This window comes from Candidatus Omnitrophota bacterium (genome assembly GCA_040755155.1).
GTDB lineage: Bacteria > Hinthialibacterota > Hinthialibacteria > Hinthialibacterales > Hinthialibacteraceae > JBFMBP01.
This window is the reverse complement of the sequence record JBFMBP010000158.1, coordinates 1-53,445: the sequence shown is the minus strand read 5'-3', so window position 1 is coordinate 53,445 and position 53,445 is coordinate 1. Positions and strand designations below refer to the sequence as shown.

The 53,445-nt window shown below is 52.0% G+C and carries 32 protein-coding genes; 17 read left to right on the top strand and 15 right to left on the bottom strand.

What is annotated here, in order from left to right; genetic code table 11:
* Positions 1-138: 138 nt before the first annotated feature.
* From AB1656_25335 to AB1656_25310, 6 genes are all read right to left on the bottom strand, one after another.
* A complete protein-coding gene (locus tag AB1656_25335) occupies positions 139-951 on the bottom strand; it encodes an alpha/beta hydrolase (protein ID MEW6238723.1) in 813 nt (270 codons plus the stop codon).
* Positions 952-1,036: 85 nt separating this feature from the next.
* Entirely contained in the window at positions 1,037-4,519 is a 3,483-nt protein-coding gene (locus tag AB1656_25330) for a hypothetical protein (protein ID MEW6238722.1), read from the bottom strand.
* Between the two features lie 380 nt (positions 4,520-4,899).
* A complete protein-coding gene (locus tag AB1656_25325) occupies positions 4,900-6,795 on the bottom strand; it encodes a formylglycine-generating enzyme family protein (protein ID MEW6238721.1) in 1,896 nt (631 codons plus the stop codon).
* A gap of 230 nt (positions 6,796-7,025) precedes the next feature.
* Positions 7,026-11,642, bottom strand: coding sequence for a VCBS repeat-containing protein (locus AB1656_25320; protein ID MEW6238720.1), 4,617 nt, complete (start codon positions 11,640-11,642; stop codon positions 7,026-7,028).
* Positions 11,639-14,659: a hypothetical protein gene (locus tag AB1656_25315; protein ID MEW6238719.1), complete on the bottom strand. Its 3,021-nt coding sequence runs from the start codon at positions 14,657-14,659 to the stop codon at positions 11,639-11,641. The genes AB1656_25320 and AB1656_25315 overlap by 4 nt, the downstream gene beginning before the upstream one ends.
* The gene (locus tag AB1656_25310; GenBank protein ID MEW6238718.1) at positions 14,640-19,418 is read right to left on the bottom strand and encodes a hypothetical protein; all 4,779 of its coding nucleotides are present in this window, start codon (positions 19,416-19,418) and stop codon (positions 14,640-14,642) included. The genes AB1656_25315 and AB1656_25310 overlap by 20 nt, the downstream gene beginning before the upstream one ends.
* Before the next feature lie 459 nt (positions 19,419-19,877).
* Here AB1656_25310 and AB1656_25305 point away from each other — a divergent pair, with 459 nt between their 5' ends.
* The 8 genes from AB1656_25305 to AB1656_25270 all read left to right on the top strand — a co-directional run bounded on the left by AB1656_25305 (position 19,878) and on the right by AB1656_25270 (position 29,938).
* The gene (locus AB1656_25305) at positions 19,878-21,242 is read left to right on the top strand and encodes a B12-binding domain-containing radical SAM protein (protein ID MEW6238717.1); all 1,365 of its coding nucleotides are present in this window, start codon (positions 19,878-19,880) and stop codon (positions 21,240-21,242) included.
* Positions 21,243-21,369: 127 nt separating this feature from the next.
* A complete protein-coding gene (locus tag AB1656_25300; GenBank protein ID MEW6238716.1) occupies positions 21,370-21,699 on the top strand; it encodes an HU family DNA-binding protein in 330 nt (109 codons plus the stop codon).
* 428 nt (positions 21,700-22,127) lie between these two features.
* Entirely contained in the window at positions 22,128-22,796 is a 669-nt protein-coding gene (locus AB1656_25295; protein ID MEW6238715.1) for a hypothetical protein, read from the top strand.
* 225 nt (positions 22,797-23,021) lie between these two features.
* A complete protein-coding gene (locus AB1656_25290) occupies positions 23,022-23,258 on the top strand; it encodes a hypothetical protein (protein ID MEW6238714.1) in 237 nt (78 codons plus the stop codon).
* Positions 23,259-23,266: 8 nt separating this feature from the next.
* Positions 23,267-24,973, top strand: a complete 1,707-nt coding sequence (locus tag AB1656_25285; protein ID MEW6238713.1) for a M3 family oligoendopeptidase — start codon at positions 23,267-23,269, stop codon at positions 24,971-24,973.
* A 5-nt stretch (positions 24,974-24,978) separates the two neighbouring features.
* Positions 24,979-26,154 carry a SpoIIE family protein phosphatase gene (locus AB1656_25280; protein MEW6238712.1) on the top strand — a complete coding sequence of 392 codons (1,176 nt, stop codon included), beginning with the start codon at positions 24,979-24,981 and terminating at the stop codon, positions 26,152-26,154.
* Positions 26,155-26,310: 156 nt separating this feature from the next.
* Positions 26,311-29,154, top strand: coding sequence for a glutamine amidotransferase (locus tag AB1656_25275; protein MEW6238711.1), 2,844 nt, complete (start codon positions 26,311-26,313; stop codon positions 29,152-29,154).
* Complete coding sequence (locus AB1656_25270; GenBank protein MEW6238710.1) at positions 29,138-29,938, top strand: hypothetical protein; 801 nt, start codon at positions 29,138-29,140, stop codon at positions 29,936-29,938. Before AB1656_25275 ends, AB1656_25270 begins: the two co-directional genes overlap by 17 nt.
* A 150-nt stretch (positions 29,939-30,088) precedes the next feature.
* On the opposite strand, the gene AB1656_25265 is transcribed toward AB1656_25270, so the two are convergent.
* On the bottom strand, positions 30,089-30,397 hold the full coding sequence (locus tag AB1656_25265) for a ferredoxin family protein (protein MEW6238709.1): 309 nt from the start codon (positions 30,395-30,397) through the stop codon (positions 30,089-30,091).
* 82 nt (positions 30,398-30,479) lie between these two features.
* Complete coding sequence (locus tag AB1656_25260; GenBank protein MEW6238708.1) at positions 30,480-30,650, bottom strand: hypothetical protein; 171 nt, start codon at positions 30,648-30,650, stop codon at positions 30,480-30,482.
* A 119-nt stretch (positions 30,651-30,769) separates the two neighbouring features.
* Between AB1656_25260 and AB1656_25255 the strand changes: the two genes are divergently transcribed.
* The 5 genes from AB1656_25255 (at position 30,770) to AB1656_25235 (ending at position 37,034) form a co-directional block, all read left to right on the top strand.
* Positions 30,770-31,891, top strand: a complete 1,122-nt coding sequence (locus AB1656_25255) for a S1C family serine protease (protein MEW6238707.1) — start codon at positions 30,770-30,772, stop codon at positions 31,889-31,891.
* A 305-nt stretch (positions 31,892-32,196) separates the two neighbouring features.
* The gene (locus AB1656_25250; GenBank protein MEW6238706.1) at positions 32,197-32,751 is read left to right on the top strand and encodes a prepilin-type N-terminal cleavage/methylation domain-containing protein; all 555 of its coding nucleotides are present in this window, start codon (positions 32,197-32,199) and stop codon (positions 32,749-32,751) included.
* Between the two features lie 140 nt (positions 32,752-32,891).
* Positions 32,892-33,458 (top strand): prepilin-type N-terminal cleavage/methylation domain-containing protein, encoded by a 567-nt coding sequence (locus tag AB1656_25245; protein MEW6238705.1) that lies wholly within the window; start codon positions 32,892-32,894, stop codon positions 33,456-33,458.
* Positions 33,459-33,580: 122 nt separating this feature from the next.
* Entirely contained in the window at positions 33,581-35,374 is a 1,794-nt protein-coding gene (locus AB1656_25240) for a sodium:solute symporter family protein (GenBank protein ID MEW6238704.1), read from the top strand.
* Between the two features lie 151 nt (positions 35,375-35,525).
* The gene (locus AB1656_25235) at positions 35,526-37,034 is read left to right on the top strand and encodes an FGGY-family carbohydrate kinase (protein MEW6238703.1); all 1,509 of its coding nucleotides are present in this window, start codon (positions 35,526-35,528) and stop codon (positions 37,032-37,034) included.
* Positions 37,035-37,139: 105 nt separating this feature from the next.
* Here AB1656_25235 and AB1656_25230 read toward each other — a convergent pair whose 3' ends face one another.
* Both AB1656_25230 and AB1656_25225 read right to left on the bottom strand, forming a co-directional pair.
* Positions 37,140-37,508 (bottom strand): VOC family protein, encoded by a 369-nt coding sequence (locus AB1656_25230; GenBank protein ID MEW6238702.1) that lies wholly within the window; start codon positions 37,506-37,508, stop codon positions 37,140-37,142.
* Between the two features lie 212 nt (positions 37,509-37,720).
* Positions 37,721-38,473, bottom strand: coding sequence for a PIG-L family deacetylase (locus AB1656_25225; GenBank protein ID MEW6238701.1), 753 nt, complete (start codon positions 38,471-38,473; stop codon positions 37,721-37,723).
* Positions 38,474-38,671: 198 nt separating this feature from the next.
* Here AB1656_25225 and AB1656_25220 point away from each other — a divergent pair, with 198 nt between their 5' ends.
* Positions 38,672-40,222: a sugar isomerase gene (locus AB1656_25220; GenBank protein ID MEW6238700.1), complete on the top strand. Its 1,551-nt coding sequence runs from the start codon at positions 38,672-38,674 to the stop codon at positions 40,220-40,222.
* 102 nt (positions 40,223-40,324) lie between these two features.
* On the opposite strand, the gene AB1656_25215 is transcribed toward AB1656_25220, so the two are convergent.
* Positions 40,325-41,245: an alpha/beta hydrolase gene (locus AB1656_25215; GenBank protein ID MEW6238699.1), complete on the bottom strand. Its 921-nt coding sequence runs from the start codon at positions 41,243-41,245 to the stop codon at positions 40,325-40,327.
* Between the two features lie 231 nt (positions 41,246-41,476).
* Between AB1656_25215 and AB1656_25210 the strand changes: the two genes are divergently transcribed.
* On the top strand, positions 41,477-42,076 hold the full coding sequence (locus AB1656_25210; protein MEW6238698.1) for a glutathione peroxidase: 600 nt from the start codon (positions 41,477-41,479) through the stop codon (positions 42,074-42,076).
* A gap of 104 nt (positions 42,077-42,180) precedes the next feature.
* On the opposite strand, the gene AB1656_25205 is transcribed toward AB1656_25210, so the two are convergent.
* Together AB1656_25205 and AB1656_25200 are read right to left on the bottom strand one after the other, a co-directional pair.
* Positions 42,181-43,428 (bottom strand): diguanylate cyclase, encoded by a 1,248-nt coding sequence (locus AB1656_25205; protein ID MEW6238697.1) that lies wholly within the window; start codon positions 43,426-43,428, stop codon positions 42,181-42,183.
* A 179-nt stretch (positions 43,429-43,607) separates the two neighbouring features.
* The gene (locus AB1656_25200; GenBank protein MEW6238696.1) at positions 43,608-44,825 is read right to left on the bottom strand and encodes a C45 family peptidase; all 1,218 of its coding nucleotides are present in this window, start codon (positions 44,823-44,825) and stop codon (positions 43,608-43,610) included.
* Positions 44,826-45,104: 279 nt separating this feature from the next.
* On the opposite strand from AB1656_25200, the gene AB1656_25195 reads away from it, so the two are divergent.
* The gene (locus AB1656_25195; GenBank protein MEW6238695.1) at positions 45,105-46,187 is read left to right on the top strand and encodes a DUF362 domain-containing protein; all 1,083 of its coding nucleotides are present in this window, start codon (positions 45,105-45,107) and stop codon (positions 46,185-46,187) included.
* Between the two features lie 68 nt (positions 46,188-46,255).
* On the opposite strand, the gene AB1656_25190 is transcribed toward AB1656_25195, so the two are convergent.
* Both AB1656_25190 and AB1656_25185 read right to left on the bottom strand, forming a co-directional pair.
* Complete coding sequence (locus tag AB1656_25190; protein ID MEW6238694.1) at positions 46,256-49,450, bottom strand: UvrD-helicase domain-containing protein; 3,195 nt, start codon at positions 49,448-49,450, stop codon at positions 46,256-46,258.
* Entirely contained in the window at positions 49,431-52,463 is a 3,033-nt protein-coding gene (locus AB1656_25185; GenBank protein MEW6238693.1) for a PD-(D/E)XK nuclease family protein, read from the bottom strand. The genes AB1656_25190 and AB1656_25185 overlap by 20 nt, the downstream gene beginning before the upstream one ends.
* A gap of 299 nt (positions 52,464-52,762) precedes the next feature.
* Here AB1656_25185 and AB1656_25180 point away from each other — a divergent pair, with 299 nt between their 5' ends.
* Entirely contained in the window at positions 52,763-53,071 is a 309-nt protein-coding gene (locus AB1656_25180) for a ferredoxin (protein ID MEW6238692.1), read from the top strand.
* The last annotated feature ends 374 nt before the right edge of the window (positions 53,072-53,445 follow it).

Sequence of the window (53,445 nt, the reverse complement as noted above, 5' to 3'; positions counted from 1 at the left end):
GGCATCGTCGATGCGGGGGATTATTTGGAAATCGCCAAAAATTCCGGCGCCGACCGCATCTTCAAAAAACCCTTGGACTTGCCGCTATTGATAACAGCGATCAAGGAACTGATCGGTTCGTGAAAATCGAATGTAGGGTTATTGTTCGGCGGCGGGAAGAACTCGTTCCAAAAAAGAATCTATCCCCCGCAAGTATTCCGCTTCCGATAGAATAAATCCATCGTTATGCCCGCCGTGAATGATTAAGCGTTCCTTTTTCGCCGTAGCGGCGGCGTATAGTTTTTGGCTGTGATGGTAAGGAATAATGTCGTCTTCGGGGCTGTGGATGAAAAGAATCGGCGTTTGAATGTTGGGGATTTTGGATTGGGCGTCATAGTCGATCGTGTGAAGAAAATGGATGGGGAGAAAGGGAAAAATCTCTTTGCCTAACTCTTCCACCGAGGTGAAACCGCTCTCGAAAATCAACGCCGCCGCATCCGTCTTCAACGCCAAATCGGCGGCGATATTCGCGCCCAGCGAACGCCCGAAGAGAACGATGGGCGCATCGGGATGCTTCGCCCGCAGCCATTCGTAAGCCGCTAGCGCATCCGCATAAGTTCCCGCTTCCGACAGCCGCCCTTCGCTTTGGCCGTATCCGCGATAATCGAATATGAAGATGTGTACCCCCAGCGAATGCAGCTGCCTCATACTCTCCGTGCGATGGCTGATATTACCACCGTTGCCATGACAGAAAAGCAGTGCTGCGCGCGCCGATTCACAGGGGATATGCCATCCATGCAATCTAACGCCTTCCGCCGCGGCGAAGTAAACATCCTCGTAATTCAATCCCACAATCTCAGGCGTCGCGATCAATTCCCGCGTAGGCGCCCAGACGTTGATCCGCTCGAACCACCGGAAAAAAATATATAAAGTAATGACGGCCAATACGGCGGTTCCAGCGAAGGAAGCCATCTTTTTCCTCACGCTCCTTGAAGGAAACTGTACTTTCACAATCTATGCTTCTCGATTGGGCGGAATCCATTTCCCTATACAGCCGTTAAAATCCTTCCACCGTCAATTTCAACAATGTATATAAATCGATGCTCGTAGGCGGGGCGGGCTTGTAATACTGCCCTCGATTGTCCAGATATTTTACATTGCCCAAGGCGTCCACCGCTTGGATGAAAAATTCTATGTCTGGATTGTAAGCTAGTCTCGCTTGCCATTCCTTCGGATTGGCGTTGGACTTCGTCATATCCAGCGCCTTCCATTCGCCTTCGCTGTCCGTATAGGTTAGAATCACGCGATACAACGGTTCGTTGTTTTGATCCCAGCCTTGCAGGCTTACTTGCGCTTCGCTTTCTGTTTTCATAAAAGGCTCCGATAGGGTTGGAGCGATAGCGTCCGTCTTCTCTCCCGTGTAGTATGTGCTGTACTTCACTTCCGTATACAAGCGTTCCGTCTGCTTTTCTTTATTATACTGCCCCGCGATGAATACGAATTTCTGCAATGGCGGAACGCTGCCTTGTTGCGGAATGGTATTGACGGTAAAGGGAATGGCGGGAAAATATCCCTGCTTTTCGAATGCGCCTTCGCTTACATTCTCCTCGCCCCATTGCCCGCCTTCGATCACCGGATCGAAATTGGGTATTGTAATGTATTTGGCCGATTCCAATACGGCGCCTTTGGGGAAGAAACTCTCCGCGCCCGTGTAAAAGCCGATGCGCGGCTGGATCGGTTCGTTAACGTTCGTTTGCGTAACGCTGTTAAATGCGTAATAACGACCGGCGCCGGTGACGTTTTCTTTCATATAATTGTCTTCCAGCGCCGCGCCCAGCTGCACTTGGAACAGGCTTCCGGTTACGGCTTTCGGCTCTACTATCATCGGCTTCATGGCGAAGGGGCTAATGTAAGATTTTTCGGACAGTGGATTGACTTTGCCTTGTTCGCTGGAAGTTACCCGGAACATAGGCAGCCCGTACAATATCAATCCCGACAGTACCTTCGCATCGTCGCTGATGTTCTGCTTCACTTCCTCCAAACTTAGATTAGAATCCGCCAGGCCGTTGCTCTCGTTCAGCCAATATTCCCGTTTGGCTTTTTGATACGCTTCGCCGATGGTCATGGAAGCCGTGCCCGAAATTAATGCGTCGAGGAAGCGCAGTCCCAGCAGTTCCGTAAAGCCGATGCTTTCCAAACTGGAGCCTGCGAAGGCGGTGGTTCCCAGATAAGCGCCTACTCCGGTTTTCATGAAAACGTCCGTGAAATTATCGTATTCCTTGGTCGGGTTGGCGATGCGCCGATCGAGATTCAACCCGCCGTGGCCGCCCCAGTTCAACACGATCGAACCGAGCAGCGTTTGCAGATTCGATTTAGCGGTTTTCGCGGATAGGGGAGAGATCATTTTCGTGCGGTATATCTTGTCATGCGTTCCATGCAGGCCCAATAGATTGAGAGGATTGTTCTTGTTCAGCGCCGTGACCAATTCGAAAGAATCGTCGCCTTCCGGCAAACGGTTGACGATGCCCAAATCGGATGACAGGATTTTAACAGCCAAATCTACTCCATTGGTATAAGAATCGCTGCCTGCCGCCAGCGCTTTATTAAAATCAATTTGCCCATTGTTGGTAAGATAAGCGTCGATCATGGCGCCCATCTCTTCCAGCGTTTCCACTAACCTTCCGACTAACAAATCGTTTGGCAGATATAGTTCCTTTTCCAAATCCGATTTCATCCAGGCCGGCGTGGAATCGGCATAGTAATCGTCCGTTAAAAGCCGATCCTGCCGCAGCGCGATGGATAATGGATGCGTTTGATCCAGTTTTTTATAATAGTTAAATTCGCTGTTATTGGTTCGCGATTGGTTTTCTACGCGGTAGAAGGGAACGGCGGCGTCCGAGCCGATGATGACGAGATATTTCACTTTGGCGTATTTCTGCTCGATGCGCTTGGCGCCGATAATCGTCTTGACGTCTTCCGCCACGGCGTTGGCCAGGCGAATGTTGTCCTGTCCTTCCGTCTTGGTTCCTAAGTACATCTGATGGCTGTCTGCATCCCAAGCTTTGTACTTGTCGCGCAAGGATGTGTATTGATCCAAATCCAGTATTTCTCCCAAAACGGTTTTATGCAGTAAAAGCGCATTCAACTTAGTCAAGAGCGCCGCCGTTGCGTCCTGTCCATACAATTCCACCAACCGGCTCTTGGACAAAGCAATTAGGGTTAGAATATCATCAGGCTTGGCGGTTGGAGTAAATGTAGGCGCCGCCGGAGTATGGGAAGGCGCAACCGCCAACGTTGGCGTGGGCGTCGATGTAGGTCCAGTCAAGGGAACCAAGTAAACCGTCGTATTCGTATTTTGCGCGCTGACATCGATATCGATTTCCTTGGTTTCGTAAGCGGAAATCAATATGGTAAGATGAATTCTACCTTGCGGGATTTGAGATAGAATCGCCGCGCCGGAAGCATTAGTTTTAACATTCATCGGCGGATCGGTCAAAATGACAAAAACATCCTTGATAGGTTGAAACGTATTGGCGTCATACACTTTCACGGCGAAATCGACGCGAACTATGACTGTTCCTGGAGTCGCCGTAGGCGTTGGCGTGTTTGTGGGCGGAGGCTGAGGCGTGCTTGTCGCCGCGTAGGTTGGCGTATGAGTTGGCGGAATCGGAGTGTTCGTCGATGTGTTAGTTGGAATAATTACGAGTGTTGGCGTGTTAGTGAATGTCGGCGCCAGAGTGGGCGTGCGGGTTGGGGTGGGGACGGGCGTATTCGTTTGAGTCGACGTGGGCGTATAAGTCAATGTCCGCGTCGCCGTGGGCGTATTGGTGAAGGTTAACGTAGGCGTAGGCTTCGGCGTGAGCGTTGGCGTTCGAGTCGGCGTCCGCGCGATAGTCTTCGTCGGCGTGTTCGTGGGCGCCGGGGCGGAATCGCCGATCGAAGAATCGCCTGCAATATCCACATTATTCGATACGATATTCACAAGATAATAAAAATAGATATTGTAATAGCCATTGAATACTTTATCGCCCGCATCGCCGGAAGGAACGAATACGTTATAGGACAACGTATAGTTTCCCGGCGCCGATATTCCGACCAGCCAATAAGCGGTTGTGTAATTTCCCGACCAGCTGAACGCAATGTCATCGTAAGCATTAATATCGACCGAATAACTGACGATCGACCAATTCGTTGGAAGATAATCGGCGAGAGCGAATTCGATATAAAAACCGGTGTTCACTTTAATATTCAGCGTGATGGTATAGATGTTATTCGGAGAATAATACGCCGGGAGGATCCGCTCCACCGTCATGAGATCGGACGACGGCGTAGGCGTGGGCGTAATCGCCGCCGGGGCGTTGTTGTCGATGGAAAAACGGCTCGAGTAGCCGGCCGGCAGATTGATTACAGTAAAGCGGTTGGAATTGCCCGTATCGGCGGCTGCGATTGCAGCTATCCCTAGAATCAAACACCATACAAATCCCAAGCATTTCCTCATGGCGTTCCTCCATCGCAACGGCGGCGTTACAAGCGTGTGCATCCAGCGTCTCCTTAAGGAGCTATATCGCGGCATTCATTATAATGCATTTCCAGGTTCCTCGTTCAGTTAATTAATTGTCTGAATCTTGATATCCAGGATTTTCAGGATGAACAGGATGTTGGCAATGTTTTTATCCTGAAAATCCTTCCGTCCCGGTCATCATGATTAGGATATTGTAAAAGCAAGGGCAAATTCAACCGCAATATTCCCTTTGCCGCCTCGCCTTGCCCGTTCGAACCACGAAATCACGAATTTCCACGAATTGCACGAAGAAAAGCATTTTTCGTGGTCTTCGCGTCCTTTCGCACTTTCGTGATTCAAAAATTTTCCACGACCATGGAGCATGCCCCTTGGAATCCCAAGAGCAAAATAGCAAATAGCTACTGCGTCCTGCACACCCGGAAGCCGCTGTAGCTGTTGCCGCTATCGGGTATGCCCTTAACGCGGTCGGCGGAACGGCAGTTCCCGGAGATGAGGTTCCAACAGCCGCCTCGGAGTATCCTATACGAACCGCTATTGGCTCCGTATGGATCATTTTGCGACGCTGAACTATAACTTCCATACCAGTCCTGGCACCATTCCCACACATTGCCGCTTATATCATGCAATCCCCAAGCGTTTGGATACTTCAATCCCACTTCATGCGAAGAATTATTTGAATTATCTTGAAACCAAGCGTATTGATATATCAGCGAAGAATTCGGATCGTCGCCCCAATAGAAGCGGGTAATTGTCCCTGCGCGACAGGCGTATTCCCATTCCGCCTCTGTCGGCAATCGGAACGTCCCCTGACCCGTCTGGTTTAATTTTTGTATGAAAGTTAGGCAATCGTTCCAAGATACGTAATGCACAGGATAGTTAGATCCGACGCCATAAAGTGACTCTGGATTACTTCCCATCACCGCCAGCCATTGCGCTTGGGTCACTTCATACTTCCCCATATAAAAAGCCTTGGTGAGGGTTACTTGATGCTGCGGTCCTTCATCGGAATCACGGTCTGGCTCGTTATCCGGGCTGCCCATCGTAAACGTCCCCGCCGGGATCAATACCATCTCCAGGGGCGTAGATCCCGAAGGCAAACCAGTGATGTTTATGGTAATCGTCTCGCCCGCCGCAACTGGAGTAGGAGTGGGCGGTACAGGAGTGGGAGTGGGCGAGATGGGCGTTGGGGTTGCTATGATTTGATCGTAAGTCCTGACGAGACGAAATCCAAAGAAGATGTGCCAGACATCCGGAGTTTCGTTGTAACGATGCGCAGACCGGCAGCTCCAGGCGTTGATTTCCCAGAAGCCGCCGCGAAGAACCCTATTCAATCCACTATTTGCGCCAGCTGGATCAATTTGAGACGCTGAACTGTAACTGCCATACCAATCCTGGCACCATTCCCATACGTTCCCGCTCATATCGTAGAGTCCAAAGGCATTGGGCAACTTCAAGCCCACTTCCTTCGTTCCAGATGGGCTATTGTTTCCATCATACCACGCATAGTCTTTAATCTGGGTATAACTCGGATCGTCTCCCCAATAAAACCGAGTCGTTGTCCCCGCCCGGCAGGCATACTCCCATTCCGCCTCCGTAGGCAACCGGAAAGTTCCTTGCCCCAACTTATTTATATAATAGAGAAAGTTTTGGCAATCATCCCAAGATACATTTTCTACAGGAAGATTGTTTCCTTTAAAATTCGATGGATTGGCTCCCATCACCGCCTGCCACTGCGCCTGCGTTACTTCGTACTTTCCCATATAGAACGGTTTAGTGATCGTTACCTGATGCTGCGGGCCTTCATTCGTATTCCGCCCAGGCTCGCCATTCGGCGAACCCATCGTAAACGTCCCCGCCGGGATCAATACAATCTCCAGCGGCTTGGCTCCAGAAGGCAAACCGGGGATGTTTATAGTAATATTCTCGGATGAATCATACGCAGTCACGGCTGCCTTGAAGTAATCCCCGCTGCGTCCCGGCAGGTCTTGGCCGCAGTCCCAGACGATATGTTTGTTCTTGCCCGGCGCCACTTCGCCCACATCGCCAGAAAGGGTGACGGGAGTAATGAGAAACGTAATCCCGTCGTCATCGGAAATTTTTACGGAGACGGTTACGGCGGCGCTGTCCGCATCTTCCACGTCGTAATAGATATCGACGAGCTTCGATCCGTCCAGCCGCTGCGACGCCTTGACGTTGGAGACTATCGGTTCTGCAGCTTGGACTTGAGGGAGATCGATCAAGAAAAATCCCAAAAATAGTATGGCATTGATAAGGTAGTAATATTTCGGTTTCATGACGAACGCTCCTGAAAAACGCTAAGCGATATAAATAATAGGGGTATATCATAATATAATATTTTTAGCAAAGTTGATAGGAATAATCGGAAATATCAAAGGAAGCATTCCGCAGGCTAAGGATCGACGTTCCCATCCGCTGCACAATGCAGACGCCATAATGAATGCCGAAAAAAAAGGGCGGCCCGATGGCGAGCCGCCCCCTTTGAACGTTATTGCTTTTGCTCGAATCAGTTCGTATCGGCGGCGCCGACGAAAATCGCTCCGCTGAGCGGATTGGAACTTCCGATGAAGGCTTTCATTCCGCTCTTCGATCCGACAATAGAAGAAACGCCGCTGACCTTCTGGCCGTCGAAGTTGACTTTGATAAGGCGGTAGAGCGATTGCGGCGCAGGCTTCACGGTTTTAACGATCAAGCCGTTATACTCGACGATCGCTCCTGTTCCTACAACCAACTCCAGGCCGTCCGCCGCGTATCCATTCAACTCACCCGCCGCCAGGCTGACGGCGCCGGAGGGATTGTCGGCTTCGCTGAAGACGCTCCAAACGCTGTTTTGCGGCAAGGAAAATCCGGCGATCTTGCCGTTCTCGATTTTCGGCTCGATGACGCATATCCCGCTCAGAGACGCGGTATCGCGCGCGTCGCCGTGATCGCGGTTGTTGCCCTGGCTGGCGGCGACGATCTCCTTGACGCCGTCGCCGTTCAAGTCCGCCACCGCCAACTCCACGCCGCCGTTGCCTTGGAACTTGAGCGGGAATCCGGCGTAGGGGTAGCGTCCCTCGACCTGACCCGCCGAGTTGATGTCCAAAACGTGGAAGAGCGTCTGCGAAGTGGAGCTATTGGTTTGCCCCACCAGCAATTCGTCCCGCCCGTCGTTGTCCAAATCGCCAGCGGCTAGGGTCAGGCCGCCGTTTAGGTTCTTGGACATCGCCGTTCCGGAAAGGCCGGTGATTTGGCTGACGATCTTCCATCCGTTCGGCGCAGGATTGCCCGTATACTGGAAGAGGCGAATCAGGCCATGCCCGCCCGCGCCTTGAGCGACGGCGATTTGCGCCATGCCCGCTCCGATAAAGTCGCCGACGGCTGTGCGCAGTTCGCCCGAAGTCAGTTGCACGGGCAGCGCGTTCCCGGCGGGGAAAGCGGTGAAAGAATGGCCGATGACGCTTCGCGTCTTGGAATCGCGCGGAATAACGGTGTTGGGATAAAGCGACGTCTTCGTGATGGGGCCGAATGAGGTAACGATATCCGGCGATCCATCGTTGTTGACATCGCCGGTGGAGATATAAACGGCGCGATCCAAACCGCCGCCTAGAATGGCTTCATACGCTTTGTTTAAGGCGTTGAAGGAAAGAATCGTGGCGCCAGGGAACGGTTGATCCGGCGCGAAACTGCGGACATTGACTAAGGTATCGCCGCCGAATCCCTGCGCCAAAATCACTTCGTCCATTTTGGACGGGATGGGCGTCTTCGTGGGAGTTGGCGTTAAGGTTGGAAGCGGAAGCAACGTCGGCGTCGGCATGAACGTCGGAGTGGCTAGAATCGGAGTCGCCGTCGGCGCCAGTATGGTCGGTGATGCGATTTCCATAGGCGTAGCCGTTGGCGAGGGAGGCGCAATCGTCGGCGTAGCTGTCGCCTCCGCGATGACGGTGGGAGTAACGGTCGGCGTCGGCGAAGGTTCCAGCGTCGGCGTCGCCGTAAAAGTCGGCGTCGGCGTCGAAGGAGGCGTCGAGGGCATCGACGAGGCGCTGAGCGGATTGGTCATGGCGTTGAATTCGTCGCCATTGACGTATCCATCCTCGTCCATATCGTCGCCGGGACCGTAAGAGAGTTCGCCGAAATAGTATTTCTCCCACTGGTCGGCCAGACCGTCATGATCCGAGTCTATATCGTTTAAAACCAGAACGGATTCGTAAGTCGCCGTAGAGGAAACTCTCACGATCTGCGCTGAGGAGGCGGCGCATTGAGTTTCCAGCGTTCCTTGGATCGTAACCGTCGCGCCGGAAATGACGCTGGCGCCGCCTAAGTCCAAAATGTAGGCCTGCCCGTCCTCTGTTGTTAGAATGGGCGTTCGATATTCGAAACTAACGGCGCCGGTGAGCGATACTTCGCGCTTGGGAACGCTGAAAAACAGCGCTCTCAAATCCTGCGCCGCTTGCGCGAAGGCGTCGGCGAAAAATCCCGGCGGCAGATTCGATTCCGGCGTCGCTTCTTTCCATAACAATTTTTGTATTACTACATCGATATTATCGGCAGGGGGAATCGCCCTCCAATGATCGATCATTTGAAGGACGATATTTTGCCAACTATGCCCGTTGCTCAATGCCGTTTCGAAATGGGTATAGACGGCGTCGAGATCGAATTTATCTATTAGAGCGTCCAATTGCTCGCGCGAAGGAGCGGCGCCTTCGACGCCCCATTGAATGGGCCGGTTGAATCCCGTTTCCGTCGCCATCCAATACTCGAAGGCTAAAACGGCGGCGGTGGACGAGGCGCTTACGACTTCCGTTCTTTGCGTATAGGCCGATTGCGCCGCCGCGCGCAAATCCTCCAGCCACTGCGCGGCGGATTGGCTCCCGTCATAAGCCGAAGCCGGATTCCAGCAGGGAATCCAGGACGAGCTGTAACTTAACAATGTCATTGTCCGAGCGCTTTTCTCGCTGGCCTGCAAGATCATCGGCTCATGGCCGGGAAGGCGTAATGTCCATTTCGCTTCCGTCAATGTTGCCGAGGCGATCGTGGAACCGATGAGGTCTCGCGCCGTTAACGTTGAACCATCGCTGATATCGTCCAGTTGATCGTCTTTGGCGAGACGGCTGCCGGGACTGAGTTCGATTTGATATTCGCCGGCGTGAATGCCGGGCGCGATGGGCTTTGATTCTGCATTGTTGGGATTCGTTTGGCGTATGGCTTCGTCGAAATCGCTCCATCCGTCTCCCGCTTGGGGATTGGCTGGATCGATGGCGGCGGGCGTATCGGAGTCGAGAGGAGCGCTGCCGGAGTCATCGGGATCGGAGCTGCGAATCAATTCGTCCAGATCGTCCCAGCCGTCGCCGTCGAAATCGCGGCTCGCCGAGAAGATGGACAACCCAAACGCCCCTTCAAGCGCATCCGGGATGCCATCGCCATCGGAATCGGCGGAAGGGGATTGACGAATAACATACGATTGAGTAACAACGGAGCTATATTCCCCGCTCTTGATAGCGTAAAAGGAAACCGTCGCGTTGCTGTAGGGCGCAATTTCTGTAGTTCCGGGTATGTATTTTTTCCAGGGAGCGCCGTTGAGGCTGTAATACGCAGCTGCGCCGTTCTCCATCACTGGTTCGATGGAGAGCGTGCGGTTATACGCCCCGCTAGACGGCGAAACCTCCAATCGCACCGGGCGCGGCAGTTGCGGCGAGCCGAAGGAGAAGACGGACTGGCTTTCGCTGGTTTGATTGATCCCCGCCATGTAATCGGCGGGATTGTCCAGAAAATCGAGGCCGCTCAAGGTTACGGCGGCGGCGGGAGTCAGTTGGCCGTTTTGCAGAATCTCCCGTTCGATCTCCACTTGGCCAGCGGCGATGGCGGAGGCTTGCGTAGTCCAATCGTCGACGCGGTAGGAGCGGTAGATATAAGGTTCTCCGTTTTGATACTCCGATGTTTTATAGATGAAAACGTTTTCGTATCCGCTTTCGTTGTCGGCTTCCAAGGCGGGGGCTTTCGATTCCGCCGTTTTGACGAATTTGCCATTGGAAGGACTATATAGCGAAAGAGAGGAACCGGATTTGAATTGGGTTTTGTCTCCTGTCCAGAGTAGGATTTCCTTCGTTTTGGTCTGCGAGAAATAACCAATAGCCGCATCGACGATTCTCTCCCCCGCATTGGGGATGGCGGCTTCCGCGAAAACGAGAAATCCGTTGTTCAAATAGACATTGGCTTGATCGCGTTCGGGAGAGATCGCTATGAAATCCAACGCTCCATCCCCATCCGCATCGATGGCTTTTTTACGAAAGGATTGGCCTAAAGAAAAAGCAAAGGATGTAAATGCGCCGGTTTTGCTACCCAGTAGCGCAAGGCACTCCTTCGCGTCTGACCATAAAACAATATCGGCCCATTCGTCATTATTCATGGCGCCGATCGCCATACTGGAGACTTCGGCGGAGGAGATCGTTGCGAGGGAACGGAGCGTCCATTTGATGGGGATGGCCGTGAAATTCGGCGTAATCAGTATTACTTCCTGCTTGCGTTCTTCTTTCGTTAAAACGATAAGTTCTTCACTTCCGTCGTTATCGAAGTCGCACCACGCCAGCGCTTTTACAGGCGCTCCAGCGTTGATGGCGCCAACTTGTTCAATGCTAAAATCGCTCTGCGCCTGGAGAAAAACAATACGGGAAGATTCAGAGAAGCCCAGCGCCGCCATGGATTCGCGTCCGCTGTAAAAAGCGAGCGCAGACGCTCTCGCCCCTAGTCCCGTAATGGCGTAGGAATCATTCTGTTGGAACTTCGGACCCCAGAACGCTTCGAAACCGCCTTCGTCTGGATAAAGCAGGAAAAGATCGAATACGCCGTCCTTCGTGAAATCCGAGACGGCGGCGGGTCCTGCAGAGCTCGATTGGGCGTAAAGGAGTGTGGAAAAATGGGACGGCAAGACAAATCCTGCTTTCCCATAAATATTGTCCTGCGCGCCCAACGTTCCGTTCTCGTTAAGAAACAGAAGGCCGTCGAAACCATCGCCGTTCAAGTCGACGGCGTCCAGGCTGGGAACGATTTCCCCGAGCGCCGAATAAGCGCAGCAGGAAATCAGAATCGCCGCCAGGAACGTTCGGACGAATCCTTGCGAAGGGGTATTGCGGACTGATTGCTTCATGGATCGACGACCTCCACCGTATTGGTTGGTCCATAAACCTTCACGATCTCTCCCGTCTCGGCGTCCAATGTCGCGATTTTATATCGGTACTCCGCGCCATAGATAAGATTGACCGTGTCCAGGAAGAAAATCGCTTTGATATTTTCTTTTCGGTTTTGATCGACGGGCGGCTGCGTTTGCCAATAATAGCGCAGCGCAAAGAACGGGTCCGATAGACTCCCGTATTGATCGATGTCGATCTTCTCGATCAAGGGACTAATTTGTTTGTAGGTTCGATCGGCTTTATCGGCGCGCTGCCGATAGACGATGAAGGGAGGAGCAATATCGAGATCGATCTCCGCCAACTGTTTTTCCGAGACCGTTAAGCTGCCGATCTTTACGCCAACGCCGTAAGTGAATGGACTGGGCGGATTGGTTAACGGTTGGAGCCAGTATCCCCAGATAACGGAACTAATTGCAGGCGGCATGTCGCGAACCGGCCAGACGGGATGATCGAACGGCCCAACCTCCTGCGTCCAAATGAACGAGAGGTAATTGTTGCTGTCTCGCTCGTCGCCGTTTTGCATGAGGGCGGCGGCGCGGATGAAATAAGTTTGATCGATGGCGATCGGTTCGCCCGATGCGTCGATCTTGTTCAACTTGGCGGAATAAATGCTGTTCTCGCTATCGAACGCATACTGATTTGAACTGACTTGCACCTGGCCCGCGAGGCTGGCGAAATTTTCTGCTGTGGCGAATTCGATGCGGAAGGCCGCGATGCTGGAAGCGGGGCCGAACCACGTCAGTTTCATTTCCGGCGCCGTCGAATCACCCAGCGGTTCCGCGTTTTGCATCGAGGGGACGATGGCATTGGCGATATCCGCCGGGATGAGAACCTGGGTTTCGATATAGGTAATCGAACTTGTATTGTGGTTCTCGTCGAACGCTTGGATGGCGTAGCAGACGCGCCCGCCCTGTTGGGGATTGAAATGATCCTCCACCGTCAGCGTGGCGGCGCCGTCTTCGTAGTAGACTTCGTCCACCGGATAATAATCCGTGCAATTGGGGCTGCGATAGAGGATAATTCCCGAAGCGTCCGTAGGTCTATCGATGACGAAGGTTACGGGATCGACCATGCCGCTTTCGTCCACTGGAATATGCGTAACGCCGCCCGGCTCCGATGGACGGCAGATGGTTTCCAATTGGATGCCCGCCTTGCATTCGATATGAATATCCACTCCTTCGTGGGCGTAGCCGTTAATGGTTTTGTAGCCGTTCTGATCGTCTTCTCTGGGGATGTAAAAAGTCTTGCAAATTTGCCCTCTGTTCGTATGAATCGTGACAATATACCGGATATACGTATAAGAATCCGTTTTCGCAAATTGATCTTTGACGACTAAAGGATCGTCATTGGGGAATGCCCCGGAATAGATGGTTGTTATCGAAGTTTGTTGCCGTCCCTCGGTCCATACCGTCGTTTCGCGGGCGACGCTGAGCGAAAGCGGTCCGCGGGTTTCCTTTTGAATTCTGATTTCTACTTCCACATCTCCCGAAGTTCCCTTAAACGTTCCCATGGCGATATTGTGAAGAGAGCAATTTTCCTGCTGAACGCAAATTTGCGGTTGCGCCGGCGCATCGGGCGGCGTTTCGTCGAAGATAACGCCGCGAATGGGCGGCGATAAAGCGGAAACGTTGCCGGATGAATCCACCGCCGAGAGGCAATACCAAAACGCCTTGTTTTCATCCTGTGGCAGTTTGATATTGGGATCGGCGTATTTCGGATTGCCCGCCGCTGGTTGGGGAATAGACGAAATCAAGCCTTCCGTCAGGCCGTCGATGGGCGAGTAGGCGTCCGTCCGCCCGACGTGGTCGTATTGCCGGAAACGATAAATATTGTAAGAAGCCGTGTCGTCCGTATTGCGGTCCCATTCCAGGAAAATCCGCTTCTGGCCGGCAATTTCCACAACTCTTGTATGCAATCCGCGGGGAATGCGCGGCGCCCGTTTGTCGGGAACAACCTCTACGATGGGCGGACTAGGGAGGCCATTCTGTCCCAGCAAGTCGCGAGCCGTCACCCAGTAGGTGAAACGGTCGCCCGCCCGGAAGGGGATGCCTGCCGGACCGGTTTTTTCGCGCTTGAGATTGTCATCCATGAAGAAATAGGAATTATCCTCGCCGCCGCTCACCGCCTGCCCCGCCGGAGGAAGAATGGGAACCGAGTTGATTTTCCTCAACTGTCCCGCCGCCATCAGCGCGTCGAAATCGCTGCTGGAAAGATCGCCCGTCCCCCGGTAAACGTTATAACCGAACATGGCGGCGCGTTGATCCGCCAATTCGGCGGAAAGGTCCCAGCGCAGGTAGACTTTCAAATGCCCGCGTTCGCCAGGCACATCAATGAACTCCGGCTGTTGTGGAGCTGCCAACTGCGTCGGCGTTGAAGCGTCAATCGTAGCCCGTCCGAGGACGATGCGATCCTCTTCCTGGGCGGCGGCGGTTCGCAGTTCGTAAGTATAAACGCCGGATGCGACAGTATCGAGATAACCGTATCCCTCGATAATGGCGACGGCGTAATTGGATTGAATCATCATATTCCGGCGCAATTGGCAATTGTTGCAGTCCCCGCTCTCGTCAAGCAGTTGCAACAACTGTTCGATATAGGAATCCTCCGTTACGGGAACGTCCAGAATCTCGCGCAGGATGGCCATAATATCCGCCTTGGCGCGCAGCTGCTGCGGCATATCGAGAATGCTTTTTATCAAGGGGATATTGCGCAACCGGCTTGTCGCCCCAATGGCTTTCATTGGTCCCGGCGAACTGGCGTCTCCCGCTTTGCGGTAAATAGTAAATTCATCCGCCGGGGGAAGATCGCCGGACGAATACCACCGCAGCAGAATGGGCGTTTCTCCGTCGCTTGCTTGTCCCGCGATGGCGGTGAAGAACATTTGCGCCTCCTCCGCCGCCGCGCCGCGCATCGCGGGAAGCGTACCCGCAATGACGAGGGTGAGAATGAAAATTCGCTTAGCCGCAGTCCACGTCATAGTCCGCACTCCATTCTCCGTTTTTGTACGTGATATCGAAACTCGCTACGCAGGCCAAACACCAACTGTCGTCCAAAACGTCCCCGGGCGAATCCCAATCCTCCGGTTCGCACGAGCCGACGCCTCCAGCGACCCAGGCGCTTCCATTGAAGTAATATTGAGAGCCGTCTTTGCCGCCGATCAAAGTCAAACTGCCTTTTACGCTCACAACGCAGCCCGCTTCGCCATAGGCGCCTGCGGTCAATTTTCCGCCATAGGTGGGACCGTCGGCGAAGTACCACATCGCGACGCCCCCTTCCGCCGCCACCCGCAGGCCGCAGCCGTAATTCAAAATCGGGAAGGAGCCTTCCACACTCAAGAATACGCCCCGCATCTCGTCGGTGTTTAACAACGAGGCCACTTCGGGATCGATAATCTCCAGCGGCTCCAGCGAGCAACACGTTCCCAAGAAAATGCCGCCGCTCATTTGGTAGGCGTCGAATTTGACGGTGCAACTGGCCCAGATGTAATTCTCCACCAGCCCGATTCCTACGCCGAAGGAGGGGTCTTCGATCGCCATCGTTTCGAAGCCAAGTTGGCCTTTGGTTTGCAGCGTCCCGCCGACGTTGACCAGCGAGCCGCCGCTGATCATCAGTTTGATCTCAATGAGTTCCGCCGTCAGTTCCGCGCCCACCCATGAGAGACCGACGTCTTCCGCCCCGATGCGCACGTCCATGACGTCTTCCGCATCCAGATTGGCATAGCAGTTCTTGCCTGAATTGCTGATCTGATAACGCGTCATATCCAGGTAGGCGCTGTAGGTTACATCGTCGGGAATGGCGATGGTAAATTCGGCGTCGATGTGCAGCTTCTCCATCGTGTTGCCGCTGACGACGGCGTAGCCTTTCATCGAAGCGCCCTTGAAGCCGATGGTGTCCTTGATTTCGGCGGCGACGCCGTCGATCAATTCCGCCTTCTCCTTGATGAATTCCTCTATAGCGTCATTGATGGAATCCAACACTTCCTGCGCCTGATCCAATAGGGCTTCTTTGACGGGGTAGAGATAATTGGTGACGGCCGCGTTCAAATCCTGGAACATCTGGGAATTGAAAAGGGGATCGATGAGATAATCCGTCACTTCCTCGGCGGATATATTCATCAGGTTGTTGTAACTGGTTTCGGCTTTATCCAAAAGCGCCGCTTTGATGGCATCCTTGATCTGCGTCTCCAAAGCGGCGATATCCGCCGGTTTGAAGTACGTATCGAGATACACAGTCGGATCTTCAAAGAAGGCTTCCGCTTCTTCCAGGATGGGAACGACCTGTTCGTCCAGAAACGCGATGATCTCCGCCATCGCGTCCTGCACCGGCGCCAGGACATCGTCGATGTCGTAGCCGATCGACTCCTGGAGGTATTCGAACGCCATGCTGAGCAGCGCCTGCGTCAGCGGCCCCAGATCGGCGGTCAGATCGTCGAGATCGAAATGCAGCGCGTCGTTCACATCGCGCAGTTTCGTAATGATGTCCTGAATTTCCTCTACGACGGGCATGAGATCGTCCGTCCGCAAGTAGGTCGAGAGATCGATGCTGGAAAACATATCGTCCAGCAGGTTTTGGAAACTCGCGTCGTTGAGGTAAGCCTCATATTGGCTGGGATCGATCTGAGCCAGATAGTCTTTCATCTCATTCAGCATCGATTCGATGTAAGGTTGGATGAAACTTTCCACCTGCTGCCGAATTAAAAGCGTCAAATCGCCCGTCAATTTCTCGGCGACTTCGTCTAACTTGTCGCGGACGGGTTCGAGGAAAGTATTGGATATTTCGTCCGAGAATTCGCTGGCGGCGCTGCTGAGATTGAGTTCGGGAAGTCCGCCCACTTCCACGCCGAAACTAATCTCCGTCTTGGATGCGTTGAGATATTCCACGGCGGATATGATGTCCATGACGATCAAATCGTGGTTGAGCGGTTCGTCGGATTTGAACTCCTTATCCGTCTTATTGTAGGAAAGGGTGTATTCCAGGTTGATTAAATTGGCGAATTGAGTTTGAACCGTAACAGGATTCTTCGCGACGTAATCGGCGATTTTCGCCGAAATGTCCGATTCGCCCGAACTGAACGACGAGGGAAAACCTTCGCGGTCGCCGTCGGGATCGTCTTGGTCCGCCCAAGGATCGCCCGACGCCAATTCGCCCACCGTTCCGCGCACGATGGCGTGAATGTTGGGTGGATTGAAGAACGAAACCGTCAAGTCGCCCGCAATGCTGTAGAAGCCGTTCGGCGAATGGGTTCCATCCCAATTCGTGAGATAGATTTTTTGCGCCGTCGTTGTGAAGCCGTCATACGTCGTCAACAAAGGACTCTCGATGCGCGATTCCCGCAAAGTCCCGCAAGGCCGAATGTTGATCTGCATCGACGGTTCGTCGCCGAGATGGGGAATCGTGTTCTTGCTGGTTACCCATAATGTCCGTTCGTCATCCTGCGAAGAATCCGTCAACAGATCGAAGGCGAGAGTGAGCAGCCGCAAATCCGCCTGCCAATAAGAGAGCGTTTTCGTCTCCGATTGGGCGTCGGCGGGAATTTTACCCTGCGTGAAGTTTCCGCAGCCACTCAAAGTCATATCCTCGAAGGGAACCGTGATGGAAGACGGCCAGGGGATGTCGATTTTACCGTCGATGGTCGAATCCAAGCCTTCGGAATCGTTATCCAGATAGGCTTGGCCAAAAGAGGTTATAGTAACGAGGTAGCCTTGCCCATCGCATTCGGGATCGTTGTAGATTTCGACTTTATTCGTCGAACTCTGGGCGTCGACGACTCCCGTAAAACCAACGGGGCGGATATAAAACTTCGTCCATTCCGTGTTGGTCAATTCGAGAGGATTGCCGTCGATTTCCACTTTGAAGTTTTGGCCCAGCAGGGCATCCGGCATGACGTTCAAGCCGGCGAACAAATCCGATCCTTTGCTGAACCGGACATCGCCGTAGGAATATAATCTCTCTTTCCCACGCTCCCGCATGGCTTGAAGATATTCCGCGATGTTGACGCCGTCGTCCGTGGCGCCCCCTTTAGGCAGAACATAGCCCGGCTGATACCAAACGGCGGCGCTGATGGGATCGAACGTATAGGTGTTGAAGCGTGGATAATACTCGTTGACGAGCGCCGCGTCGACGACGACGGCCCCGTCCGAATCGATAGAGCCTTTTGCATTGAAGAGGGCCGTGATTGGCTCTGTGGATTGGCATTGACCCGTTGAGGCGTTCATGACTACGTCGGCGATTTGAATATCAGACGCATTTGTTTGTATATGGCCGTTCACTACAGTGAAATTCAAATTCTGAAACCGGGTTTTCGCATTATAGGGGAAAGAGGAAAGATACTCGGCGGAATCGGACGACGCGGCGGCCTGCATTCCCCTTTCAGTAATGAGGACATCGTTTACGAATTTTATGTTGCCTGAGAGATAGCCGTCGTTCGTTGGCCGTTTTCCCGGTCCAAAGCCCGCGTTGAAATGAGGCGCGAAACGATAAATGGGCGTTGGATCGATTAGGGTAATGCCTTTGACGGGAGAAAAAGTCTGGCCGTTTCCCGCCGCCATAATGGGAATCCCTTCGTTCATCCATATCAGCGGATCGGCGATGGTTGCTTCCGCCGAAGCCATTTGCAGCGTTTGCGTCAGTTTCTGGTTGTTAAGATTGAGCGGTTCTTCCGAGAAGGAGATTTCACTAACTCCTGCTTTGCGCCAGGCGGCGCCGTCGGGAAGAACGGCGCCTAAATCCGCAAAAGCGCCGCTGGCATTCAAAACGCCATTCGCGTATTGATATGACCAGCGGCTTGCCGTAGGCGTATAGGGATTGCTGGGCGGCTCGAAGGCGGCGGAGCCGCTGGAGACGACGGCCACCAGCGTCACGTTATTGCGTCCCACGGTTAAATCGGTGAAAGAAAAGGGAATAGCGCTGTTCCAACTTCCAGTTCCAGATATTTTAATGGGAGAAAAATTATAATTGGATAGACTCGTAATCGTCGTGGCGATATTGCCGAAAACGAGAGTTCCGGAAAGATGGAGAATTTTCTGCGCCGAGGAAGAAGCCTTATTATTGGTTTGATCCGGATCGATGTTGTCTCCTGTAAGCGCGGCGTCGATCAGAGGATCTTTGGATTCGCCCACGGAGATTTGAATGCTCAATGAATAGGTTGATAGCGGCAAAGCGTCGGTAGTAGCCGCCTTTTCGCTAAATTGGACGGATGCCGTATACGATGATAAACGGAACTTGTTGGAAATCGTTTTCGCATCCCTCCACGACTTGCGCGATACTCCTTTATAATCCAATAGGTTGTACTGGATATTGACGGGAATAGCCTCCACCGGGGCATTTTTTACGGAAATAGAATAACTGCCTTGCAATACATCCATCCCCTCAATGGAATGGACGATGGCCGTCGTATCGACGACGACTCCGCTGACGCCCAAGTCGAAGATGGGAACAGGCGTCGGCGTATTGGTTGGCGGAATTACGATCGTAGGCAGTTTGATCGTTGGCGCTATGATTATCTTAGGCGTCGGCGATGGCGTGAGGATTAATTTGGGCTGCGTAGGCAAAATGATTTGCGCCAAGAGTTGTCCCTGTTCGTAGGAACTGCCGCCGGGTGGCGATCCGTAGGGGATTAGGCTTGGTTTCGCTATCGCATCAGGCAGGACCGCCGCCCATGCGCTTAGTAAAACCATGAAGCCGGTGAATAAAGGTAGACTCCGTTTAATTAAATGATGCGCCGTCCGGAACTTCATTCCATTATCTCCCTTGATGTCTGGAATAAATCGGTTTAATTTTTCGATTTTCTTTTTCGGCGATGGCTAAAAAAAACTGTACACCTGAACCATTTATGGAGCAAGTAAAGAAAGTCATCCTCGATTCAAACGCCTTTATTATCCCATTAAATTGCATTGTATGTTATATAATTTGTTAAATAGTATAATAAAAATGAAAACAAAACGAAAAGAAAGAATACATTTTATTCGCGAATACATTATCATAGTAAAACGGAAAAACAAATATTTTATTTTAGAAAATACGAAAAAATTTATCGCCCTTTTATCCAATTGAATACCGTTTACCGTTTATGGAGAAGCGCCAATCTCAATGCAGATTAGTAATATCCGCGCTCCATCGATCTTTTCGATTTGGATGGGAAGATAGATTCTTTCTTGAGGCTAGAGCTGAAAAAGAGCAAGAAATTTTGGAATGGAATGCGAGCTCTGTTATTCAATCCTTGGATCGCCGATTTCGCCGCGTTCGACCATTGGACGCGGCCGCTCAATCTCTTGCGCCTGGCTTCGTTGCTGCGAAGGTTGGATTGGGAGGTGGAACTGTACGATTGCCTCGACCGGCGTTTGCAAGAGATTCCAGGCTGCGCCAAACCCAAACGCCATCGCTTAAATCCTTTTGGCGCAGGTCATTACTACCGGGAAGCCATTCCTGCGCCGCCCGCCGTTCGCTTCATTCCCCGCGAATTCAAACGCTATGGCGTTCCTATAGATGTTGTTGAAAAAAGCCTGCGAGAGATGGCAGTTCCGGATGTAATTTTGATTCCCTGCATGATGACGTATTGGTATCCGGGAGCGGAGGAAGCGATATGCATGATGCGCCGCGTTTTTCCCAAAGCCTGCGTCATTCTCGGCGGAGTGTACGCCGCCTTATGCCGCGGCCATGCTGAAATCCATTCCGGCGCCGACGCCATAATAACAGGGAGGCATTGGCCGGAAATCGTCAACCGCATCGCCGCCGCCGTCGGCGGTAAAACGGAATCTTACGGCGATGGAAAGACATGGATCGAACCCGCCTACGACCTTTTGCGGGGCGATTCCTGCCTTCCTCTCGTTACTTCAATCGGTTGCCCCTGCCGTTGCGCCTATTGCGCCACGCATTCACTCTGGCCGCAGTTCATCCAGTATCCCATGGAAGCGGCGGCGGATTCCATAGAACGATGCGTTAAGGAATTTCACGCAACGGATTTAGTTTTCTATGACGACGCTTTGTTGATAAATCGGGAAAAGCACTTTCTGCCTCTCATGGAAGAATGCCTGCGCCGGCGCGTAAAAGCGCGCTTTCATACTCCAAACGCGCTTCATGTGCGGCAGATCGATGAGGAAACATCCCGAATGTTGAAACGCGCCGGTTTCGTTACCATTCGGCTAGGTTTGGAAACCGCGCAACCCAGCCTACAGCGCGAGACAGGCTCCAAGGTCGATACCGAAGACTATCGCCGCGTCATGCGCCTTTTGTTGGACGCGGGTTTCAGCGCCCGCGAAGTGGGGACGTATCTCCTACTCGGCTTGCCGGGACAAAGTCCCGAATCGGCGTGGGAGGCTTGCCGGCTCGCGGCGGAGTGCGGCAGCGAAATTAGAATCGCCATGATATCCCCCATCCCGGGGACGCCTCTTTTCGAGAGAAAAACAGACGATTTCGTCATCGACCATCGCAGCGATCCCCTGCTTCACAACAACTCGTTAACGCCTTGGAGACTGCGGAGGTTTACTCAAGAAGAGATACGGCGATTGGAACGCTTCGCGGCGGAAACGAACGGCATTTTGCGGAAAAATGGCCTATTTTAGGTGTTTTTTTAAGAAAAAGGTTGAATTTCCTAAAAAAAATCGGTTTTTTTGAAAATTTCGCTTGACCTTTATTCCGTTTTTGAATAGATTACATTCGATGTAACATAATTACTAAAGGAGATATGAAATGAAGAAAGCCGCTGCTCCCAAAGCAACAGCCAAAAAAGCGCCGACAGGAAAAAAGCCGTTGACGAAAAGCCAGTTGATAGCTCACTTGGCGGAGAAAATCGGGATAACCAAGAAACAGGTTGGCGAGATGTTCGACGAGCTGGCCGCCGTCGGTTATAAGGAAGCCAAAAAAGGATTCACGATTCCCGGCTTCGGCAAACTGGTGCTGGTTAAACGCAAAGCCAGAACGGGACGCAATCCGGCGACGGGCGAAGCGATCAAGATTCCGGCCAAGACGGTGGTAAAATTCCGCGTCGCCAAAGCGTGTAAAGACGCGGTTCTTGGCTGACATTTCAAAATATATTTTCGTTGTTTGAACGTCTTCGCTGAAACGCGGCGCCTAGCGTTGCGAAAAGCGGCTTTTTATCATTGCGCTCCGACGACTCTTCCAGCACTGCAAGAGAAAATCGGAGTTTTTTTGTTTATTATATTAGGGGTGGACGCGGCTCTTTTTTTAAAAAATGAAAGACGCCCCCTATCGCCTTGTCAAACGCGTAACTTTCTGAAATAATATGCTATACAATGTAATAGAAATTCGAGATATCCTTTGATTTTCTATACGTTTTATGTTATCAATGGATTCGTTTTATTCGAATTTCAACTTGGCGGCGGGGAAAAATCGTAAAAGAGCGTTTTGGACGCTTTTGATTCGAGAAAAAATATCCAATTGCTATCGAACGGCAGGTCGACAAAAATAGAATGTAGAAAGTCGGACGCATGAAGAGTGCGGCGTTTAATCTTGCTTTTAAAGTTCACCGAAACGAAATTCCATTTGCCGAAGGACTTTTAAAATCGGTCGAATCGGGAGCGCAAGAGGATTTTATCGTCGCGCTGAATTCGTTGGCCGGGGAAACAAAATACAATATCAATAAGCTGGAACAGTTGATCGATGAAGCCCGGCGCGGTTTGACGGATAAGCCCAAAGAGAAAAAAGTCGATCTCTCGGCTATGGAAGAGGAATTGAAACAATTTCGTTCCAAGCGAGACGAATATAAAGAAAACATACAAACTTATCAAACGCAAATCGCCACCCTGGCGCCGACCATTCTTCCCGGTGTGAATTCTTTCTTGTTGTTTTTAGTGGGAATCGTATTCGTAATTCTATTTGTGTTGCTCGGATTTGGCCTAATTGCCGTGATCGTTCTCCTGGCGACTTTGCTGGCAGCTGCCTATTTTTTATTTCAGGACCTCTCTTTGCAAAAAAAGCAAAAAGAAGAAGTCCAAAGGAAAAAGGAACGTTATGCGGCTGAAATCGAAAAAATCACCGCCGTGGTGAACGATTTGGAAGCCAAAATCGCCGAGAAGGAAAAGATCATGGAACAAATCAAGGCATCCTCGCCGCCCACGGAAGAAGATGCGAATCCTCTTATGCCCTCTTTGGATTGACGCTCGAGCTGTTCGCGATTCATCTTACTTTTCGCCGCCGCCTATTGTATTTTATTCCTGTCGCTCGATGGGTTAGCGTTGCGCAACCTATTTCTCTCCCTCTGGAAGAAGGATGGAGCATGGGCTTGAATCCTTCCCATTGTTCCATGTGCGCATCTCCCCATCGCGGCGGAGGAAAGCGATAATAAGTCGAAAAAGGAGATTTCCCTAGTAAGGATCAGAAATATGTCCGGGAAAAATTCATCGGATTCGTGGAAAGAAAAGCAAGTTCCCCTGCTTGACGTCGTCTTGAGCAATAGTTGGGCGCTTCAATCCATTTTAGAATATTTGGAGGAGATTCATCCTGGCGCGCGCGATCGGATATGGCGGCATTACTTGCGAATGAAACAAATGGCGGAAGCCGCCCGCGCCGCCGGAGATGAGAACGGCGCTAAGGAAGAGAAAAACGATTCGGAGAAATAAAACGAACGATGACGGATAAAGAATTCCCCCGCCGCTTCGTTCCCGAGACGGCGGAACTGAGCGCATGGGATTGGATCGAACCGCTGTTCCAGCAATTGTTGGAACGCGAGATTGTCTCGCCGCCTGAGCTGGAGCATTGGCTTCTCGATCACAGCGAATTGGCCTCCTGCCTGAGCGAAGAACGGACGCGCCGCTATATCGCCATGACCTGCGATACCGGCGATGCGGAAAAGGAGCGCCGATATCTTGAATTCCTCGAAACCATCGATCCCCTTTGCAAACCCTGCTGGCATCGCTTGAACGAGCGTTATTTAGCTTCCCCGCATCGGAAAGCGCTTCCCAGGGAACGATACGAAGTCCTGGACCGCGCTATCCAGGCGGCTGTAGATATTTTTCGCGAAGAGAATATTCCTTTGCAAACGGAAGAAGCCAAACTCAGCCAGCGCTACCAAAAATTATGCGGCGCCATGACGGTACCGTTCAACGGCGAAGAACGGACCATGCCTCAGATGGAGAAATATCTGGAAGAATTGGATCGCGGCCTCCGCCAGCAAGCTTGGGAACGTTCGAGCGAACGGCGCTTGCAAGACCGCGAAGAGATGGACGATATCTTCAGCCAGCTCATAAAGTTACGCCATCGCATCGCCCTCCAAGCCGGATTTTCCAATTTCCAGGATTACGCCTTTCTTCTATATTGCCGCTTCGATTACACCCCCCAGGACTGCCTTCGCTTTCACGAAGCGGCGGAAAAATGGATTGTTCCTATTCTGCGCCGGATGGGAGAGCGAAGGCGCCAGCTCTTGGGCGTGGAGAAACTGCGCCCTTGGGACCTGGCGGTGGATCCGTTGGGACGGCCGCCCTTGCGCCCTTTCGAGAAAGCGGAGCAATTAGGCGCGGGAGTGGGGAAAATCTTCGCCCGTTTGAATGGCGATCTCTCTCTCCAATTCGAAGAGATGAAGCGCCGGAACGAACTGGACTTGGAAAGCCGCAAAGGAAAAGCGCCGGGAGGCTACCTCTCTACTTTGGAAGAAGTCCGGCGCCCATTCGTCTTCATGAATGCGGCCGGGCTGCAGCGGGATGTGGAAACGCTGCTGCACGAATCGGGACACGCCTTTCACGCCCTGGCGGCTCGGGAGGAACCAATCTTAGCCTATCGCGACGCTCCCCTGGAATTCGCGGAAGTGGCTTCCATGTCGATGGAGTTGTTCGGTTCCGATTCTTTCGATGTCTTCTATCCGGAAGCGGAGACGGCGCGAGCCAAAAGAAATCTTCTGGAAGGCATCGTCAAAGTCCTTCCCTGGATTGCGCGCATCGACGCTTTTCAACATTGGCTTTACGCCCATCCCGAGCATAGCGCGGAGGAGCGCCGCCAATATTGGCTGGAATTGGAAACCCGGTTCGGCCAGGAAGTGGATTGGGAAGGATGCGAAACGGCGCGGGAATATAGCTGGCAAAAGCAATTGCACCTGTTTTGCGTTCCCTTTTATTATATTGAATACGGAATCGCTCAATTAGGCGCGTTGCAATTGCGGCGCCGGTTTCGTCAGGATCCTTCCGGCGCGTTGAAGCAATACCGTTCCGCTCTGTCCCTGGGTGGTTCCCGTCCGCTGCCCCGCTTGTTCGAAGCGGCGGGCGCCGTCTTTGATTTTTCCGAAGCGACGATCCGCCCTCTTGCGCTGGAGTTGGAAAAAGAATTGAACGCTCTTTCGGAGTAAAGAGGATGAAGCCTCCTAAGTCAGGTTCCGTGAAGGCGAAAGTGCTCGTCGCCGAGAGCGAAGCCACGATTCTGGAATGGCTATGCGACGTGCTCTCTCACGCCGGCTTCGATGTTGCGCCGGCATCCGATGGGGATGACGCTTTGCGCGTATGCCGCGCCGCCGCCATCAACATCGTGCTGGCGGACGCCTCGTTGAGCGGAATGAACGGCTATGAATTATGCCATTGGTTGAAGCGATATTACGTCGGCGACTTCATCCCGGTGATTCTGATGACGCGGTTCCCCGATATTCAAAAAGGCGTCGAATGCGGCGCCGACGAATACGTCATCAAGCCCGTGCGCAGCGATGAGGTAATCGCCCGCATCAACGCCATGCTGCGCATCCAGGAATTGCACCGCCGCTTGTTGAAGGAATATCGCATGTTGGACGACGAATTTCGCACCGTCGGACAGATCCAACGCTCGTTATTGCCCAAGATCGTACCCTCCTATCCCGGTTTTCAGATTGCTGCGCATTACGAGCCGTGCGGTCGAGCGGGCGGCGATTTCTACGATATCCTCGAACTCGACCGCAACAAATGGGCGTTTTGCATCGGCGACGTCGTCGGTCACGGCAGTCCCGCCGCTCTCGTCATGGCCATTACTATGCAAATCCTCCGCATGTTCGTCGGCGCTGTGCAGCGGCCGAAAACCGTTATGACCGTCATGAACGAGGCGCTGGAGCGCCATATCCCTCAAGGCTATATGGTTACTATGTTTTATGCTCTTCTCGATTTAGAAGAAAAAACGCTCGTCTACTCCAGCGCCGGCCATGCGCCGCCTTTCGTCGTGCACGCGAACGCGCGGGATATGGAATGGCTACAATCCGAAAAGGGAATGCCTTTAGGCGCTTCCGAGAGCAACGATTTCGATGAAATTTCTTTCCTATTGAAAGAAGGCGATCTGCTTATATGCTATACGGACGGAATTGTGGAACTTCGAGATGAAGAGCGCCAGTTTTTCGGCGAAGAGCGCCTGGTGCGGCGAATCGTCAATTCCTATGGCCGAACGTTGCCTTCGATTTTGACGGACGTTATGCAAGAAGCGGATGCGTTTGTCAAACAAAACAAAAAGCCGGACGATTTGGCGTTATTTGCATTACAATATTACGGAGAAAAAGATCCGCCGCTGGTTTCGTGAATCGAGAAGCGTTCCTGCCAAAACAAAAGCGTTGGGGGCGCGGCGTCGGCCCGGCTAGAGAATCACGCGGCCTGTCGTACATGGAATAGTGTAATGATTCGAATACTTCATCCTTGGTTTCTTCTTTACTTGATCTCTATTCCCATTTTATGGAGGATGGCTCAAAAGGTAAGAGTTTTGGGCAAGGGGAGAAAAACCCTTGCCTTGTTATTGCGGTTCGCCGTATTGATCGCGTTGGTCCTTGCCTTGGCGGAAGTGGAATTTCTGGAAAAAGGCGAAGGGCTGGCGGTGTTTTTCGCCATCGACCGTTCATCCAGCGTCCCCCAGGACGAACAACAATTCAGCCTGGCTTACGTGCAGGAACGCTTGGACGCCATCCCCGAAGGCGATCAGGCGGGAATTCTCTTCTTCGGCAAGGACGCCGCCATTCAGGAAAATCCGGGCGAAAACGTCAAACTTCAGGAATACCAGACAAATATCAACGCTGAAGGCAGCGATCTGGAAGCGGCGGTGAGCCTGGCGATGGCCGCGTTCCCTGATGGGAAGCAGAAGCGCATCGTTCTTCTCACCGACGGTAATCAAACGCAGGGCGACATCGAATCCGCCGCTCGCCGCTCCAAAGCCAGCGGCGTCGATTTGCGCCTACTTCCCCTGGAGTATTCCTATACTCAGGAAGTGCTGGTCGAAGACATCGTTTTACCGGCGAACATCCGCGAGAAAGAGCCTTTCACGATCAAAGCGACGGCTTTGGCCCAAGAGGCGGGAACCGGCAGCCTGCGCATTATGGAGAACGGCGAAGTCATCGCCCAGCGGGAAGTGGATCTTTCGCCGGGGAAAAACGTCTATCAAATATCCCGCAGCATCGAAAAAGCGGGCGTTTACAACTATGAAGCGGTTCTGGAGGCGATCAATGACCGCCGCTCTTCCAACAACCGGGCGCAGAACTTCGCCATCGTCAAAGGGATGCCGAGAGTCTTGCTCTTGGAAAGCGAATCCGAGGATGGACGGTTTCTGGCGGCTTCTCTGCTAGCCGAAGGCATCCAGACGGAAATGCGCACGCCGGATCAATTGCCCTCCAATTTGCGCGAATTGCAAGCTTACGACAGCGTGATCCTCTCCAACGTCCACTCTTCCGAATTGGCGCATTCCCAACAAAAGATGCTCGAGGCCGCCGTAAGCGATCTAGGCATTGGGCTGGTCATGATCGGCGGGCCGGAGAGTTTCGACGCAGGCGGTTATCGTGGGACGCCAGTGGAAAGAGCCTTGCCGGTAACGATGGATGTGAAGCAAAAACGCGTAATTCCCAGCGGCGCTTTAGTGATGATCATGCATTCCTGCGAAATCCCCCAAGGCAATTATTGGGCGCAGGCGACGGCGGAAGAAGCGTTGAATCTTCTCTCCCGCAACGATTACGTCGGATTCCTTTATTACGGCATGGGAGGAGAAAAATGGCTATTCCCGCTGGAAAAAGCCGGGGACAAGCGTTCCCAGCGGGATGCGATCCGCAATTTGAGAAACACATCTATTGGCGATATGCCTTCCTTCGACGCCACGCTCAAGATGGCTTACGACGATTTGATTAAGGTATCCGCCAACCTTAAGCATATCGTCATTATGTCCGACGGCGACCCGCAGCGGCCAGATCCCGTATTGTTGCAGAATATCAAGAATGCGAAAATTTCCGTTTCTACCGTTTGCATCGCGCCCCACAATCCCAGCAATTCGGAAATGATGAGCGATCTCGCTCAATTTACGGGCGGCAATTTTTACCTTATTAGAAACAACAAAGACCTTCCCAAAATTTTCATCAAGGAAGCCAGCGTCGTTCGCCGCAATACTCTCGTAGAGGAGCCGTTTACGCCCGCCGTCAGCCAGCCCAGCGAAATTATCCGCGGATTTGATGGCGGCTTTCCCCAATTAGGCGGTTACGACGTCGTCGGCCCTCGTCCCGAAGCGGAGACCGTATTGGTCAGCCATAAAAACGATCCCGTCCTGGCCCAATGGCGCTATGGATTAGGCAAATCCGTCGCTTTCACTTCGGATGCCAAGCCCCGCTGGGGCGAGAATTGGTTGAATTGGGAAGGGTACGCCAAATTCTGGTCCCAACTCGTCCGCTGGACGCTTCGCAGCGGCGAAGAAGAGAATTTTCAAATCCAAACCACGTATGACGGCGACCGCGTCAAAGTCGTCGTCGACGCATTGACGCCGGAAGGCGAGTTCATCAACAATCTTAGTTTTTCCGCCGCCAGCATCGATCCTTCCCATCAATCCAAGGAATTCTCCATGCGCCAGACGGAGCCGGGGCGCTACGAAGGCGTCTTTTCCGCCGACGCGCAGGGCAGTTATATTCTGAGCATGTCTTATAAAGGTTCCAATGGCGAAGAAGGCAATGTCGTCAGCGGCATGGCGATTCCCTATTCCCCGGAGCACAGCACGACTCGGCAGAACGATGCGATTTTGAAGAGAATTTCCGAAATTGGGGGCAAGCCCCTCTTAACGGCGCAAGATTCCGTCTTTACGCACGATTTGGAAGCCACTGGCGATATCCAGCCGCTATGGCCTTTTTTCCTGGGAGCGGCGCTCATTCTCTTCTTTTGCGATGTGGCCGTGCGGCGCGTATTTTTCGAGCTGCCGCAATTGCAGCGGTTCATGGCGAGAGTATGGGACTGGCTGATGTTTCCCTTCCGGCGGCGAACCGCGCCTATCGGTCCCGCTACGGAGGAAATCGGGAAATTGATGCAAGCCAAAGCGCGCGCATCCGAGGTGGAACCAGCCCGCGCCGAGCTGAAAGACGATTTTCTCCGACGCCTGGAGGCCGTCAAGGAAGAGGAACTGGCCAAAATCGACGAATCCGCCGTCAAGCCCAACCTTTCCTGGCAGGAAGCGAAAAAGGATGAAGAACCACAGAAATTTGCGGATGAAGAGAAGGACGCCTACACCAGCGCCCTATTCCGCGCCAAACAACGCGCCAAGGATAGTTTAGATGAACGCCGCAAGTAAAATATTCCTTTCGATTAAGCCGCATCAAATAATAAATCGTTTTTCTCTTTTTTTAATTGTTTTTGTGATTCTTCCCTTTCTCTTCTCTTGCGGAATCTCTTCCAAGAAAAAGGCGGAAGTCAGCCTGGACCGGAATCCGCCGCCGCCCGCCATAGGTCAACTATTTACATACCGGCATCGCGGACCTTGTCCCGGAGGCGATGGCCAGACGGATGCCTCGGGATGGCGCATCGTCCGAGTAGTGGACAAACCGCCGCAAAAAGATTCTCTCTGGATGATCGAGGAGCGGTATGAGAAGGATCCGGGAGTTTATCTCAGCTATTGCGACGATAACTATCAACTGCGCCGCCAGATCGTAAAAGGAACGGGACGTTCTGTTACGATGGAATTCAAGCCGCCGCAGGATATTCGCTATAGCCAACTCGCTCCCGGTGCGGAAAAACGCTATTCGTATCGCCTGGATTACTTCGTTTCGGACAGCAAGGAAAAAATCGGCTTTGCTTCCATCTCGGACCATGTCCGCCGGGATTACGACGTCCGCATTATCACGAAAGCAGGCGCTTACCTCTGCCGCCAGTTCCATTCCGACCTCGCGATCGAAACCACGATGGGCGGTGATTCGCTGTATATCCGCGCCAGCGTGGAGTCCTATTGGAGCGACCGCATAGGTTGGTTCGTCCAGCAAAAATACTTTTTTCAACCCGTCACTCGCGATGGGGAAGTCGTCCAACCGGGTTACGAGGCGGAAAGCATTCTTGAAGATTTCGAGCCGAAAACGTGGTGAATGTGGATTCTTGTTGCATAATCGAATTGAAAACGCGAAAAGCGGACATCCCGCAGGACGTCCGCTTTTCTAGGAAAACGTATATGCGCCGGCGGAAAATTCTTTTCCCGCGCCCCAAAAAGAGAAGCGAAATCGAAGCGGCGAGCCGGTTTATTCGCCGGCGGTCTCCGCATTCCATTTCGGTCCATGAGTGACTTGATCTTTGGCGTTTCTCCGTTTGTCTTCATCGAATTCGAAATTGGCGTTTTTCTCGATGAATGACGTCCATTCGCTGGGAACTTCGTCTTCAGGGAAGATGGCGTTGACGGGGCATACGGGGGCGCAGGCGTCGCAGTCGATGCATTCGTCGGGGTTGATATAGAGCATATCGTCGCCTTCGTAAAAACATTCCACCGGACAGACTTCGGCGCAGTCGCCGTATTTGCAGTCTACGCAAGGTTCACAGACTACATAGGGCATGATATTTCTCCTTATTCCTAGTCTCCTACAAGTTCAAAAAACGATGGGAAAGGGCGTCTTTCTTCGGCGCGCATCATTACCTTTATACCTTCGCGTCCGAGCGAGAGCAACCCTTCTTGACGTTGACGCTTCCGCGAACCTTTTCCATCATATCCAGCAGATGGAAGAACGCCAAGCGCAAGGATAAAGGAAGCGGCGGGATCAATCTAGTCTGACTCGAGGGGTTGTCCATTTCCCAAAATGGCGGATTCATTTTGCCGGCCTTTCTCCTGAGAGAAGAATATATTATCGTTCCAGTGAAGCATCGTTACTTCTTCTGGGAATCTGCGTTAACTTGAAGACGAATATCCCGGCTTTCGATGAGGCGAAACGATGAAAAGATTTCACGGTTTGGGATTATGGGTCACTGGGCTTTGCGGTTATGCGGCGGCGGCGGCGGCGCAAGGAGACTGGGCGGTGTACGAGACTTATTCCCGTTTTTCTCCCGCTATCTATTCCGTCAGCGTCGAAATCCCAAAGGATGTCATCCTTGATCGTTACGAACAATCTCTCGGCCGCCTTCGCAATTACCAGGAAGGATTCAACAATCTTGTCTCTGGGACGACGAAGCCGGTCATGGGCATCAACCAGTTCGAGACATGGTTCAACCAATGGGAGCGGCAACTGGAATCTCTAAAAAACCAAATGTTGAAAAACAACCGTTTCCGGGGAGCGGCATTCGCCGTGGATCCGCATCATCTCGTTACCCTTAGCACCGTCGTGAACAGCGCTACCGTTGGGGGCGAAATCCTCGTTTCCGACGATTACGACCGCGTACTCAAGGCGGAAATTCAAGGCGTCGATCCCATGTCGGGAGTGGCGGTGTTGAAAATCATCGGCGCCACTTTGTCGGATTACATCGATCTCGATCGAACCGTCAACACGTTGCCCGTCGCCTCATATATCATGACGATTCAACGTCCTTACGAACTTCCTTCTTCTCCCTTCTCAGGCATGATCGGCGGTTATTTCCGCCGCTTGAATCTATTTAAATTGGAACGCTATATTCAAACCGATCTGCCTCTTTATCCCGGTAACGAAGGATCGCCCGTATTCAGCCCATCGGGACAGTTGATCGGAATGATCGCCACGGAATACAGCCTTGGACGCGGGCCGAGTTTGACCTTCGTCATCCCCTCCGATATCGTAGCCGATTCCGCTTGGGCCATCATCGAGAGCGGCAAGCGGGAGCGAGGATGGATTTCCGGCATCGATCTCAAGCAAGTATCGGATGGAATCCTCGTCGAAAACGTTTCCGAAGACAGCCCAGCCGCTCGCAGCGGTTTGTTGCAAGGCGATTTGATCATCGGTTTCGACGGCAAGCGCGATCCCCAAGCCTGGAACTTCATCTATCATGTTCTCGACGCCAAGCCGAACGATAGGATTATGATCGAGATTCAACGTGGATCTCGGCGTCTTTCTGTGGTAGTAGTAGCGGGGAGAAAAAACGATTGAATGGAATCGTACGTTAGAATTTGGAATATCTTATCTTACTCGCCGCAAGAAAAGCTATACCGAATTCGATTCAAACTATAAACAAAATCCCCGCATCGATCCCTCCTCGAATTTATTTCTCTTATTTTTCCCAGGAACAAGATTTTCAATCCTCAATGCAATATAACTTATTGATTATTATATAATTGCGATCCATTTTTACAAGAAATGTAATAATTTTTAGTTATTGAGTCTTGCTATTCTTTCTTTTTTGGTGATGTAATATAATAGTAATAATGGATTAATCGATTAATTTGGAGGAAAATATGCGAAGGAAGGGTTTTACTTTAATTGAACTGCTTATTGTCGTAGCCATTATTGGAATTCTCGCGGCTATCGCCGTGCCCAATTTCTTGAATGCGCAATTAAGAGCGGAAATGGCCAAATGCCAATCGGAGATGAATACATGGATCAAAGTATACGCCATGTATAAAATGGACAACAATATTTTTCCCCCCCACTTCGATGGGCATCCCATCTGGCAAAACAAGCCGATGACGACGCCTGTCGCCTATTGCAGCGCCCCTCCTAAAGATCCGTTTCAAAAGGTGCGATCGAATATGTTGGGGACGACGGAATGGAGCCACCGCGAATATCACGCCGATTATTTCGGGGCCGTCCCCGCCACTCGCATGGCGAACGATCCGGCGCTTTATTCGCAAGCCAAACAAGGGCGCATTGTGAGCATCCCTCAAGGTCATGTGGGAACGGTGTATTATATTTGGAGCATGGGTCCGGACCTTTCGCATACTCCCGATTATATCTACCAAGCTACAAACGGTCTTCGCAGCATTGGCGACATTGTAGCGGTCGGACAGTAAGGCCATAGCATTAGATGCGTTTGCGCAAATAATCTTGTCAAATTTCGTTAAAAAAGAAAAATAAGGCTTGCCGGACATCCGATTTTTGTGCTGTAATAAAGATATCAATGGATTAATGGAATTTATTTTGGGAGGAAAACATGAGAAGAAAAGGTTTTACGCTTATCGAATTACTGATTGTTGTCGCCATCATCGGCGTATTGGCGGCTATCGCCGTGCCGAACTTCCTGAATGCGCAAATACGGGCGAAGGTCGCTAAATGCAATTCGGAAATGAGGGCGTGGGTCGATGTTTATGCGATGTACAGATTGGACAACAACAATTTCCCCATGCACATGCCTGGTCATCCGTACCATCAAAATAAGTATATGACCACGCCCGTCTCCTATATTTCCGCGCCGCCGTTGGATCCTTTCCAGAACGATCGGTTAATGAGTTCTTCTATCACCCAATGGAGCCACGGCTCCTATCACGCCGATTTTTTCCCCGTCGTTTCTCCTACACGTCTGATTCAAGCGCCTGATCTCTATAATCGGGCGCTGAAAGGAAAAATTACGGCCAACGTGAACGATCACCATACGGGAACCGTTTACTACATTTGGAGCATGGGGCCGGATCAGATTCATGCGCCGAATTCATTATTCGATATTTACGAAGCCTCCAACGGATTAACCAGTTACGGCGATATCGTAGTCGTCGGCGATTGAAAACATTAATTTGTATTTTGCGTTCATTGGGGCGGTCGATCGGCCGCCCTTTTCTATTTTTCCTCATCTCTCCTCGTTGACATTCTCTAACGCTTTTCGAATAATACGAACCATATTTCATCATGGAATCGGAGAACCGCCGGATGCAGTTGAATTATCTTGATTGGTCGATTGTTATCTTTTACTTTCTATTCGTATTAGCTGTGGGTCTTTATTATACGCGCCGGGCGGGAAAGGGTATCGCGGAATATTTCGTTTCGGGGAGAAACTTGCCCTGGTGGATCGTGGGCACATCTATGGTGGCGACGACGTTCTCCTCCGATACCCCCAATCTAGTAACGGATATCGTCCGCAAGCATGGCGTCAGCGGCAATTGGGTATGGTGGGCTTTTTTACTGACGGGAATGGCGACGGTTTTCTTTTACGCCAAATTATGGCGGCGTTCCCAAGCTTTGACGGACATCGGCTTCTACGAGATGCGCTATTCCGGCAAAGAAGCCGCTTTTTTGCGGGGATTCCGCGCACTGTATCTCGGCGTGGTTTTCAACGTCTTCGTCATGGCTTCCGTAACGCTCTCCGCCATCAAGATTTCCGGCATTCTCTTGGGTCTTAATAAATACGCAACGGTAATGGTTTGCGGTTTGATAACGGCAATTTATTCCTGCACGTCGGGTTTATGGGGCGTGGTCGTCACGGACGTATTGCTATTCATCCTGGCAATGATTGGATCGATCGCGGCGGCCTGGTTCGCCTTGGGACATGAAAGCGTCGGAGGACTGACGGGTTTGTTAAGTCATCCGGAGTTAACGAACAAGTTGAGCCTGCTTCCCGATTTCAACCGCTACGACGAAGCGATGGCGGTTTTCATCATTCCCTTCGCCGTTCAATGGTGGGGTGTTTGGTATCCGGGAGCGGAGCCGGGCGGCGGCGGCTACGTCGCCCAACGCATGTTGGCCTCTAAGGACGAAAAGAATTCGCTGTTGGCGACGCTTTGGTTCAATATCGCCCATTACGCCATCCGTCCCTGGCCTTGGATCATCGTCGCGCTATGTTCGATAGTAGTTTTTCCTGAAATTTCCGATATTCAACGGCGATTTCCCCATTTCAATCCCGATCTCATCAACGACGATTTGGCTTATTCCGCCATGTTGACTTTCCTGCCCGCTGGATATCTCGGTCTAGCGCTGGCATCGCTGGCGGCGGCCTATATGTCCACTATCAGCACGCATCTCAACTGGGGCTCTTCTTATATCATCGACGATTTCTACAAGCGTTTCGTCAAAACCGATGGGGATGAAAAACATTACGTTTTCGCCGCCCGCGCCGTCACTTTTTCGTTGATGATCCTTGCTTGTTTGCTATCCTTCGCGCTGGAGCACTCTTTGCAGGCTTTCAATATTCTTCTGCAAATCGGCGCGGGAACGGGGCTTCTTTTCATGCTGCGCTGGTTTTGGTGGCGCATCAACGCCTGGAGCGAAATCGCCGCCATGATTATCTCCTTCTGCGCAGCGCTTTATTTCGCCTTTGTTCATACCCGCCTGTTGGGATATGCGGAAATTTCCGATTGGAAAAAATTGACCATCGGCGTCGCCATTACGACGGTTGGCTGGCTGGCGGCGACATTCCTGACGCCGGCGACGGACCGCAGGGTATTGCAATCGTTTTACGACAAAATCCGTCCGATGGGACCCGGATGGGCGAAAGCGGTCGATATATCCGGCGAGAAAGAGAAAGACAATTTCACCGCCTCCCTGTTGTGCGTCTTTTTGGGCTGTTTCGCCGTCTATGGAGCGTTGTTCTCCACGGGGTATTTTCTTTATGGAAATACTCTTTTAGGGGGTTTGTTCGCCGTTGTGAGCCTATTCTCTGCGCTTGGAGTAATGACGCTATTGCCAAAAGTTCAATGGCGCGGATAATCGGTTTTGCAATGCTGCTTATTCCTTCGCTCTCTTAGAAAGAGGACGGGTGAAAGAGATGAAGAAATACGACGACTAATAAAATTATTCGTCATAAGTTAACGGTACTTATTTACTCTTATAATTCAGTATCTTTTTGGAGGGAATTTCCATGAGTTTGTTGGGCATTGATGTCGGCACCACGGGGTGCAAAGCGGTCGCTTTCGATGCGGAGGGCCATATCCTCGCTTCCGCCTACAAAGAATATCCGCTTCATTCGCCTCAGCCTGGATGGGCGGAGTTGGATGGAAACCGGGTATGGGACGACGTGAAAAGCTGCATTGCCAAAACGGCGGACGCAACGAAGAGCGATCCCATTACGGCCTTGGCCGTCTCCTGCCAGGGCGAAGCCGTTTCTCTCCTCGACGAGAAAGGAAACGTTCTTCATAACGCCCTGGTTAGTTTCGATAACCGCACGGAACCGTACATCTCCCAATGGGAAGAGAGATTCGGGCGGCAAAGAATCTTCGAAGTCACCGGCCAACCGCTGGCTTCGGTTTTTACGGCGCTCAAATTGCAATGGATTAAAGAACATAAGCCGGAAGTTTTGGCGAAAACGAAAACCATCCTGGGATTCGAAGACCTCGTCATGTTCCGTCTGGGAATGCCGCCGACGACCGATTACACCCTTCCGGCGCGAACCATGTTTTTCGACGTAAAGAAAGCGGATTGGTGCGACGAGTTCATGGAATTCGCTGGAGTCGATCGCTCCATGATGCCAACGCCGAAGCCTTCGGGAACGCTTATCGGAACGATTCCCAATTCAATCGCCGGCGAAATCGGCCTGCCGCATGGCGTGAAAGTCGTTACGGGCGGACACGATCAACCCTGCCAAATGTTGGGCGCGGGCGTAACCAAAGCCAATGTCGCCGCCTACGGCATTGGCACGGTCGAGTGCATCGGCCCGGCTTTCTCCGAATTGCTCATTAATAACACAATGTTGAAGAATAACATTTGCTGTTACCATCATACTTGTCCCCAACTCTATATCGCCCTTGTTTATAATTTTACCGGCGGCATTCTCTTCCGTTGGTATCGGGACGCGCTATCACGGGACGAGTTGCGCCGAGCCAGGGAGACCGGCCGGGACGTATACGATATTCTCACGGAAGAGGCCGCCCAAAAACCCACCAATATCATCGTACTGCCCCACTTCACAACCACCGGCGTTCCCCATTTCGACACGCGCTCCAAGGGCGTCATTTTGGGATTAACGCTGGGAACCACGAAAGCGGAAATCACGCGGGGAATCCTGGAAGGCATTACCTACGAAATGCGGATGTGCGTGGAACTGCTCAAGGAAGCGGGCGGCGTTGTCAATGTCTTGCGGGCCACCGGCGGCGGAGCCAAGTCGGAATACTGGCTGCAAATCAAAGCCGACATTATGAACATCCCCATCGAAGTTCCTTCCGTTTCGGAAGCGGGATGTCTGGGCTGCGCCATCCTCGCGGGTTCGGCGACGGGCGTCTATTCTTCCGTCAAAGAAGCGGCGCAGCAGCTGGCGCGTACGGGAAAAACCTTCGAACCTCAACCGGAGAACGCCAAACTCTACAACGAACGCTTCGAGTGGTACAAAGAAATTTATCCCCGCCTTAAAGATATCTTCCATAAAATGCCCTGACGCAACCAACCGGAGGGCGGCCAAGCAAGCCGCCCTCCTTGTAATCCATCAGTAGGGTGAGCTCAAAGCGAAGCATAGCCCACTGTCATGGCGAAATCATTTTCGTCAAATCAATTGAATCAACCTCAGCAAATTGCCTTCCGGGTCTTTAAATTCGGCGAGCAATGAACCGAAATCCTTGCGCGGGCCGAAAACGATCTCCACGCTTTTCGATTTCAATCTCGCGCAAAAATCAGCGATATTATCCACTTCGATGCTGAATTTGATGGTATTTTTGGATGCGTCCAGTTTCTCGCGGATGCGCGGATCGCTTTGATGCAGGGCGAGATGCGCTCCTTCCAGGGCGTATTCCACCCATAAGTCCGTCTCGACGACGGGTTTTCCCAATCCCATAACCTCCTGGTAGAAAGTTTTCATGGTTTCCATATTGGATACGTAAATAAAAATGGCGTTGATTCGTTTGGTTCCCGGCATGAATTCTTCTCCTATTTCTATCCCTTTAATGCACTTTCTTATCGATAAAAGACTTGAATATTCGATCGCGCAGATGGAGTCTTGCATGATGGAATGGTCTGCTTACGCATGCGAATCGCCTTCTATAACGACATACAAGAGATAGTATAATTCCTTCGTTTTAACGGCTCCACCCAAAGCCAAGCAGCGGCGCGTTTTCCCCTCCCAACGATTCAGCAGGAAATTTTTGGATTCTGCGTTTGGGGTACGAAGGCTTCGGCGTAGCGGCAGCCGGCTTCTTTTCCTCGAAACAGCGCCATCTCTTCGTGAATGGAATACCACTCTCTCGCCTTCTGGCTTTCGTGGCAATAGCAGGCTTCCCGTTTTTTTTCTTCGAAGGGAGTGATGTCGATAAAGTACGTGGGGTGAAACGTCTGCGTTTGGCGGCCTGACATCACTTCAAAGTAATACAAAGCAAACGACCGCCCCATCATTTGCCAGGCATCATAGGCATGCAGCGAAGCGGCGCGGTGATCCCGATGCGTATCGATCGGCCAATGGGCCAGGCAGATATCCGGTTTTTCTTGCTCCAGCAAATGGAGAAATTCTTCGTAAGTATTTTTGTTTAACTCCGTATTTCCATCGATCTGATGGAAAAAGACGGGGCGGGATTTCAAAATTTTGCAGGCTTTCTCTGCTTCCGCCGTTCGGATGGCGGCGGCTTCGTCATGCGATTTGCCCTGAATGCCTGCTTCCCCGCGAGTGAAATAGACGGACGTCACTGTATGGCCCTGTTCGGCGAAATAAAGAATTGAGCCGCCGCAGCCCGATTCCGGATCGTCGGGATGAGCGCCTACAACAACAATTTTTTGTTTTTTCAGAACGGTCGATTCCGCCAGTGAAACCGAGGCGGCGAGCGGCAAACTAATAGACGCGCCAGCGGCGATGGCCGATTGTTGAAGCATCCGGCGGCGAGATATGTTCATGATCCCTCCTCAATAACGGCGCCAAAGAACTGCGCCGATTTTTTCATTACTTTATCGAAAACGCTTCTCGTCCGTCAATCCGCCGGATTGAAGAATGGAATGTAAAAAATAAATGGGAAACTTATAGAAATTAACAATGAAATAGGATAAGATTTTGCGGGGTATTCCAATTCTCTAGGAGAGGAAATCATGAGTGTGATGAGACCAATCCCAATGGGAAGTTCTTGCTGCGGTTGTACGAAAACAATTTGCACGGGCGGACTCCAAGTAAACCGGCGCCATTTTATGGCTGGCGTAGGATCGCTGGCGGGAGGGCTTTCACTATCTTCGCTCGGAGCCTCGGCGGCGGAAAGCGCCGTTGGGGAGCATCGTTTGCCTGAGGCCAAAACCCTGCGCGTGCAGCCGGTGCTGATTTACGGCATCCCCCGCAGCCGCCCTCAAACCAGCTGGCGCGGATGGGGGGCCGTGCAAACGGAAAAAGACGTCGCCGACGAAAAGAGTCGCATTGGCAAAGAACTGGAAGATTTGAAAAAGAAGGCGGAATTTAAGGTTGAAATTCTGCCGCTGGCCGCCATCCAAGGCGCCGGTGAAGCGGACGCCATCGCCAAGGGCGATTATGACGTTCTTCTCATGTACGCTTCCAGCGGCGGATTGGATGCTCTGGAAAAACTGACCCATCCGGAAAAATGGACTATTATGTTCGTTCGCCATCGCTCCGGCCCCGTCTATCTATGGTATGAGATTGCCCATAATCGCTACTTGCGCAAGACGGTGGACGAATACGGCCAGGCGAATATGGATTGCCAAGACGTAGTTGTGGACGATTACGGCGATATTCTCTGGCGTTTGCGAGCTCTCTATGGCTTAAAGAACACGTTGGGCAAGCGCATCGTCGCCCTCGGCAACCCCAGCGGTTGGGGCGCCGGCGGGCAGAAAGCCCCCGAACTCGCGCAAAAACGCTTCAAACTGGATTACGTCAATGTCAGTTACGACAACCTCGGCGCCCGGATCAAAAAAGCCCGAGCCAACGATCGTCTAGTCAAATATTGCGCCCAACTGGCTGACGATTACCTCAAACAAGATCGTGTGGAAATGGCTACGGCCAAGGAGTTTCTCGCCAACGCCTTCGTGCTGACGGAAGTGATCAAAGACTATCTCGACGAAGCGCAAACCGACGCCTTTACGATCAACAGTTGCATGGGAACCGTGATGCCCATCTCGGAAACTACGGCCTGCATGCCGCTCAGTTTCCTCAACGACGAGGGTTATCAGGCCTATTGCGAATCCGACTTTGTCGTCATTCCGTCGGGAATCTTACTGCATCATATTTCCAATAAGCCAGTGTTCCTCAACGATCCCACTTATCCCCATCACGGCGTCGTAACTTTGGCCCACTGTACCGCGCCGCGAAAGATGAACGGCGAGAACTATGAGCCGGTCAAAGTTCTCACCCACTTCGAATCGGATTACGGCGCTTCTCCCAAAGTCGAAATGAAAATAGGGCAGAAAATCACCGTCATCGATCCCGATTTCAATTTCGAGAAGTGGCTCGGCTTCGAAGGCGAAATCGAGGGCAATCCGTTCTACGACATCTGCCGCTCCCAGATCGACGTAGCCATCAAAGGCGACTGCGATAAACTGGTGGAAGAAACCAAAGGCTTCCACTGGATGGCCTGCTACGGCGATTACTTGAAAGAGTCGCAATACGCTCTGAAGAAAGTGGGCATCGATTGGTTGAAGATCAGCTAATCGACGTAGAATTCGATTCAATAAAGAAGGGGCGCGGAAAAATTCCTCGCCCCTTTGTTATATGTTCCATAAGGGCGGCCCCTCGCGGCTGCCCTGGGCGCCTTATTTCAGGCAGCGATCGAAAAATTCCCGAACGGATTGCAAAATCTCTTTCTGCGTAGGCAAGGTTTGGTCGTTCCAACCTCCATGTCCGCCATCTTTCACCAAAATCATCTGCGCGTCTACACCCGCTTTCTTTAATGCTTCATAGAGTAATTCCGATTGGTTGTAGGGGACTAGAGGATCCTTGTTGCCGTGTACGATGAGAAAGGGCGGATCGTCGGCGGAAACATAGGAGATGGGATCGACGGAACGTACGCGGTCTGGATTGTCCCGGACCGGCCCGCCGATTAATAGAGATTCCGGCGAGTCCGGCGCATCATGCTTCATCGAGCTGGGGAAATCCAGCATCTTCAAAAAGTTCGTCGGCCCAAAGAAATCGACCACGGCTTGAACCCGGCTGGATCGATCCGCCCAGTCTCCGCCGCCCTCCAATTCCTTCACATCGCCCGACGTTCCCAACATCGCCGCCAGATGGCCTCCGGCGGAACTGCCCCATACGCCGATCTTGTTGGGATCGATGCCGTATTGTTCCGCATGGGCGCGCAAAAACCGAATCGCCGTTTTGCAATCGTTGATTTGCGCGGGCCAGATCGCTTCCTGGCTGAGACGATAGTCGATGCTAGCGGTGAAATAGCCGGATTGCGTCAGAGGAAGAGCGGCGTTATGGCTCTTGTCTCCCGCACGCCAGGCGCCTCCATGAATCCAAACCACGACTGGCCGCGGCTTCTCGCTTTTTTCTTTGGGATAGGCGATATCCATCGACAGATTTTTCCCCTCGGCGGTTGCATAGACGATATCGCGGGCGATTTCGACATTATCGGGAATCCGCTGTTGCGGTCGTTGCCGATCCTCTGGCTGTGCATAAGCGATGACGACGGCTGACGCGAAAAGGATGGCGGTCTCCATGATCTTCTTTTTCATTGAACATCTCCTTGAAAAAGGCTTTATTAGTATTGGAATGGAATCGTCCTGCTGCGGGAAGGCGGTTTTAACCTCGTCGCTCAATCACGGACTCATCCTATCTCTCGCTTTTTTCGAAAACAATCGGTTCAATGCGGTTTGATCGCAATTTCCCCAGAAAAGAATTTTGACAACCTATTTTTCAAGAATATAATATTTATAAACATTTTAGTTTATAAAAGGAGGCGGACTATGCGGTATTCGGGAAAATTATGGATGGCCATCGCGCTCGTTTGTTTTCTAGCGGCGATAGGAAGGACGGAAGAGAAGGTTGTGAAAGATCCCCAAAAAGCCAAAAACATTTATGAGTTCGCCGTCAAAGATATTGATGGGAAAGAGGTTAAGTTAAACCAATATAAAGAGAAAAAGAACGTTCTGCTGATCGTAAATACCGCCTCGCAATGCGGATTCACGAAACAATACGCTCCCTTGATGGATGTGTATAAAAAATACAAAGAAAAAGGTTTGGTTGTAATCGCTTTTCCCGCCAACGAATTCGGACAGCAGGAGCCGGGAACGGCGGACGAAATCAAAAAGTTCTGCGAAACCAAATACAACGTCAAATTTCCCATCATGGCCAAGTCGGTAGTCAAAGGCGAAAAACAAGCCCCCCTGTTTCAGTATCTGACGAACGCCGAAAATCCCGATTTCACCGGTGAGATCAAATGGAATTTTGAAAAATTTCTCATCGACAAAAAGGGAAAACTTATCCGCCGTTTCCGCAGCAAAGAAGAACCGGACGGCGAAGAGATCGCGAAAGCGATCGAAAAGGCGCTGGCGGAGAAAGAATAATCTCCGTTACGCATTCTCATTTATGACAAGAACGCCAGGGCGCGATGCCGCATCCTGGCGTTCAGTCTATTTCCTAAAAAAACACAATTTAAACGGAAATCGGCTTACATCACTTCCACCCGGTTCCTTCCTGACATTTTGGCTTTATAGAGAGATTTATCCGCTTGGGATAACAACTCGTCCATGCTTTTATCGGTTATGTCCTTCGCGTCCAAATAGGATGCGCCTAAGCTAATGGTCAATGAGAACGAATCGCCTGCCAGCGATCGCCACTTTTCTTTTTCGAAAGCCTTGCGAATTTTCTCGGCGTTTTGTACGGCGCCGACGATATCCGTTTCCGGCATGATTTTCACGAATTCTTCGCCGCCGTATCGGGCTGCGATGTCGGTGTTCCGCGAATGGATTTTTAATAAATCCGCCGCTTTGCGCAGAACCGCATCTCCTGTGGGATGTCCGTAAGCGTCGTTTATTTTTTTGAAATAATCGATATCGATCATAATGCAACTTATGGAATGGTTATAACGTTTGGTTCTTTCCATTTCTTCTTTCAATCGCTCGAAGAAATATCGGCGATTGTAAATCTGAGTCAATTCGTCTATCGTCGCCATTTCTTCTATCGTCTTCATGGCTTTGGTTAAGCGTCTCATTAAATGAAAAGTGAAGAAATACAAAACGCCTAATAGCAATAGGACAGTGAAGAAACCAAGCGTTAGAAAAAGATACGTATGGCGTCTCGTCGTGCGCTCGATGTCGGTGATGTCGAACGAAACGCTTATGCCTCCGCGAATATCGCCTAACGTATATCCTTGTTTTTCATGGCAGCTTAAACAAGAGTTTTCCATAGATAAAGGCGCCATATAACGGAAGAAGACTTTATCTCCAATAACGCTTTTTTCCGTTTGTTCCATTTCTCCCCGCTCGAACGCTTGCAACGCGCGCGTTTCGAATTCATCGGCGGTATTGTGGGGATTCAGTGGTTTTAAACTGGTGATATGAAATTGAAAATTCCCATCTTTTTTGGCGTATTCCGAAATCTCGCGCGTCATTAAGGCGGGATTTTTTTTGGTATAAATTTTTCCGTCTTTGGTTTCCATATCGGGATTGACCAAATAGGGATTGGATTGCATTCCCTCTTTTTTTTCTACATACACGCCGCCGTAATCCGCATTCCAGCGCCGCGTCAGTACGATGCTGGAAAACTGCGCTTTGGCTCGTTCGTAGATAATCCGTTCGATTAATTCTTTGTTGCGAACCGACATCCCCACGAATATCCCCAATATGCAAAAGAGAACGGCAATGGTGATTTGCAAAAAATAATTCTTCCATAGTCCGGGGGATTTCATGGAAAACATCGATTTTTCTCGTATCGATCATTGGTCGAATTGGAATCGTTAATAGTGTCGGGATTCCTAAGATTCCGACTTCCTATAGTTTAATGAATAAATCCTGTCCTTGAATTCAATTCATTTTACGATCCAAAATCGAGAAAACCAAATTATGCGGAGAGATAATTCCCTTAGAGCAACGGGTCTTATTCTTTCCCTTCCGGGCGCTTCTCCGAAAATACCTTATTCATATCCAACTTAACATAGGCGCGTTTGTAGGCTTCCAATGGCCCCGCTTCGCCCTTGGACGCCGCGTTGGCGGTCCAGAGGATCATGCGCGTGAGATCGTAGACGGCGACTTGCAGGTTTCCCGTCCTGACCGTGGGCAGGATTTCATGAATCGTCGTCTCGCCGGTCAACTTGCCGTAATTCTTGACCAGCATATCGTGCAGCGGCTTGTCGAATGCGGGCACGTTCCAACTCATGCCCCAATAGACGATGTCGTCGATGCGGGGATGGCTGTCCGTCAACGGCTCCAGGTTTTGGGGATCGTAAACGTTGCACAGCGTATGCGAGGTTTGAAAAGCGCGGGCCTCGCCCTTCTTGCCGTCGCCTACGGCGTACATCAGAGAGGTATTGCGCTTCGTGGAACGCATCCGCTCGATGGCCTGTTCCAGCGATTCGTCGTATTGCATGATATTGCGCAACAGGTAAACAAAGGGCATGGCCTCGAACGAATCGTTGGCTTGGTCGTAATCGTCGCCGATCTCGCTGACGGCCATTTGAGCGGACGACATGCCGGTAACCACGCCGATCATGCCCACCCATCCGATATTGGCGAAGGCGTGGCCTTTTTCGGGATGATAGACGGTGATGAGGGGATATTTCTGAATCTCCGCCCGGACGGCGTAATCCAGCGCCCGCAGTTGCAGCAGCGAACCGGTGGAAGCCGTCGCCGCTCCCCACGCTCCGAAGAGCGAGCAATGCCATTCGCTGGCGTCGCCAATAAGGTTAACCCGCAGCAGTTGCTTGAAGTCGACTCCCGATCCTTCCGCCAAACCTTGCAACTCTTCGATAATCTCTTCGGGAATATAGGATTTGGCCAGTTCGTAAACTTGATCGATCTTTTCCGCTCCGCCTTCGATCTCTTGCGACATCAATCCAAGCACTAAGGCTGTATAATTGGCGATATCCTCTTTCATCATCGCCCCATAAGCGCGGCCCATCTCGCGCGGCGCGCCCCAAAGGTGCAATATTCGAATTTCGTCTTCGCCCTCACCCGCAGCGAACAAGCGAGCGTTGATGGCTTCTTTAACCAGGCGCGGCGCTTGATCGTAGATGGGATTGTCGTTGACTCGGATTTCCAACGTCCAGGCGGGAAGAGCCAAAACTAATACGGCGGCTAGTAAGGTTGCAGTCTTCATGAAAACGCCTCGTAAATAAGGGATGTTTCACTGATGGATGAACATGTTGGGAAAAAGCATTGTATATCCATTGATGTAAAGAATCCATCAATAGGGGATATCGGGCAAGCATTTTGCTTTCTATCGCTGTCTCTATTCACATTATTTTAATATTCGTAATATTGCTGAGTTTTTTATTCGTGAAAAAATAAAAACTGCTATGATAACGCCTATAATCCGCGCTGGCGGCGTCCGGCGCGTGAGGAAAGATAATATTGATTTTCAAGGGAGATATGTTTAATGGCCGCTATGAAAACCTCGCGAAGAAATTTCCTGAAAACCTCGATTGTGACAGGCGCAGCCGCGTCGGCGGCTTTCCGCTATCCCGCCGCCGCATTCGCTTCGGAATCGGAGAAGAAAGACGAATCCACCGCATGCGCCTGCAAGGGCAAGGTTTCGCTCACCGCCGGCGAGGATCATCCCGATATCATTTTCAAGGGATTGAAGAATTTCGAGAGCCAGATCGAAAAGCATTCGGATGGCCGCCGCATCGTGGTGAAGCCCAATAACGTCGCCATCGACAACCAACTCTGCGCTACTCACGCGGATAGCATAGAAGGCATCTTAGAGTTCTTTAAATCCATAGGCCGGACGGACGTCATCGTCGCCGAGTCGGCGGCCAGCGGCCCCACCTTCGAGGGCTTCGACAATTACGGGTATTTCAAATTGAAAGCGAAATTTCCTGAAGTAAAGTATATTGATCTCGACAAGGAAGAATACGAGATGGTCTACGTAGTCAGCGACGAGGATTTCCATCCCCGCGCCGTGCGCATGTCGAAGATGTTGCTCGATCCCGCATCCTACGTCGTTTCGGCGGCGGTGATGAAGACGCACGACCGCGTGGTGGCGACGCTTTCTCTCAAGAACATCGTCTTCGGCGCTCCTATCAAAGACGAAGGCTTCCGCTGGGGGCCGGGCGGCAAAGCGGGCGCCAAGAACGACAAGCCTGTCGCCCACGGCGGCGGCTTTCGGGGCGTCAACTACAATCTCTTCGCCAACGCTTTTCGCCTGGCGCCCGACCTGGCCGTCATTGACGGCTATCGGGGCATGGAAGGCAACGGGCCAGTAGGCGGGACGCCCGTCGAACATCGCATCGCCGTCGTCAGCCCCGATTGGCTGGCGGCGGATCGCGTGGGCATCGAATTGATGGGAATTGATTTCGCCAATGTCGGCTATTTGAACTACGCGACTAATGCGAATTTGGGCGAAGGCCATCTCGACAAGATCGAAGTCATAGGTGAAATGATCGCCGATCACGCCAAAAAATATAAGCTGCATCAGGCGGTGGAGAGGCAGATGCTTTGGAAACAGCCGATGGGGTGAGTCCTAAGCGCATATAGAAAAAAAGGGGGCGTAGAAGAAATTCTGCGCCCTATTTTTATTTAACGCCATTATGGAAAAACGCAAACGTACTTCCCCGCCGCCGTGAAATACAATCCCGCTTCGGCGACGCGTTGGCCAGTGATTTCCCGCCAACGGGCGGCGTAGGCTTCCACTTGCGGGCGATAATGTTCCGCCAGGCGATCCAGCGCCGTTATGGCGCCGCGGTCGGTTTTGTAATCGACGATGACCCAGCCGTTCGCTTCCAAAAAAACCAGATCGATGACGCCGCGTTGCAGCGTCGGCAATTCCTTTCCGGCATGGACCATCGTTTCGAAGGGAACTTCCGTCATCCGCTGACGGCTGGCTTGGGCGCGGCGCCATATCTCCGAGCGCGTTACCGAAAGGACGGCGTCCTTCAATTCGTCCAGCCAGTTCTCCTCCAATTCCTCCTCCGCCAAGACAGTTCGCGCGAGCTGGTTCAAGTCGGCGGCGGGATCGTCCATGAGTTCCTGCAATAAAAGATGGACGGCGCTGCCCCATTGCGCGCCCCGTTCGCTCGTTTCATTAGCCGAAACTGGCCAATTTTGAGAAACTTGTTTTGCTCGTTCCACAGCGTAGGTGGGATAGGCGGCGGTTTGCCATTTTTCTTGAATCGCGGCGGCGGCGTGAAGAGCGTCATTCGCTGTGACTGTCTTCCCGGCGAGAACAGGCGCATGTTGCGGGCCGGGATCGGGAAGCGTAGGAGTGTTTTTTAAATATTCGTCAAAAAATTTCCACGGATTTACGTGATTTTTTTTCATCCGCTGCGAAATCGTCAGTTGTTTTCCCGCCCGCGTGGCGGCGACGTAAAGCAGCCGCATCTCTTCCGCTTCCAAAAACTGTTTCTCTCGCTTGGCGATTTCACTCCAGCCGCTGGGATGCGCCAGCAACGGGCCGGTTCCCCATCTGGTTGTCTCTTCGTAGATGGCCATGTAGCCCCGCGAGCGTTTGCCGCTGCGATCCACGTGCAACTGGACGTCATGTTTAGCGTTCCCATTAGGATCGGCCAGAAAAACGCAGGGCGCTTCCAATCCTTTCACTTTATGCAAATTCATAATCCGAACGGCACCGCTCTCGCTAGGGCAAATGGATAAACCGTCATAGCATTCTTTTTGGTTGACGAGATCGTTCAGGTAAATCGCCGCTTCCTCGATCGAGGCCATAGGCGCTTGGCGGAGGCGCAGCAATTCGATGGCTTTCGCCAAACTCCCCGCCCGCAAATGGCCGTCCGGCGCCGCCGCAGCCAGCGCGAACAACCCCAAATCGTCCGCGATCTTTTCGATGGCGGAGACAAGCGGCAGGGTTGCCGTCCATTGAGAATATTGCCTTAGTTTTCCGAAAGCGTCTGCGAAGAGATTGCGTTCTTCGTTACCCAATCCATCAGGCAACGGCGCACGGAACGAAAACTTGCCTCCCGCTTTTTTCAAAGCGAAAAGAGCGGCGTCGCTAGCGCCGAAGAGCGGGCCGCGCAACACGGCGAGCAGCGCTACGGGATTTTTCGGCTGGCATATCGCCGTAAGGACCTCCCGCAGGCAAGCCAATTCGGGAATTTCGTTCAATCCCGCGCTGCCAGTTATTTCATGCGGAATGCCTAATTCTTGTAGTTTGACGCCGTAATCGTTCATGCGCTTGGTTAGGCGCGTGATAACGAGAAAATCGCCGGGCTGCGCGGATGATGCGTTTAGAGCGGCGCGGATGGTTCGAGCGATGAAATCCGCTTCGTAGTTCTGCACATCCTCTTGCTTGTCGTAGTCTTCGGGAATATCCAACCGCCGAACGAGATCGTCTGCCCCGCTACTCTCTCCTTTCCCCGCTTGCAGCGGAACGTAAGCGGGGGAAAACTCGTCCGCCGTTGGGGGAAAATGTTCTTGGAAGCAGCGATTGACCCAATCGAGAATCGGTGCGTCGGTGCGGAAATTGGCCGAGAGCGTCAATACTCCGCCGCCCGCTTGGCGAATAATCTCTTTTACTTGGTTATAAGTCGCGATATCGGCGCGGCGGAAACGGTAGATGGATTGTTTGGGATCGCCGACGACGAATAACGATCCGGGAACGGGTTTGCATTGGCGCCAGTCTTCTTGCGTGGGATCGTCCGCCGTCAGCAGCATCATAACTTCGGCCTGGATGGGATCGGTGTCTTGAAATTCATCGACGAGCAGGTGCGTAAAGCGCTCGCGAAAATAGCGCCGAATGGCGGGACGATCCCGCAACAGCCGGGCGGATAACAACAATAGGTCTTGAAAATTGAGCGCTCCCATCTCGCGCCGCCGCCGTTCGTAAATCTCAATTGCTGGCTGCAATGCCCGCATCGCCGCTTCGTAGCGGCGTATACGCCAGGCATCCAAACGCGGCTGGGCGAAAGTTTCGCAGAAAATAGTCCAGCGTTCCTCTTCCGCTTTGGCTTGCTCTTTTTTTCCCGGCCAGTTTTTTTGAACGATCTTAATGTCTTTGAATTCTTCCAGAATGGCCATCCAATCCGCGAGACGCGCTGGATCGGCGTAGCGCATCAAGCGGGGGATGGTTTTATATTTTGGAATCAACGTATCATGGCCCGGATCGGCGGGCAGCGCATCCGCCAGGTTTTCCATGCGCGCCGCGTATTCTTGCAATCCAGCAATGATTTCCTGCAAATCGGGCAAGGGGGGACGCTCCGTCGGCCATTCTTCTACATCGGGAAAATCAGCGAAGCGAAGAAATGCTTGTTTGAGTTGCCCAATTTGCAGTCCCAATGAATCTAGTTCTTCCAAAATGCCGTCTCCCTCGACGTACAAGCTGACGGCGTATTCGTCCCACGCCTGTTCCCGCAGCCTCGCGTCCGCCTCTTCCTCCATCTCTTCGAATCCCAAATCGACGCCCGCTTCGATGGGCCTTTCCCTAAGCAATCGGGCGCAGAAGGAATGGATAGTGCCGATGAAGCAGCGCTCGGCGTTTTGAACTGCTTCCGCTAAAACCGCATTCTTCCCCTCCATCCTGCGCAGTTCCATTTCCAGCGCGAGTTGAAAGCGGGCGCGCAGCTCGGCGGCGGCTTTGCGGGTAAAAGTTACGGCGGCCAGCGATTCGATGGCGCATTTCCTTTCTCTAATCAAAGCCGTCATGCGGTTGGCCATGCTCGTAGTTTTTCCCGTTCCCGCGGCCGCTTCGACGTGGATGGTGCGATCCAATTCGCGCTGGATAAAATCGCGCGCTTCTTGATCTGGCGGAATGTTATTCGTTTTTTTTGTCATCGGGTCTCAACTCTCGCAAAGGCTGCAAAACCGCGTTCGCAAGATTATCCAATTTTCGTTGACTCGCTTCCGTCACGGCATCTATATTTCCGCAAACGAGCCGGTAATCGCAATAGCGGCAATCGTCAACTTTATTCGTCGCTGCGAAGACGCCTTTTCCGATAATCTGCGCCAATCTCATTAGGACTCCATCGCCTTCCGTCAATTCATCCACTGAATAACCGATTCTCTCCCCGCGTCCTTTGGCGGCGGGGAAAAAAAAGCCGAATTGCGAGACGCTAGCTTGGGGCGAGACGTTTTTTTTAAGCCAAGCCTCGGCCAACGCCAGATAGAGAACATGCTGCACAACCCTTCCTTGGTGGAAGGGAGGGAATTTGGTTTGGCGGTATTTCCAAGTACTGCCGGTTTTATAATCCCAAACGGAATAAGCCCCATCCTCGTTTCGGTCGATGCGGTCCAATACTCCCCGCGTTCGCAAAACAGCGCCATTGGGCAGCGGCATCAACGCCGGTTCTTCGCCTGGCTTCATGCCAATGGATTGTTCGAAATAAAGCGGATCTCTGGTTTGGCAGAATCTTTCTTCATCCTTAAGGAATAGTTGAGCCGCTTGCTTCAATTCGCCGTATTGGCGGCGATAGGCGTTTTCGTTGGCGGGAGGATAGCGGTCTTTATATTGTTCCGCCCAATCATCGAGAATTTCCATCAATTCGCCGATATCGCGCGCATAGGATGGCTTGATGCCATTTTCCCGAAGCCGGCTCATGAAAGTCTCAAAGACATTATGAAGAAGTTTGCCGAATTCGCTTTGTTCGAGCCAACGTCCGGAGTCAATAACGTACTCCTCCGGCGGTAGTATCTCCAACGCATAGAGAATAAAAAACGCCAGCGGACAGCGCCCCGCCGTCTCGAAGGCGGAGGCGGACATGATTTTCCCTTGCGGCGGCGTTGGATCGAGCAACGCTCCCGCTTCGGGAACTTTTCCGTCGTATATAGTGAATTCGTCGGAGGCTCGCTGCGTTGCGGCGTAGAGTCCTCCCCCCAAATGGGGAAAGCGTTGGGCGGCGAAAGCGAGAGGCGCCGCCGCCGGTTCGGAACCGCAAAACCGCCAAAGCAGCCATTCGTTTTCCTTAAGGCATTCCTCTTCCCTCATCGGAGCGAAGGAAGCAGGCGGTCCCATTTGATCCAACATCCCGCTTTGATCCGCTTGCCGGTCTTGCGATAGGATTCGATATGCGGATAGCAGCGCCGAGCTGGGAAACAATTCGCGGTTTTCCTTGATATCCAGACAGCAATAACTCAAAACGATGCGTCCCCGCAGACGGCATAACAACCGATAGAAATCATCCATTTGGCGGCGTTGATGGTCAAATGACGCTGGAATGTCGCTGGAAATTTTTTTACGTTCCCCATCCAGCAGCAAAGGATCCTGTCGTAATGCGCCGGGAAAACGCCCGTCGTCGAGACCGACGATGAACGTATGCCGCCGTCCCGAATGGCCGCCGCTGGCCAGGCTTGCCGCATGAATATGTCCCGGCTGCGGCCCGCTTCCCAATACGTTCGCTTGCGCGGGAAGATCGGCCAGCCATTGCAGAACATCCAGCGACGAATCGTCCTTCTCGCTGAACCAACTTCGCAACTCGCAGATTTCGTTGGTCAGTTTTCCCAAACTGTTATGATCCAATTCCGAAACGCATCGGACAGCGTTTCCCAAAAACCACAATGCGGCGTCCAACACGTCGGCGGAAGCGCCGCGAGAGGGAAGATGCTCCAACAAAGGCCGTATGGTTTCGATGAGAAAATGGAAGCCGTTCGCTTTCCACCGCAACTGCGCTGGGTTTTGGCTTTCATATTCGTCGTCGCCGTTTTCTTTCCAATTCTGTATTTGTTCCTGCAAGCCTTGCCAATGATCGTTCAGTTTGGGCAGATAACGATCCCGTCCAAATCCTACGACCGCGCCGCGCAGCAGCGCCGCTAATCCATGCCGATTCCATTCTCCTTCCGCTTCCGGGGGAAGAAGGATCAATCCTTCCCTAATCAACTGGACCATAGCCGCCTGCGCAAAATCGCTGCGCAGCCAATCGATCCACATCGCGAGAGCGCGTCCCGGACGCGAATAGCGCGCGGGAATGCCATCGGCGAAAGTGATGGGAATGCCTTCCTTCAACGCGCCTTCTTCCTGCTGCAAACCTTTGGCGATTTCGTAAATCAACGGGAGGTAGGTCTCCCTATCCGTATAAATCAATTCCACTTCATCCAGCCGCAAACCTTCTCCTAAACAGCGCCGGATTACTTCCCGCACTTCATTGCATTCGCCTGCGGCGCGGAATATCGTTGCGGAGCCGTCTCCCCGCGCCGCTGGGGCTTTGGAAGGATTGGGCAGCCATCGCAAAAGCGCCGCGTCGGAAAGAACTTCTTCACCGTCCGGAGGAACGCATGGTTGATCTACGGGAAGAGAGATGACATTCTTCTCCGGCAGCGCTTGGAGAAAGTCTCTTTCCATAGGACAAGCGTCAATATCTTCCGGGACGAGAATCAACCGATCCTGCGGCCAATCAACCTCTTGCCGCCGCAATCGGTGGATTGCCCAATGCAGGATTTCGGCATAATCAATGAAATCCCAATCCGCCAGCGATTTCGCATATTCGCGGAAAAAAGCGATTAGTTCGTTTCCCTTAGCGGCAGTCTCGAAACAGGACGGATTCATTGCTTCCAGCGATGCGCCCGCAAGACGAAAGGATTGATAAGAGGAATAGAGCGTTTGAAAAAATGGGGCGCTTGGCTGAATCGAGGCGAAGTAGCTCCGGCGATTGCGGCGCAGCCGATTCCATACTTTTTCCGCCAGAATGGCGCCAGGCAGCGGCGCGAGGCATTCTACGTTTCTCTTCTGCATAACCTGCCGCGATAGTTCGATGACAATTCGCTTTAACGTCTGGATGCGAACGTTGAGCGCCGATCCTCCCGCGCGGCATACGCCATCCACCCATTGCAATCCGGCGCGCCGAGATGGCGCCAATAGCCATTTCTCCTCCAAAAGCTTTTCTTGGCAGACTCGCCGAAGCCCTTCAATGAATAGGTTCATAAATATGCCTTTGCCGATGTAGCAGGATATTGAAAACGTTACTCTCTCATTCCGTTTCTTTTATAATCCCAATCCGCCATCCTGCCCAGGGATGCTCCAAGCCATAGAAGGGGTTGTATCCGCAAATCGTTTTCTAATACGATAAGTTGGGATGAAGCGTACTTTACTCTTGACGATTCATTCATACGATTTACACTCCTAACTTGAAGTTGGACAAGACTTCGGAAAGATATATGAATCGCTTCAGGCGCCATAGGACGCTGGAAGCCATTCTAAAGTTCCCTGCGGGGTATTTGAGGCAAATCGTTATGGCGGAATTCAACGAAAAATGGGCAGACAACACAGCAGGCAAATACTATATCGACCAGAACTGCACCATGTGCGCCGTTTGCGTCGATATCGCTCCCAACAACGTTAAAGAGAGCGATGATGGGGATCATTGCATCGTTTTCAAACAGCCTGAAAACGCAGAGGAAGAAGAAGCCCTCAAAGAAGCAATAGGCGAATGCCCCACGGAATCGATTGGCGGCGACGGCAAATAAAACCGTTAGCGGCTCGATTTCGGCAAAAGAATATTCCTTCATTAGAAGAACGGCATGTCTCCCAAAGCCATGCCGTTCTTTGGATTTTAATTCGTTTCGAACAACTATCTCTTAATATACAGTAATTATAACGAAATATTCGATTTAAAAGAATATTTCTTATGAAATATTGTAGATAAAGTTGAAAATTACTATAATTTCATTATTCCAGATTGAAAAATATTTAAGAATGTATTATACTTAATACCCTGAAGTTTGGCTATTGAGAGGCGTAGAAGACAGCGGAAGAGAGGGAATTTTGGCATTTCTGGGGCTTCGCGTCGTAGGTGGCGCGCGTAGAGAAGCCGGAGAAATAGCGCCGTTCCATGCCCAAG

Bases quoted from the DNA above. Each gene is read 5' to 3' on its own strand.
- AB1656_25335 (MEW6238723.1), bottom strand. From the start codon at position 951: ATGGCTTCCTTCGCTGGAACCGCCGTATTGGCCGTCATTACTTTATAT.
- AB1656_25330 (MEW6238722.1), bottom strand. From the start codon at position 4,519: ATGCACACGCTTGTAACGCCGCCGTTGCGATGGAGGAACGCCATGAGG.
- AB1656_25325 (MEW6238721.1), bottom strand. From the start codon at position 6,795: ATGAAACCGAAATATTACTACCTTATCAATGCCATACTATTTTTGGGA.
- AB1656_25320 (MEW6238720.1), bottom strand. From the start codon at position 11,642: ATGAAGCAATCAGTCCGCAATACCCCTTCGCAAGGATTCGTCCGAACG.
- AB1656_25315 (MEW6238719.1), bottom strand. From the start codon at position 14,659: ATGACGTGGACTGCGGCTAAGCGAATTTTCATTCTCACCCTCGTCATT.
- AB1656_25310 (MEW6238718.1), bottom strand. From the start codon at position 19,418: ATGAAGTTCCGGACGGCGCATCATTTAATTAAACGGAGTCTACCTTTA.
- AB1656_25305 (MEW6238717.1), top strand. From the start codon at position 19,878: ATGCGAGCTCTGTTATTCAATCCTTGGATCGCCGATTTCGCCGCGTTC.
- AB1656_25300 (MEW6238716.1), top strand. From the start codon at position 21,370: ATGAAGAAAGCCGCTGCTCCCAAAGCAACAGCCAAAAAAGCGCCGACA.
- AB1656_25295 (MEW6238715.1), top strand. From the start codon at position 22,128: ATGAAGAGTGCGGCGTTTAATCTTGCTTTTAAAGTTCACCGAAACGAA.
- AB1656_25290 (MEW6238714.1), top strand. From the start codon at position 23,022: ATGTCCGGGAAAAATTCATCGGATTCGTGGAAAGAAAAGCAAGTTCCC.
- AB1656_25285 (MEW6238713.1), top strand. From the start codon at position 23,267: ATGACGGATAAAGAATTCCCCCGCCGCTTCGTTCCCGAGACGGCGGAA.
- AB1656_25280 (MEW6238712.1), top strand. From the start codon at position 24,979: ATGAAGCCTCCTAAGTCAGGTTCCGTGAAGGCGAAAGTGCTCGTCGCC.
- AB1656_25275 (MEW6238711.1), top strand. From the start codon at position 26,311: ATGGCTCAAAAGGTAAGAGTTTTGGGCAAGGGGAGAAAAACCCTTGCC.
- AB1656_25270 (MEW6238710.1), top strand. From the start codon at position 29,138: ATGAACGCCGCAAGTAAAATATTCCTTTCGATTAAGCCGCATCAAATA.
- AB1656_25265 (MEW6238709.1), bottom strand. From the start codon at position 30,397: ATGCCCTATGTAGTCTGTGAACCTTGCGTAGACTGCAAATACGGCGAC.
- AB1656_25260 (MEW6238708.1), bottom strand. From the start codon at position 30,650: ATGAATCCGCCATTTTGGGAAATGGACAACCCCTCGAGTCAGACTAGA.
- AB1656_25255 (MEW6238707.1), top strand. From the start codon at position 30,770: ATGAAAAGATTTCACGGTTTGGGATTATGGGTCACTGGGCTTTGCGGT.
- AB1656_25250 (MEW6238706.1), top strand. From the start codon at position 32,197: ATGCGAAGGAAGGGTTTTACTTTAATTGAACTGCTTATTGTCGTAGCC.
- AB1656_25245 (MEW6238705.1), top strand. From the start codon at position 32,892: ATGAGAAGAAAAGGTTTTACGCTTATCGAATTACTGATTGTTGTCGCC.
- AB1656_25240 (MEW6238704.1), top strand. From the start codon at position 33,581: ATGGAATCGGAGAACCGCCGGATGCAGTTGAATTATCTTGATTGGTCG.
- AB1656_25235 (MEW6238703.1), top strand. From the start codon at position 35,526: ATGAGTTTGTTGGGCATTGATGTCGGCACCACGGGGTGCAAAGCGGTC.
- AB1656_25230 (MEW6238702.1), bottom strand. From the start codon at position 37,508: ATGCCGGGAACCAAACGAATCAACGCCATTTTTATTTACGTATCCAAT.
- AB1656_25225 (MEW6238701.1), bottom strand. From the start codon at position 38,473: ATGAACATATCTCGCCGCCGGATGCTTCAACAATCGGCCATCGCCGCT.
- AB1656_25220 (MEW6238700.1), top strand. From the start codon at position 38,672: ATGAGACCAATCCCAATGGGAAGTTCTTGCTGCGGTTGTACGAAAACA.
- AB1656_25215 (MEW6238699.1), bottom strand. From the start codon at position 41,245: ATGAAAAAGAAGATCATGGAGACCGCCATCCTTTTCGCGTCAGCCGTC.
- AB1656_25210 (MEW6238698.1), top strand. From the start codon at position 41,477: ATGCGGTATTCGGGAAAATTATGGATGGCCATCGCGCTCGTTTGTTTT.
- AB1656_25205 (MEW6238697.1), bottom strand. From the start codon at position 43,428: ATGTTTTCCATGAAATCCCCCGGACTATGGAAGAATTATTTTTTGCAA.
- AB1656_25200 (MEW6238696.1), bottom strand. From the start codon at position 44,825: ATGAAGACTGCAACCTTACTAGCCGCCGTATTAGTTTTGGCTCTTCCC.
- AB1656_25195 (MEW6238695.1), top strand. From the start codon at position 45,105: ATGGCCGCTATGAAAACCTCGCGAAGAAATTTCCTGAAAACCTCGATT.
- AB1656_25190 (MEW6238694.1), bottom strand. From the start codon at position 49,450: ATGACAAAAAAAACGAATAACATTCCGCCAGATCAAGAAGCGCGCGAT.
- AB1656_25180 (MEW6238692.1), top strand. From the start codon at position 52,763: ATGAATCGCTTCAGGCGCCATAGGACGCTGGAAGCCATTCTAAAGTTC.